Genomic DNA, 57395 nt, shown 5'->3' with positions numbered 1-57395 from the left:
TACTGCAATTTTTTTACTTGGTTTTTTCTTATTATCAAAAGGCTTGTTCTTCTTCATATTTCCTTTTCCTTGATTTCTTGAATTGCTCGCCATAATTGAATTTTTTTGCAAATGTAAGGATTAATATATGATTTATATGTAATGATGAATTAATTATTATATACTGAATAACAATAAGTTGAAGTTTTTATAATAGATTTCTTTTCAACTATTATAAAACTCTGTTTAAAACCACGTCGATATCTATTAGTAAAATACTGAAAACACCAATCACAATAATTAATTTGAGCAAATTGTGTAATAAAGTATATTGAAGCTTAGAAGAAGATTTCCAGAGAAAAAATAGAAAGATAATCATTAAAATAAAACTCAATACAAAGTAATAGTGCATTTGTCCAATTTCAAATTGATTAGACATAAGAATTAAAGTAGGTACCAGCGTTAAGGCTACTAAAATACTAATTAATGTTTTAGAAAATTTAATACCGTAAACTACAGGTATAGTACGATAATCTTGGGTAAGGTCTCCTTTTAAATTTTCGAGATCTTTGGTAAGTTCACGTATAGAAATGATTAAAAATAGAAAGGTAGCATGTACAAAAACTGCCATATCAAAATTTTGGTAGTATACAAAAACCACAAAAAAAGGGGTGATGGCTAAAATTGAAGCAGTAAGTGTACCTATAAATGGATATTTTTTTAATTTATGCGAATAAAACCATAATAAGAAAATAAAGATTGAAAAGAATATTACCGTTTTAAAAGAAACATAACTCGCTAAAATTACCGTTAAGAAATTCAGGGTGAAATAAATAGCTAACTTCGTTTTTTGACTAATATAATTATCGAGTAGCGTTTTTTGGGGACGATTAATTAAATCTTTTTCAGTATCATAAAAATTATTTATAAGATAACCAGAAGCAATTGCGAATGTAGAGGCAATTACTATGACAAAAAGATTAACATCAAAAAGAATTTCACTTACTGTTCTCTCTGGTGCTAAAATGTAAATAGAAGCTAGGTACTGCGCAATAAATATAATTAAGATATTATAACCGCGTACTACAGAAAACAAACTTGCTAATTTTAATAAAACTAGTTTGTTTTTACGTGAAAGTATCCCCATAAACTTAATCGGGATTTTAGAAAGTATAAACTACTTCTAGATTGTGGTTTTTTAAGGCTGTTCTTGCTTTATCTATATCTTCAGTAAAACCTAAAATGTAACCACCACCACCAGAACCACAAAGTTTTAAGTAGTAATTTCCGGTGTCAATTCCATCTTTCCAAAGTTTATGAAATTGCTTAGGTATCATGGGTTTAAAATTGTCTAAAACTACATGCGAAAGTTGCTTGATGTTTAAGAATAGAGATTTTACATCACCCTTCATAAAATCTTCTACACAGGCATCGGTATGTTTTACAAATTTATCTTTTAGCATTTTACGAAATCCTTCTTGTTTTAAGTTTTCCATAAAAAGATTTACAAGCGGTGCTGTTTCTCCTACCATTCCACTGTCTAATAAAAATACAGCTCCTTTACCTTCGTTTGATTGTGAAGGGATTCCTGCAGCTTCAATGTTATCTTTAGAGTTAATAAGAATAGGTAAGCTTAGGTAACTGTTTAGAGGATCTAGGCCAGAAGATTTTCCGTGGAAAAAAGATTCCATTTGTCCGAAAATTTCTTTAAGTTTCAATAACTTTTCTCTACTTAAGTTTTCTAAAACAGTTATTTTATTTAAGGCATATTTATCGTAAATAGCAGCAACTAAAGCGCCACTACTACCAACACCGTAACCTTGTGGAATGCTACTATCAAAATACATTCCTGCTTCAATATCTTTTGTTAATTCATTCAGGTTAAATTCAACTAAATCTGTATTTGAATTTTGTAAGCTGGCTAAATAATCAGCAAAACGTTGAAGATTATGATTAGATTTTTCTTGAGCTTCAGAAAGATTAGAGTCAATCTTTAAAGCTCCATTATAAAAGTTATAAGGAATAGATAAGCCTTTAGAATCTTTAATGATCCCATACTCACCAAACAATAAAATTTTTGAATAAAATAAAGGTCCTTTCATAATGGTGTATTACGTTGTAAACTTTAAGCTAATTGTAGAGCTCCCGTTCCAACATTATCACAAATATACTGCGCATTTTGACAATGTGCAACTAACTGGTTCTTAATGAAATCTAAAACTTTAGTTTCTTCGTTTTTAGGGTATAACAAATGTACATTGGCGCCAGCATCTAAGGTAAAACAAAGTTTAGCATTGGTTTCTTGTCTATATTTCCAAACTTTATTAATAATCTCTAGTGTATTAGGTTTCATTAAAATAAAATACGGATTACTGCTCATCATCATTGCATGCAAGGTAAGTGCCTCACTCTCTACAATATTAATAAATGCTTCTAAATCTCCATTTTTAAAAATGGGTTTAAGTTTTTCTAAGTTATCAATCGCTTGTTGAAATCTAACTTCCGCATAAGGATGATTATGCATTAAATTATGCCCCACGCTGCTGCTTACGGTTTTTTCACCTTTATCAACCAATAAAATGGTATCTTGATAGGTTTTAAAAACTTCATGGATCGCATAAGGATATGAAGTTCCATATAAATCACTACTGTTATCTATATTTTTATGTTTTCCCCAAACTACGAGCCCGCCTTCAATACTTCTAGCCGCACTTCCTGAACCTAATCTTGCTAAAAATGAAGCTTTTTGGTTGAAGTAAGTTGAAGAAATTTCAGAGTTTAATTTTTGCTCGATACTCATTAAGCAGCAAGCAAGTGCACTCATTCCGCTAGCAGAAGAAGCGATACCACTGCTGTGAGGGAAAGAATTAGAGGTTTTTATTGTAAAATGATATTCTTTTAGAAATGGTAAATAAGCTTCAATTCGTTCAAAAAAAGTTTTAATTTTTGGTTCAAATGAAGGTGCTTTTTCTTCGTCTAAAAAAACTTCAAAAGAAAAATCTTTAGTAGGTTCTATAGCTGTATATGCTAAGACTGTTGTGGTTTTACAGTTATTTAATGTGAAACTCACCGATGGGTTTTTTGGTAATTGTTCGCCATACTTTCCCCAATATTTTACCAAAGCAATATTACTGGGAGATTCCCAAGATACTTTTCCTTCGGATAGACGCTCTTTTGCTGAATTGAAAACAAATTCTTGAATAATCATGGCAATAAAAATTTTAGCAAATATAATTGATTAGGTATGCGTATTGGTTGTAGAAATTCAAAAATAATTCTAAATTAGAACTTCACAAACTATCTTGTTATGAACAACAAGCTTAATTATTTTAAAGTTGTAGTGAGCACTTTTATTTGTGTGCTTATTGGTTTTTTAAGCACCATTGCTATTCAAAGTGTTTTGCACGATTGGTTAGCTATTATTAATAAGCCATCTTTTGTGGTGCCTGATTGGATTTATAGTTCTTTATGGCTTATTAATTTTGCACTTATAGGTATTGCTGCTGGTATTGTTTGGAGCAGAGGATTACATCATAATTGGGTGAAAACAGCCTTGTATCATTTCGGTTTTCAAATTTTACTTACTGCCGCTTGGTTTCTTACTTTTTTTGAGATGAAAATGCTCATGGTAAGTTTTTTACTTACCGTGGCTATATTTACTTTATTACTATTCACTTTTAAATGGTTTAAAATAGTTAAGCCTTTTGCTGCTTATTTATTAATTCCGTATATGTTTTGGATTGCCTATACCGCCGTTGTTAACTTTGAGATTTGGCGACTTAATTAATTAAATATTCGTTAAGGTAATTCTTATTACTTTTAATTTCATTTATATTTCTTGCTAAATATTAGTTGGTTATGAATAAATGGTTGCAAACAAGTCCAGAATCTTTAATAAATATAGTTTTATGTGCTATTGGTATTTACTTGGCAGTAATTTTATGTACAAGAATTGCGGGGAAACGAAGTTTTTCTAAAATGTCAAGTTTTGATTTTGCAATAACAGTAGCTATAGGATCTATGGTGGCTTCTACAATTTTAAGTTCATCTGTAAGTTTAGTTGATGGTGCTGTGGGATTAATTGCGGTATATGTATTGCAAATGGGAGCCGCTTCTTTAAGAGGTTTTCAGCTTTTTCAAAAAACTATAGATAATACTCCTTTACTTTTAATGGATGGTCAAGAAATATTAGAAGAGAATTTAAAAAAGGCGAAAGTAACCAAAGCAGATTTGCATTCTAAGTTGAGAGAAGCAAATGTTATTAAGTTCTCCCAAATTAAAGCTGTTGTATTTGAAGCTACCGGTGATATTTCTGTACTCCACACCACAGATGAAGATATAGTTTTAGAGTCTGAATTACTAAAAGGAGTTCAGCGTAAGTAACTTATAGTTGTTAGTAAAAAATGTATAAATCATAAAAGTGAAGTTTAATCTGATATTTTCTCTGCATAGCGTTCAGCAAAAACAGAAATTAAAATTAGCTGACTTATATGAAAAAGCATAATAGGTAATAAAAATAAACCTGCTCCCGCAGAATTACCAAATATAATTTTAGCCATTACCGAGCCGTGAACTAACGATTTTTTAGATCCGCAAAAGCGAGCGGTAATTTTATCTTTAATAGCAAAATTACAAACATTAGAAATCCAACCCGTGATACCATAAATGGCAAAGAAAAGTGCTAACACAGAGAGTAAAATTAAGCCTAAATCTAAAATACTTAAATCGTCAAAAATATTAGCTGAGAAAGAATGACTAAAGCTATCGTAAACAATAAGGATGATTATGGACTTATCAAATAAACCTAATTTGCTTTTATAACGTTTTACAAAAGTTTTTAAAATCTTATGCAAAGCAAAACCTAGCACTAGCGGAATTATAATTTGGTATAATAGTTTTAAAAATACTTCAGAAAACGTAAAACCTTCAGACGCATCTAAGAAAAAGCCAAGCCAAAATGGTGTGATAATTACTCCGATAATCCCTGATAAACTCGCATTAAAAATCGCCGCAGGAATATTTCCTTTAGCCAATGAAACCATCACTACAGAAGAAGATACTGTAGATGGTAAAGCTGCTAGAAAGAAAAAAGCCAACCAATATTCTTCTGCATTTGTATTTTTTAGAAAAGGATAAGCTACAAAAACCAATGCCGGAAATAATAAAAAAGTAGTGAATTGAATTAAGATGTGTAACTTATAATTACTCATCCCTAATTTTAATTCAGAAACCGATAATTTTAATCCGTAGAAAAAGAAAATAAGTCCAATTCCTACATCTGTAATTATTTTTAAAGGAAAAAATTCTCCGATTTGCGGAAAAAGGTAAGCCACTAAGATTGCAGCTAAAAGTGAAACAACAAAAGGATTAATCTTCATTCTCTATGTTTTTTGCAATTCCTTGAGCTGCTAAATAACCACCCGTCCAAGCATTTTGAAAGTTGAAACCACCAGTAACGGCATCAATATTTAGTATTTCACCTGCTAAAAATAAATTGTTATAAACTTTACTTTCAAAGGTTTTAAAGTTTATTTCTTTTAAATCTACACCGCCGGCAGTAACAAATTCTTCTTTAAAAGTACTTTTTCCATTTACCGCTAACCTGCAAGCAGTAAGTTCTTTGGCAAGATCTGAAATTTGTTTTTTACTTAATTCTGCCCATTTTTGAGTTTCAGGTATCTTAGTAGCTTTTACTAAACTTACCCATAAACGCTTTGGTAGATTAAATTGTGCTTGTGTGGTGAGTTGCTGCTTGGCTAATTTTATTTTTAATTTTTTAATTTTTTCTACAATTTCTTCTGAAGTTTTATAGCCTAACCAATTCACTTCAATTTTAAAATGATAATTTTTCGCTTCTAAAATTCGGGCTCCCCAAGCAGAAAGTTTTAAAATTCCAGGTCCGCTCAAACCCCAATGAGTAATAAGTAATGGGCCGTCACTTTCTAATTTTTCTTTTACTATTTTAATATGAGCAAAGGTTGAAATTCCTGCTAAATCTTTAATGCGATGATCTTGAATATTAAAAGTGAATAAAGATGGAACAGGAGGAATAATTTGATGACCAAGATTTTTGAGCAATTCCCAAATTTTGGGATTACTGCCAGTAGCCACCACGAGTTGATCTGCAGTAAAATCTCCTTTTGTAGTTTTTATAAGCCATTTTTGTTTGGTGTGCCTAATATCTTGAACGGCGTGACCAGTTTTAACTTCAATATTTAAACGCTCTGTTTCAGCGAGAAAACAATCGATAATAGTTTCTGAAGAATCTGTAACGGGAAACATTCTTCCATCTTCTTCAGTTTTTAATTCAATTCCGCGTTCTTCAAACCAAGCAATCGTATCACCCGTCATAAATTGATGAAATGGTCCTAATAATTCTTTTTCGCCTCTTGGATAGTTTTTATTAAGTTCTTGCGGAATAAATTCTGCATGGGTAACATTACAGCGGCCACCACCAGAAATTCTAACTTTAGTTAATACTTCTTTGCCACGTTCTAAAATGCTAATGCTTAAGTTAGGATTGGCTTCAGCTAAATTAATTGCTGTAAAAAAACCTGCCGCACCACCGCCAATAATTACAACTTTTCGTTCTTCACTCATACCGCAAAAATAAGTATTTGATTGTTCTCCTAGTAAAATTGTTTATTTTTATGCACAAAACATTTCAAATGAAAAAAACACTTGTATTTATCTTTTCAGTTTTACTTTTAATAAGTTGCGGAAAGACCCAGGAAAGTTCAAAAGAGAAAAAAAATTATGATCAATCTATTGCTGAAATTTTAGAAGTTCATGATGAGGTAATGCCCAAAATGGGAACGCTTTCTAGTTTAATTGAAGAAACAGAAGCAAAAGTTGATACTACTGCTATGGGAATTCAATTTAAGGCAGCCAACAATGAGCTAAAAGAAGCGCATCACTTTATGATGAATTGGATGAAAGATTTTAGTGAAAAGTTTCCGAACGCTTTAAAAGATACTACCTATTCAAAAGAAGTTTATAAAGAGCGTGAACCTTTACTTATGGAAGAAAAAGAAGAGGTGAAAGAAATGCAGCATAAGGTGAACAACAGTATTGAAAAAGCAAAAGAGTTACTTAAAAAAACATCTTAATTAAGTAATAATCTTATTGTGACTAAGCAAATGAGCATTTTTAGCTAATCTTTTAGAAAATATAAAAAACAGGAATTTTAAATTAAAATGATTGTAATTCCTGTTTTTTTATTTGTATAGCTAAATGTTCTGCATCTTTTTTAATACCACCAAGCGTAGCAGAACCCCTAGTGTGTAACCAGGGTAAGCCTATAAAATATAAACCTTGTATGCTGCTTACTCCACGTTCGTTTTTTGGGTAGCCTTCGTGATCGAGTTCTAATCCTTCAATCCAAGAGAAATTAGGTCGGTAACCAGTGGCCCATACAATATTTTTTACATCGCTAAGGGTTTGTTTATCGGTTTCTATTTTTTCTTCATGTCCATCATTGGTTCTTCCAACGGGAATTACATGTTTTCGATTTAAAATTTCTTTTACATCTATTCCTATTACAGGTTGTTTGGTGTGAGTAATACGTTTACCTATCCAAGATTTTTTACTAAAACTTAAAAATCCTGTTTTGGTGAACCACCACCAAAGTGTTTTTCCTAACAATTCTTGCGGAAGTGTTTTTACATTAATATCACCTGAAAAATAGGTTTTTCTTCCATTTTTAGAAATTTCATCTAAAATTTGAAAGCCGCTATCGCCAGCGCCAACAACCATAGCTGCACCGTCTTGCAATTGTGTTGGTTTTTTGTAATAGTTACTATGAATCTGAAAAATAGAGTCGGCTAAATGTTTGGAGCATGGTGGAGTGTAGGGAATGTGAAAAGGTCCTGTAGCAACAATTACTTGTTTAGCTTCTAAAGTGGTTTTATTAGTTGTTAAAATAAACTTATCGTCTACTTTTTCTATTTTTTTTACAAAAGTTTTTAGTTGAACTGGAATTTTAAATTCTTTTACATATTTTTTAAAATAATTAGCCACTTCATATTTATTGGGGTAGTGGCCTTTAGGAGCCGGAAAATTCATCCCTACCATATGGTTAAATTCTGTAGGGGTAAAAAGTTTAAGTGAGTCCCATCTATTTAGCCAACTGGCGCCAATTTCATCTTCTTTGTCTAGGACTAAAAAATCTTTATTTAATTGTTTTAAATAATAAGCCATCGATAAGCCAGCTTGTGCAGCTCCAATAATTATAAAATCCCGCATAGTAGTTTTTATTCAGGGATTATAATAAGTCTTTTTTTTATTAAAAACAAGTTTTTATACTAGAACCCGTGAGATAGTTTAGTTTAGTGAATTTCGGGTTTAGGATTGATTTTATAATAAATAGTTAAGTATATTAGTTGGTTATTCATTTAAGTTTTAATGATCGTGTTTTTTATTTGCTGGTTTGGTATTGTTTATTTCTTTATTAGATCATCTTCACTTACATTTTTTCAATAAACCTACTTATATTCATTTTTATTTTAAGTTAAAAAAATTATCTTGGCAAGGCGAAAGGTTTATAAAAGATAAGTTTATTTTTTATAATAGATTAACCGCCAAGCAGAAAAACTTTTTTCAGCATCGGGTTGTTTTGTTTATGAAAGATAAATCTTTTGAAGGACGAGGTGGTTTTGAGATTAACAATCAGGTAAAGTTATATATTTCTTCCACAGCAGTGATGCTTACCTTTGGAATGCGAGAGTTTCTATTGCCAGCTTTACAGAAAATTTTTGTATACCCAGATATTTATTATTCAACCATTAATCAAACTCATCATAAAGGCGAATTTAATCCGCGGTTAAAAGCTTTAGTTTTTTCTTGGAAAGATTTTTTAGAAGGTTTTGCAGATGGTAAAGACAATTTAAATTTAGCGATACATGAATTTATACATGTGATTCAAATAAACAGTATGAAAGAAAATGATATTAGTGCGACCATATTTGCAGATAGCTCTAAAAATTTGACTAAGCTTTTGTTAAATGATAAAATAAGACAGCGATTAGAAGCTACTAAATACTTTAGAGCATATGCATTTACTAATCGTTTTGAATTTTTGGCAGTTTTAGTAGAATATTTTATAGAAAACCCTTTGGAGTTTAAACAAAAGTTCCCTGAATTTTATAGCAGAATAAGAGAAATGCTGAATTACAATTTTGGTGGTTATTAATTTTTATTGCGTACATAGATAAGTTTAAATTTATTGTTGTTGTGTTGGTTTTCACGCGATTCTATTTCAAACTTTTCTATAGAATTAATCATAGGAGTTAGTTTTTGAAAACCATAATTTCTAGAATCAAAATTAGGTTGCTTCTTTTGTAGTAAACTTCCTACGTCTCCTAAAAATGCCCAGCCATCTTCATCGGCAACATCAGAAATAGTAGAAGCAATTAATTTTATAACTTTAGGGGTAATTTTATCTACATCGTCTTTCTTGTCTTCCTTAGTTTTTGAAGAGCTTTTACTTTCAATTTCTTTGTTCTGATTCTTTAAAATTTCAATATAAATAAACTTATCACAAGCTACAATAAAGGGTTCTGGAGTTTTCTTTTCGCCAATACCAATTACATTTTTACCTGCTTCACGAAGTCTGGTGGCTAATTTAGTAAAATCGCTATCGCTAGAAACCAAGCAAAAACCATCTACTTTATTTGAATATAAAATATCCATAGCATCGATAATCATCGCAGAATCTGTAGCGTTTTTACCTTGTGTATAAGCGTATTGCTGCATTGGGTTTACTGCATTTTGCAACAAGACGTTTTTCCATTTATTAAGGTGAGGTTTAGTCCAATCACCATAAATACGTTTAATGGTCGGGTTGCCATATTTGGCAATTTCTTGTAGCATTTCTGTGATATAGGCTGCTGGTATGTTGTCTCCATCTATTAAAACTGCCAACTTGTTTTCCATAATTTAAAATTTAGTTGCAAGAAATATTCTCCATAATCATCTTGGCGTGAATACGAGAATTTTCAATAAACCACTTGTGGGTTTCTAAGCCACCGCAAATTACTCCGGCTAGATAAACTCCTTTTAAGTTAGTTTCCATGGTTTGTGGATTGTATTGCGGTATTTTCTTTTCTTTATCCTGTAATTGAATTCCTATTTCTTCTAAAAATTTAAAGTCAGGTTGATAACCAGTTAAAGCTAATACAAAATCGTTTTTTAGTGTTTTTAAATTACCGTCTTTGTCTTTTATGTCTACTTCATTTTCTCTAACCTCTGAAATGCATGAGTTGAAATATGCTTTTATACTTCCTTCTTCAATACGATTAATAATGTCTGGTCTTACCCAATACTTTACGCGTTCTCCTATGTTTTCGCCTCGTACAACCATAGTTACTCGACCACCTTTTCTAAAAACCTCTAAAGCTGCATCTACAGAAGAATTACTAGCGCCTACCACAATCACATCTTGATTAGAATAGTAATGTGGATCTTTGTAATAATGATTCAATTTGGGTAAATCTTCTCCCTCCACATTCATATAATTAGGAATGTCGTAAAAACCAGTAGCGACTACTATATTTTTAGCCGAATAATTATTTTTACTAGTATTTACCTGATAAGAATTATTACTATTTTCAATAGAATTTACTTTTTCAAATAAATGAATATCCAATTTTTTTGAAGTAGCAATCCTCCGGTAGTATTCTAACGCTTCAGCTTTGCTGGGTTTGGCGCTTTTGCTAATAAAAGGAATTTCGTCTATTTCTAATTTCTCTGAAGAAGAGAAAAAAGTCATATTAGTAGGGTAGTTATAAAGAGAATTTACTAACGGCCCTTTTTCAATCACGATATAAGTTAGGTTTTTTTTTTGTGCTTCGATTGCGCAGGCGATTCCTATAGGACCTGCACCAATAATAACAACGTCTAACAAATCTTTTTGGGAATTATGAGTTTGCAATTTCTTTTAGCTCTATAATGGTTTCTTTAGGGTTTTGCGATTTAAAAACAAAACTTCCTGCTACTAAAACGTCTGCTCCAGCATCTACTAATTGTTTAGCATTTTTACTTGTAACTCCGCCATCAATTTCAATTTGGGTAGCAGCATTATTATCAAGAATAATTTCTTTGAGTTGCTTTGTCTTTTTGTAGGTGTTTTCTATAAAGCTTTGCCCCCCAAAACCTGGATTAACGCTCATGATACAAACTAAATCTATATCATTAATCACATCTTCTAAAAGTGCAACATTGGTATGCGGATTAATAGCAACTCCAGCTCTCATCCCTTCTGCTTTAATAGCTTGTAGTGTTCTATGTAAATGTGTGCAAGCTTCAAAATGTACCGTAAGTATATCTGCGCCTAATTGCGCAAAAGTTTTAATGTAGCGATCAGGATCTACTATCATTAAATGTACATCTATTACTTTACCTGCATGGCGATTAATAGCTTCTAAGACTGGCATCCCAAAAGATATATTAGGTACAAAAACGCCATCCATAATATCTATGTGAAACCAATCTGCATCACTTTCATTTACCATTTCAATATCACGTTGTAGATTGGCAAAGTCTGCGGCTAAAATAGAAGGAGCAATTAATTTTTTCATATTTATTTTTTGTTGAATTACAAAAATACTAAGAATTTATGGATTAAAATCTGGTTAGCATTTAAGAAACAATTTCAGCATTTCTTCTGCTGCTTCACGAGGTTTTTCATCTAAAGATTTTAACTGATCGAAAACTTGCTTTAGGTTATGGTATTGGTATTTTTCTTCTGCAGAAATAAAATCACATAAATAGCCATCGAAGGGTTTTGTGGTAACTTCTGTTTCAAAAACTTTTATGATACTAAAATGACGTTTGTCTTTTCTTATGTTTTTCCAAATAGATTGAATGATATCACAGGAACCTTCTAAGATTTGAAAAAAATTACCGTCTGAATAAAGTAATAATCCGTGAATTTCTTGCTCTATATTTTTTTTCTGTGATACAGATAAAATTTTTAATATATCTGTATAAGAAAGTTCTGGATTACTGTTGCTAACATAACAAATGGCTAAGCGCATTTTAAATTTTAGAGTAAGTTAAAAATTTATTTTTTATTGTTAAAAAAAATAGTTAATAAGATAATTGAAAAACCCCGGTAATCAGCCGGGGTCTCATTCATCAATCAAAAAACGAACAGTTATGAATAAACTGTTTGTAATCATCAAAGTTACGAAATTTAACCTAAATAGGTTTTTAAAATTTTACTCCTTGAAGTATGTTTTAATCTGCGAATAGCTTTTTCTTTTATTTGTCTTACTCTTTCTCTTGTTAAATCGAAAGTTTCTCCTATTTCTTCTAAAGTCATAGGTTGTTGATCTCCTAAGCCAAAGTAAAGGCGAATCACATCTGCTTCTCTTGGAGTTAAAGTTTCTAAAGACCTTTCTATTTCAGTCTTAAGTGAATCATGTAGTAATTCTTTATCTGGATTAGGAGATTCTCCGGAGCGAAGTACATCATAGAGGTTAGAATCTTCACCTTCGATTAGCGGGGCGTCCATAGATATATGACGACCAGAATTTTTTAGAGATTCTTTGACCTCATTAATTGTCATGTCTAGTTCTTTAGCAATCTCTTCAGCACTAGGGGGTCTTTCGTTAGATTGCTCTAGAAAAGCATAGGTTTTATTTATTTTATTAATAGAACCAATTTTGTTTAATGGTAAACGTACAATTCTTGATTGTTCTGCTAAAGCTTGTAAGATGGATTGTCTAATCCACCAAACGGCGTAAGATATAAATTTAAAACCTCTGGTTTCATCAAAACGTTTTGCAGCTTTAATTAGCCCTAAATTACCTTCGTTAATTAGGTCTGGTAAAGTTAAACCTTGATTTTGGTATTGTTTAGATACAGATACCACAAATCGTAAATTGGCTTGAGTTAATTTTTCTAAAGCTCTATCATCTCCAGCTTTAATACGTTGTGCCAATTCTACTTCTTCATCAGCAGTAATTAAATCTACTTTACCAATTTCTTGTAAATACTTGTCTAGCGAAGCGGTTTCTCTATTGGTTACCTGCTTCGTGATTTTAAGTTGTCTCATTTACGACCTCTAGATTAAAATTTAGGTTATATCTGGTTATACGTATGCTTTAGTGAAAAGGTTACAAAACTTTTGAAATTTTAATGAAATAAAAAAGCTTCCAAATTAATGAAAGCTTTCTCTGTAAAAATAGTTTAGTGAATTTAAACCCTTACGTGTCCATCACCATATACGTAGTACTTATTGGTGACTAATTGTTTAAGCCCTAATGGACCTCTGTGGTGTAATTTATCTGTACTAATTGCTAGTTCTGCACCTACACCCATTTGTCCGCCGTCTGTAAATCGGGTAGAGGCGTTATGGTAAACTGCAGCACTATCAATTTGTTCCATGAATTTAGCAGCTTTATGTTTATCTTCAGTAATGATACAAGCTGAGTGACCGCCAGAATATTTATTTATTTTTTCAATAACATCATCGATTCCATCGGCTTCAGAAAGAACAATTTTCATCGCTAAAAATTCTTCATACCAAGTATCTTCGCTAGGTATTTTTTCTTCTTCAGTTAAAATTTTACCAACTTTTTCGTCTACAAGAATATTTACTTTAGCGTCTTTTAAAACTGTTTGAAGGTCTTTTAGTTTTGCTTCGTAATTTGGGATTTTTTTATCGATTAAAACTTTGTCTAAAGCATTACAACCTGAAATTTTATCTGTTTTAGCATTAATAATAACTTTTACAGCTTTTCCCCAATCTGCATCTTCAGCAACATATAAAAAATTGTTACCTCTACCGCTAATAAGCACGGCACATTTAGCATTTTCTTTTACAAATTGAATTAAACGCTCGCCACCTCTGGGAACTATAAGGTCTAATTGCTCAGGCGGATTTTGTAAAAATGCTTGCGTTTCGGTTCTGTTGGTATGCATTAGCTTAATCCAGTCTTTTTCAAGTCCGTTTTCAGCAAGTGCTTCGTGCCAGCATTTTTCTAAAATAATATTACTGTTTTTAGCTTCTTTACCACCTTTCAGTATAATTTTATTATTAGCCTTGAATGCCAAAACAGCAGCTTCTATTGTTACGTCTGGTCTAGATTCGTAAATAATCATAATGGTGCCAAACGGTGCTGTTTTGTTGATAATCTCTAAACCGCTATCTAAAGTTCTTGTAGATATTTGTTTAGCTACAGGATCTTCTTGTTCTTTAACTTCTTTGATAGCTTGGATCATACCATTAACTTTCGTCTCGTTAACTACTAGCCGATCGTATAAAGCTTGATCTTCTTTATTAAATGCTTCTAGGTCTTTTTTATTTTCAGCAATAATAGTTGATCGTTCTTTATCAATGATTTTCATCATTGAGTCTAGAACTTTATCTTTTATAGTTGAATCTAATAATTCCATGTTTAGTCTTTTTAGTGTTAAAATTTACTTAGTTGGTAAACTTTGTTCCTACATCTTTTCCGTCTATAATATCTACTATCACATTGTGTCGTTTACCATTTGCGATGTAGGTAGGAATGTCTTTATTTGCAGTGCCTTTAGCGATTTTTAATTTAGAACTCATACCGCCACGTCCTTCACCTTCGCCTTTGTCTGAAGATTGCACGTATTTCTCTACGTTCTGATCTACTTTAACTTCGGTTAATTTTCTAGAGTTTTCATCTTCTGGGTGTCCGGTATAAAAACCTTCAATATCGGTAAGTATGATTAACTTATCTGCGTTAATTAATTCGGCAACTAAACTTGCTAGTTCATCATTGTCTGAGAACATAGACATCGTTAGCGATACGGCATCATCTTCGTTAGCGATAGGTATAATCCCTTCAGCTAATAAACCTTCGTAGCAGTTAATCATATTTTCTCTGTGCTTACCAGGAGCAAAATCTCTTTTTGTTGCTAATACCTGAGCACAACGCATTCCGTAATCGTGAAAGATGCTGTAATAATGCCTCATCATTCTTGGTTGACCTACCGCCGAAAAAATTTGTCTTCTGATCGATTTGTCTTGAATATTGCAGCCTCCAAGAATTTCTTGTCCTGCAATAGATGAACCTGAAGAGACTAACACTGTCATGATGTCTCTTTCATAAAGTTCTGAAATTTGTCTTACTAATTCTTTTAATACAGGGCCTAAAATTCGGTTGTCTTTGTTGGTCATTACATTAGTCCCAACTTTAATTACAACTCTTTTTGTATCCTCGTCCATAATTGATTTATAGTGAATAAATTATTGTTCTCCTAATTCTACTGCTCTATCAAATGCAGCATAAGCAGCTTCTTTAATAAGGTCTTTTACATTATTATCATCCATAGAATCTAATGCAGCTCTAGTAGTACCACCTTTAGAGGCAACTCTATTCATCCAGGTTTGTGGAGATAAATCGTTTCTATTGAAAAGTTCTACAGCTCCTTCAAACGTATTGCTTACTAATACTTTTGAATCGTTATCTGAAAAGCCCATTTTTTTAGCTGCTTCTAGCATAGAATTCATGAAATAAAATACATATGCAGGACCACTTCCAGAAATTCCTGTAGAGGCATCAATAAATTTTTCTGTATCTACATGAATAGATTTACCAGTGGTGTCTAATAAATTTCTAATCGCTAATAACTCTATACGAGAAACCTTATCAGATTCTGTGTAAGAAGTAACACCTTTACCTACCTGTGCTGGTAAATTAGGCATTGTTCTTACAATTTTAGCAGCACCTAATCTTTCTTGTATAGACTCTATAGTGACACCAGCCATTAAAGAAATAAAAATTTGGTTGTTGTTAATCATAGGTTTCATTTGAGCAAAAAGCTCGTCGCTATGATATGGTTTAACTGCAATAAATACTAAATCTGCTTGTGGAAGGCAGTCTTCTAGTTTGTCAAAAACATCAAAGTGTGAAATTTCATTTAGAGTGATTATTTTTTCTGGATCAGTGTCGAATATGTTTAGATTTTTTTCACCTAATAAGGTAGATTTTACCATCCCTTCGGCGTATGTTAATCCCATGTTTCCTGCTCCAATTACTAATACTTTCATTTGTTTTAAATTTCTTGGTTAAGTATTTATTTGTTTTATAAGATGCAAGTACTATGCAGAAATTCCAATAATATTGGAAAATTTACAGGCATCTGCAAATTAGTAATTAATGAGTGTTTTAGTTAATACTTTGGCATTATTTTAGTAAAATAATTTATGTTATCTGATTTTGTATAAAAAATATATAAAATTAAAGACTGCCAAAGCGGCAAAAGTGCTAGTATGTCAGTTAAATAAATATTAAAATAAAAAAAAGCTCCGATGTTTTTATCGGAGCTTTTGTTTTTTGAGACTAAAGAAAATATTTCTATTCGTTATCTTCTTTTTTCTTTTCTTCTCTAGGAGGTCTTGGCATTAATGCTTTTCTAGAAACTTTTTCTTTTCTAGTTTTAGGATCTACGCCAAAGTATTTAACATCAATTACATCACCCATATTTACGACATCGGTAACATTATTGGTGCGTTCCCAAGCTAATTCAGAAATGTGTAGCAAAACTTCGTTTCCTGGTGCATCTACGTATTCTACAACAGCACCGAAATCTAAAATTTTAATTACTTTAACTTCATAAACACTTCCTTTGGTAGGTTTAAAAGTAACAGAATCAATTTTAGCAATTACTTTATCAATACCTTCTTGATCGGTTCCTAAAATTTCAATGATACCTTCTTCTGTTACAGGATCTTCGTTAATAACGATTGTGGTTCCTGTTTCTTTTTGAAGCTCTTGAATTACTTTTCCTCCTGGTCCAATCATAGCTCCAATAAATTCATTAGGAATTCTACGTGTAACCATTTTAGGTGCGTGACCTTTAACGTCTCTACGAGGAGCTTCGATAGTACTGGTAAGTTTTTCTAAGATATGAAGTCTACCTTCTCTAGCTTGTTTTAAAGCTTTGATTAAGATTTCGTAGCTTAAACCTTTTACTTTAATATCCATCTGGCAAGCTGTAATACCGTCTTCTGTACCTGTAACTTTAAAGTCCATATCTCCCAAGTGATCTTCATCACCTAGAATATCAGATAATACTGCATATTTTCCAGAATCAGCATCAGATATTAATCCCATTGCGATACCTGAAACTGGTTTTTTTAATTGAACACCAGCATCCATTAAAGACATAGTACCAGCACAAACTGTAGCCATAGAAGAAGAACCGTTAGATTCTAAAACTTCTGATACTACACGAACAGTGTAAGGACAGTCTGAAGGAATCATACCTTTTAAAGCACGTTGGGCTAAGTTACCGTGACCTACTTCTCTACGAGATGTACCACGAATAGGTCTTGCCTCACCTGTTGAAAAAGGAGGGAAGTTATAATGCAAGTAAAAAGACTCTTCACCTTCGTAACTTGGCATATCTATTTGGTTGGCTTCTCTAGAAGTACCAAGAGTAACTGTAGCTAATGCTTGAGTTTCTCCTCTGGTGAAAATAGCAGAACCGTGAACAGATGGTAAGTAATCTACTTCACACCAAATAGGTCTAATTTCATCTGTCTTTCTACCATCTAAACGTAAGCCTTCGTTAAGAGTTAAATCTCTTACGGCAGCTTTTTCTGCTTTAGAATAATACTTAGAAATTAAATCACTATTTTCTGCTCTTTCTTCTTCAGAAAAACTATTTAAAATTTCTTCTTTTATTTCACCAAATGCAGTAGAACGTTCTTTTTTAGAAGAACCTGCTTTGGCTACGGCATATACTTTATCGTATGCCATTTCGTGAATTTTTAGCTGAAGCGTTTCATTTTCTCTTTCACCATCATATTCACGAACTTCTTTTTTGCCAAAAGCTTCCGCAAGTTTTACCTGAGCTTCACATTGCTTTTTGATAGCTTCGTGAGCAAATTTAATGGCTTCTGTCATTTCTTCTTCAGAAATTTCATCCATTTCACCTTCTACCATCATCACAGAATCTGCTGAAGCACCAATCATCATATCAATATCAGACTCTAATAATTGAGCACGAGTTGGATTAATGATAAATTCTCCGTTTACACGACCTACTCTTGCTTCAGAAATAGGACACTCAAAAGGAGCGTCAGAAAGCTGAATTGCTGCAGAAGCGGCTAATCCTGCCATAGCATCTGGCATTACATCTTCGTCATGAGACATTAGTTGAATCATAACCTGAGTTTCTGCGTGATAATCTTTTGGGAAAAGTGGTCTAAGTACACGATCTACTAAACGCATCGTTAATACTTCTCCATCACTTGGTCTTGCTTCTCTTTTGAAGAAACCACCAGGGTAACGACCAGCGGCAGCAAATTTTTCTCTATAATCTACTGTTAATGGTAAAAAATCTACATCACTTTGCTTATAGTTAGATACTATAGTACAAAGTAACATACACTTTCCTGATTGTACAACCACAGAACCGTGTGCTTGTTTTGCTAATTTACCGGTTTCGATAGAGATTTCTCTTCCATCTCCTAAATCGATAACCTCTTTAAATGTTTTTGGAATCATAAATTTTTGTTTTATTAAACAATGGTCTTCCGTCTTACCAGACGGTCTGGGTTGTGTTGTTGTGTGTTGATAGACCAATGAAAAACTACCCAAATCTTTGTTTGGGTGACAATTTATTCTATAAAAAAAAGGGGCGTAAAGCCCCTTTTGATATTTATTTTCTTAACCCTAACTCTTTAATGATTTCACGATATCTTATAATATCTTTTTTCATTAAGTAATCAAGTAAACTTCTTCTTTTACCTACTAGCATTACTAGTGAGCGTTCAGAATTGTAATCTTTTCTGTTTGTTTTTAAATGATCAGAAATATAAGCAATTCTTTTAGTGAATAATGCAATCTGACCTTCTGTTGAACCGGTATCGTTTTTACCTTTACCGTGTTTTTCGAACAATTGTTCTTTCTCTTCTTTTGTTAAATACATTCCAATATTATTTCAATGATTATTATGTATCGATAGCATTTCTATCGAACGGCAAAGATATATTTTTATTTTTATTTTTAATCTATAATAATAAAAATAATTTTAAGATCTAAGTGGTTGATTTAAAATAAGATCTAAATATAAATTTACTTTATTTTTTAGTTCTTTTCTTGGGGTGATAAAATCTAGGAAACCGTGTTTTTTTTAGTAATCTCATCGGGTTTTAATTGCTTTTTATGTTAAATGTGCTTTTTTTTAGTATTTTAGTTGTAATTATTTTAAATCTAAGCAATTAAAATCGAGTATTATGAAACAACTTTACCAACCAACCAACACAGTAGGGTAACACGAGTTTTCTTTCTTGTGTTTACATTATTTTGTTGTTTAATTTTTGGGCAATCACTTGATTGTGATTGTGGAGTTAGTAATCAGTTAACTTTATCTAAAAATAACTCTTCATGTAATCCTGCCCCAGGTTTTACAGCCTCTATACTTCAAAGTGATTTAGACGCATTTCCTTCTGCTAGCTTTAATCTTCAAGTTTGGATAGTAAATAGAAGTGATGGAACTAACGATAAAGATTATAATGGCGAGCAAATTTTGCAAGCGATTAATCAACTAAATAATGATTTTTCTTTGGCAAATATATGTTTTAACTTAATAGGTGTTAACTTTATTAATGATGACTATTATTATAATATACCAGTGAATGATCGCTTTAGATTAGATACTCATGTTGAGAATAATAGTAACGATCCAGATTTAATGAACCTTAATGCTGTTAACATATACTTAGTACAAGGAAGTTTTAATGGACAGGCAAGTCCTTCGTATGCAATGACTACTATAAATATAAATTCTTTTTTTTAATGGCACAGGTATTATTGGTCATGAAATGGGTCATATATTTGGACTAACTCATACCTATTATTGTGAGCACGTTACACGTTACGATGCCAGTCTAGATTATAATGCACCTTGTGCGGGAGATAGAGTAGTAGATACCAACGCGGCATCAAATTTTAGAGATGATTTTACAAATTTCAGTGATGGAGTAGATTAGCAAAACCAAACTTATATAGGTGCCATTACTAACTACTATGGAGAAACTTATGAAATTACGCCAAGGTTTAACAGAGATATGTTTATGGCACAAGGAAGCCAGTTAAATAATGCTTCAAATCAAACTTATGTGTTACAGGCAACCTCAATTAATGAGCCTGCTACCTATAATTGGTATGATTAAGAGGGAAACCTAATGCATTCGGGAGAGCAACTTACGCTTAACAGTGCTATAGCAAAAACCTATAAGTAAGAAATTATAGCAGAGGCAGATGGGTATAAAGATTATACCGGCATAATTGCATTTAGCCCTTATAAATTGCAAAGCATAAGCCCCTACCCGGCAATAAATAATGTGATCATTAATTATCAAATAAATGGAGCAACATCAGGCTATATGAGTATTACCTCTACCCAAACCGCAATTAGTAATAATTATATTCTAGATATAAATGCAACTTCAGTAAACATAGATGTTTCTGTATACCCTACGGGTACTTATGTAGTTGCACTAAAATGTAATGGAGAAATTGTAGCCACCAAAAATTTAGTAATTCAATAAAACAATACGTTATGAAAACATATATAAACATTTTAAGCTTTTTCTTTTGTTTAGGGATTACAGCACAAACCATCAATATCCCCGATCAAAATTTTGAACAAGGCTTGATTGATTTAGGGATAGATTCAGATCAAATTATAAACGGGCAGGTGTTAATAAGTGATATAACAAGTGTACTGAGTTTAGATTTGAGTAATAGAAATATTACAGATTTATCAGGAATAGAAGCCTTTGGATCGTTAAAGATCTTAGATGTTTCAGATGCAGTATTAGATTTGAGTCAGGTTGATAGTTTGGAAGAACTCTATATGGATAGTGGTGGTGATGCTATAACTTTAAATGTAGAAGAGGTTATACTTACGAACAATCCTAGTCTTCAAGTTATTCAAGCAATAGATGTTTGGAAACTTAAAAAGATCAATTTAAAAGGAAGTGACACTCAGCTTAATGATTTATTAGTAAATGTTGAGAAATATGGTGAGGAATCAGATTCTAGTGTCTGTTTTGAAGTAACAAATCCTTTAGATGCACAGAACCAACAGGGAATTTATTCTAATTGGTCAATTTCTGGAAGCAGTAATTTTTCAGGTGACTGTAATTTAAGAGTTAATGATTTTAATAAACTAGATGTTTCTTTATATCCTAACCCTGTAAAAGATGCTTTTCGAATAAAAACTTCAGAAGAAATAGAAAGTATATATGTATTTTCAATTAAAGGAAAAGAAGTGGCACATTTTGCCTCACAACAAGCTTATGATATTTCTAACCTATCTACTGGAGTTTATTTTATAAATGTAAAAAGTAATAGAGGAGAAAGTGTTCAGCGAATTATTAAAAGATAACTATAAAAAAAAAGCGACCAATTGGTCGCTTTTTTTATGCTCTTATTTGTTGATTTAAAATAAGATCTAAATATAAATTTACTTTATTTTTTAGTTCTTTTCTCTGCGTAATGAAATCTAAAAAGCCGTGTTCTAGTAAAAACTCTGAACGTTGAAAACCTTCTGGTAGATCTTTACCAGTAGTGTCTTTAACTACACGTGGACCCGCAAAACCAATTAAAGCGCCGGGTTCTGAGATATTAATATCTCCTAACATGGCAAAAGAGGCTGTAGTACCACCAGTAGTTGGGTCTGTACATAAAGAGATGTAAGGTAATTTAGCTTCTGCTAATTGTGCCAATTTTACAGAGGTTTTAGCCATTTGCATTAACGAGTAAACCGCTTCTTGCATTCTTGCTCCTCCAGATTTAGATATAATCATTAAAGGAGTTTTATGCTCGATGCAATAATCTGCAGCACGAGCAATTTTTTCTCCTACGACAGAGCCCATTGAACCTCCTACAAACCTAAAGTCCATACAAACGACAACAAGGTCTTTGCCTTTAGATTGACCTACACCAGTTCTAATCGCATCTTTGAGCCCAGTTTTTTCTTGAGCTTCTTTTAAGCGATCTGGATATTTTTTAGTGTCTTCAAACTTAAGCGGATCTTTAGCCGTTAAATTTTTATCTAACTCTTTGTATTTTTTATCATCAAAAAGTATGTCAAAATACTCTTCGCTACCAATTCTTACGTGGTAACCATCTTCCGGACTTACATAAAAGTTTTTTTCTAGTTGCTCTGCGTCAACTATTTTTCCAGTAGGTGATTTATACCAAAGACCTTTAGGGACATCTTTTTTGTCTTCCGTAGCGGTTTGAATTCCTTTTTTAGTTCTTTTAAACCAAGCCATAAATAGTTATTTGGATCAATATGAGGTTTAGGGTTGCTTTCAACTAAAGACTATCAATATTATTTAAGTCTTCAAAAGCTTTTTTAAGTCTATTTTTGAAAGTGATTTCACCTTCTCTTAGCCATTTTCTTGGATCGTAATATTTTTTATTAGGCACATCTTCACCTTCAGGGTTACCAATTTGTGTAGCTAAGTAATCTTTGTTTTCTAGAACATAGTCACGAACTCCTTCTGCGAAAGCATATTGTAAATCTGTATCAATATTCATTTTAATTACTCCGTACCCGATAGCTTCTCTAATTTCTTCTACGGTAGAACCACTTCCTCCGTGAAAAACAAAGTCAATATGATTTTCTTCAACTCCGTAATTTTTAGTAATATATTCTTGAGAGTTTTTAAGGATTTTTGGCGTTAATTTTACGTTTCCTGGTTTGTAAACACCATGAACATTACCAAATGCCGCTGCAATTGTAAATTGATCACTTATCTTACTTAATTCTTCGTAAGCATAAGCAACTTCTTCTGGTTGAGTATATAGTTTAGAAGAATCTACATCGCTATTATCTACGCCATCTTCTTCACCTCCAGTAATACCTAATTCTATTTCTAAAGTCATACCCATTTTGCTCATTCGAGCTAAGTATTTTTTACAAATTTCCATATTTTCTTCAAGTGATTCTTCACTTAAATCTATCATGTGAGAGCTGTATAATGGTTTACCGTGCTCTTTGTAAAATTTTTCACCTGCATCTAATAACCCGTCTATCCAAGGTAATAATTTTTTTGCACAGTGGTCAGTATGTAGAATAACCGTAGCGCCGTAAGCTTTAGCTAGATCGTGTACGTGTTTAGCACCTGCTACGCCACCAAGAATAGCGGCTTGTTGATTTTCGTTAGAGAGTCCTTTACCAGCATTAAAAACAGAACCTCCGTTAGAGAATTGAAGAATAACTGGAGAGTTTAAATCTGCAGCTGTTTCTAATACGGCATTTATGGTGTTTGAACCAACTACATTCACTGCTGGTAATGCGTAACCATTTTCTTTAGCGTGATTAAAAATTTCTTGTACTTCTTTACCCGTTGCAACACCAGGCTTAATATTGTGACTCATGAATAAGTTTTTAAATTAAACGATTTACAAAATTAATAAAATAAAATGGGTTAGAAGGGATAATTAATTCCAACATTATAAACTGCATTTGAAAAGTTGTATTGTTGAAACCATTTTTGTTTGTCAAACGCAGGGTTGTATGTTTTAAAACCTAAATCTAATCTAATTACAAAAAAGCTTAAATCATACCTTAATCCTACACCAGAGCTTACGGCAATTTTTTTTAAATCTGAAAATTTAGTAAAGGTCATACGTTCGTCTTCAACATTGTCTAGTGTGTTCCAAATATTTCCTGCATCTATAAATAAAGCGCTATTTAATTGTCCGAAAAGATTAAATCTATATTCGGCATTTAGCGTTATTTTCATGTTTGCTTCATTAAATTCATTTATGCCTCCAGAGCTTCCTGGGCCTAAATCGTAAGCTTGCCAACCTCTATTGTCGTTTGCTCCGCCTGCAAAAAAACTTCTCGCAAAAGGGATATCCTTAGAGTTTAGATATGGAATGGCAACGCCTCCTAAAGCTCTAATAGCAAAGATATTTTGTTGGCCTAGGTCCCAATGTTTAATGAAGTCGGTTTCAACTTTGCCATATTGAGAAAATTCTACATTAGATACATTATAATTACCGTTAGAGTTTTTATTTAAATTTGATAAAGAAGCTAGAAGGTAAAGAGAGTTTCCCGCAGCTTCAACCCTAAATCTAAACTGTGTGAATTCTTGATCATAAATATTTTCTCTTGTATTTTTAATATAACTGAAATTTGAAGCCAAAATGAGGTTATTTTGTGTTAACCTGTCTCTTCGTTCAATTATATTACGAGTAATGCGATTTTCTTCTGAAGATAAATTATAGTTATTATTGTTTACTTCATTTATAAAAGCTTGTGTGCCTTCGGGTATTTTTAAGTTAGGTAAATTATCATCACTAATACTGGCATCTTCATAGAAATAAGTGGGATCAATTTGGTTAAAATTATCTTGAGCAATAGTGTTTAATCTATTATAAGAATTTCGATAAACGTTAAAATAATTTCCTCTGTTTAGGTTTCTAACATACTGTAAATCTATTAAATCTAGTTTGTGTGTTAGCTCTTCATTAGGGTACCACCGATAATTAAATTTACCAGTAAGATTTCTTTTGTCTAAACCTATATTTTGCTGTGTACTTATCCCTGCGCTAATGGTGGTAAAGGGAAACATGTATTTTGGGATTATTCCACTTGTGTTGATAGGAAATGCAATTTTAGGAAATGATAATTTTACATCTGCTCCAATTTCTGAAATATTAAAAAAATTATCTTCACTTTTAGCGGCATCTCTAGAAGAGCCTACACTCCCACGGCCACCAATTTCTAAAGTTTCTGCGCCTCTAAAAATATTTCTAATTAAAAGTGAACCTCCAAAACCAATCCCAAAGTCTTGAATGTTACTTCTTGAAACATCAAAATTAAAGTCAACTCCAAACTTTTCTTTTGGCGTTAAAAATATATTTGAAATTAATTGAGTTCCTGTAGAGTCTCTAGGATCTGGCATGTATTGAATATCTGGGTATTTAAATATGCCTAATTGTTGCATTCTCTTATAAGTAAGAGATCGGTCTCTGTCTTTATAAACTTCTCCTTTTTTAATAAAAATAGCATCTACTACTGCTTTCGGCTTATATTTTAGTTTGTCAAAACTATAGAGTGTATATTTTTTGTAATTAGCAGAATCTGTTACTGATTTGTTCTTGTTGGTGTAATTATAATCTGTAAAAACGTTCACATCACTAATGTAATGTTTGCGGTAAGGAACAGTGTAAGTGCTGTCTTCCTTTTTAATTTCACGATTGGCAATTACAAGTTCAATATTAGCTTTGTTATTAGTGCTTATTGTGTCTGCATCAAAACTGATATATTCTTGTTCAAAATGATAAAAACCATTATTTCTAAAAAGAGATGTGATTCGCTCTCGCTCTGCATTAAATTTATTAGTTTCAAATTTTTCTCCTGAAATAATTAGCGACTCTTCTTTGTGATTTTGATATACAGAATCTGCTTGGGGTGAAGCTATTCTTCTGGAGATAGAGTCTAAAATATAGGCTTGGTTTGGAGTGATAAAATAATTAACCTTTGCTCTTTTGTTTTTTTTCTTAATAATTTTATAATCAGCCTTGGCATTAAACCAACCATGATTCCAGTACCAAGCTTCTAATCTTGAGGCAGAACGTTCTGTTTTTTCTTTATTTAGAATAACAGGCGCTTCTCCGGTTTCTTGCAAAAATTCATGAAAGCCAACATAAGATTGTCCTACTTTTTCAACCTGTTTTTTTGAAAGCCAATTAATAAGTCTTTTTTCTCGTTTTGGTTTTCTATGAAGCCAGTCGTAAAATGTGGTATCTGGGTTTGAGTTGGCAGCATTGTAAATAAGAAGTTTTAAAGGCAATCCTAATAGAGGTAATTTTACATTAGGCTCTTGGTAAAGCTGGTCGTAAATTTGTCTTTTATTAATCTCAATGCTATCCACGAAAATTTTATTATCGGTAAGCAAATGTTCATCATCTGGCACCTTTTTTACTGCATTACATGAAATAATAAGCAGCGTGAAAAGAATAAATGATATTTTTGTGGTGAAAGGTTTCAAATAAAAAAATTAAATTTCAAAAATACGTCATTTTATGCTTAGCAAAGGCCAAATAAAGTTAATAAACAGCCTATCTCAAAAAAAATATAGACAAAAAAATGGATTGTTTGTAGCAGAAGGTATAAAAGTGGTAAAAGAACTTTTGAATTCTAATTTTGAGTTGGAATGTTTGTTCTCTGAAACCGATATTTTTTTTACGCAGAACAATAAAATGCAACTTCTTGAAGCGAATGAGTTAAAGAAAATTACCAAGCTATCTACTCCGCAAACTGCATTGGCTTTGTTTAAAATTCCGCAGAAAAAACCAAGAATAATAGAGAATTTTATAGTAGCGTTAGATGGGGTGAGAGATCCTGGTAATTTAGGAACAATTATTAGACTTTGTGATTGGTTTGGAGTAAAACAACTCGTATGTTCATTAGATACCGTAGACTGTTATAATGAAAAAGTAATACAAGCAACTATGGGTTCTATCGCTAGAGTAGAAGTGATTTATACAGATTTAGCCGAAGAACTCCCTAGATTAAATTTACCTATTTATGGAACTTTTATGGAAGGAGAAAATGTATATAATTCTAGTTTAGATAGAGAAGGAATTTTAGTATTAGGAAATGAAGCTAACGGGATTTCTAGTGAGATTGAAAAAATAACCAATCGCAAAATAGCCATTCCTCAGTTTGGAGCAGTTAAAAACACCGAGAGTTTAAATGTTGCTATGGCAACTTCAATTTTGCTAAGTGAATTTAAACGTAGGTAATTAAGTCATTTCTATTGAAAAGTTAAATTAATAAAAACACCTCTTGTAGACATCTTTTCGATATTACCAGTATAAGGACTATTAAGAGCGTTATCTGGTTTTAATTCATCATTCATAGCAAAAACTCCTCGAATAGAAGGTGAAAATTTAAAGAATAATAAATACAAATCTATACCGAAACCAACTTCATAATAGTAAGTGTTCTTCATCATTCTAAATTCACCAGCACTATTATCGTCGGGATTATCTTGATTGCTAGAAAGGTTAAATGAAGTAGAAACCCCACCTACAATAAAAGGTTTAAAATTATTGATTCGTTTGGTAGAAAATTTTAATAATAAAGGAATATGAACATAAGTAGATTTTACTTCTCTTAAATTATCTTCAGCAATACCTGGAAAAGTTAAATTTCTATTAGCAAAAACCACACCTGGTTCTAATCTAATGTCAAAATAATCATTGATTCTTAGGCTTCCAACAAGTCCAATATTTAAGCCTATATTTTTTTGAACTAAAACATCATTAGAAGGGTGCTCTTTATAGTCAAATTTAAAGTCATAAGAATTAAAGCCTAAGTAATAACCCCAAGACAACCTTTGTTTATCGAAATTTTCAAGATTTCTTATTTTTTCTTTTGAGAAAAGTTGTGCGTTAACGTGTTGAAAGCTTATAAATAAAATGAATATTATAATTATTCTCTTCATACAATTATTTTGAAGCCGTATAAATGGTGGCCACACCAAAAGTTTGAGGCTTATCTTTTGTATTAGTAAACCCAATTTTCTTTAAAATATTGTTGAACTTTTCGCCATAAGGAAAAACTGCAGCGCTATCGCTTAAATATTTATAGGCAACTTTGTCTTTAGAAAACACTTTTCCGATGGTTGGTAAAATATACTTGCAATGAAAATTATAGCCCTGTTTAAAAGGAAATTTTGTAGGGACAGACGTTTCTAAAACTACAAAAATACCTCCGGGTTTTAATACTCTAAAAATTTCTTTTAATCCGTTTTCTAAAGTTTCAAAATTTCTTACTCCAAAAGCTACGGTAATGGCATCAAAACTATTATCTTCAAAAGGTAAATTTTCAGAATCTCCCTGAATCATTTTAATTTTTTCAGAAAGAGAAGATTCTTCAATTTTTTTTCTTCCTACATTCAGCATACCTTCAGAAAGGTCTAAACCTACTACATTAGGGATGCCATTTTGTGCCATGCTAATGGCTAAATCACCAGTTCCTGTAGCAATGTCTAATGCATTTTTAGGTTGAGTGTCACTTATTAATTTAATTACTTTTTTTCTCCAAGAAGTATCAATACCAAAAGAAATTACTCGGTTTAGACCATCGTAATTTTCAGAAATATTATCAAACATCTGTTCTACCTGCTTTTTCTTAGTAAGCTTAGAATCTTTATACGGAGTAACGTTTTTAGACATAGCAAAAATTTCTACAAAGATAAGGTTTATGTAGTAGATTTAGCTTTATCATTTAAAAAATTGCAGTAGAAGCTTTTACTTCATATTTATAAAATAACCTATCTTTGTTCCTTTGTCAAATAGTTCATCTTTATATGAAAATAATTATTGCGGGAGCAGGAGAAGTGGGTTTTCATTTAGCAAAATTGCTTTCTTTTGAATCTCAAGATATTACCTTAATAGATAACGATAAAAACAGGTTAGAATATGCAGATACGCATCTGGATATTAGAACCGTTAAAGGTGACGCTACTTCCATTAAAATTTTGAATGATGCTCAAATAAATGGTGTAGATCTACTTATAAGTGTAACTTCTAGTGAAACTACTAACATTACGGTTTGTGTGTTAGCCAAACAATTAGGCGCCAAGCGTACGGTGGCTAGAATTTCTAATACCGAATTTTTAGAAAATAAAGATGAAATAGGATTTAAACGTTTTGGTATAGATGAGTTAATTTCTCCCGAAGCGCTGGCAGCAAAAGAAATAAAACTACTTTTAGATCAGTCTGCTTTTAACGATACTTTTGAATTTGAAGATGGAGCGTTAACGATGGTAGGTTTTAAACTATCTAATAATGCATCTTTTGTTAGGAAAAGTGTGAAGCAAGCCGCAGAGATTTTTCCTGAATTACATTTTGTGCCTATTGCTATTCAGCGTTTTAGTACTCAATACACGTTAATACCCCGTGGAGATACTCAATTTAGAGAAGGAGATCAGGTGTATTTTATTACTACTCCAGACGGTGTAGAAGAGCTTTTTAAACTTACTGGCAAAGTAAAACAAGATATTAAAAATATCATGATTTTAGGCGGAAGTAAAATAGGAAGAAGAACCGCTAAAGATTTAAGTGAAGCAAAATTTAATGTGAAACTTATTGAAAATGATAGAGAAAAAGCCTTTGAACTTGCCGATGAATTACCGAAAGTGTTAGTAATTAGCGGAGACGGTCGTAATGTAGAATTAATGGAAGAAGAAAATATTCATGATATGGATGCTTTTATTGCTTTAACCGGTAATTCTGAAACCAATATTATGTCTTCTTTGGTGGCAAAATCTAAAACCGTTAGAAAAACAATTGCTTTGGTAGAAAATATGGACTATTTTCAACTAAGTCATTCTATCGGTATAAATACTTTAATCAATAAAAAACTCTTAGCAGCAAACAATATTTTTAGGTATGTAAGAAAAGGAGAGGTCGTAGCCATGACCAAACTGAATAATATGAATGCCGAATTATTAGAGTTTATTGTTAATTCATCCTCTAAAGTTTGTAATAAAAAAATTATAGATATAGACTTGCCTCGTTCTGCAATTATAGGTGGAGTTGTTAGAGACGGAGAAGGTCTCATCGCTTTAGGGAATTTCAAAATTCTTGAAGGTGATCGAGTAGTGGTTTGTTGTTTGCCAAGATCTATTAAGAAAGTAGAAAACCTCTTCTTATAATGCCAAAACTTAACTACAAAATTATTTTGCATATTATGGGGCTACTGTTGGTTTGCAACGGTGGGTTTATGGTTATAGCGTGTTTGGTGAGTTGGTATTTTGCAGATGGTGTAACTGTTCAAATTTTGGGAGCTGCTGTTACCACGATGTTAGCAGGAATGGCATTAATGTTTTTTACACGTCATCATCGTAAAGAAATGAAAAAACGTGAAGGTTATATTATTGTAACTTTCGGTTGGGTTTTTATGACTTTAAGCGGTATGCTGCCTTATCTTTTTTCTGAAGCTATACCAACGGTAACTAATGCTTTTTTTGAAACCATGTCTGGTTACACCACCACTGGAGCAACTATATTAAATGATATTGAAGTAGTGCCAAAAGGAATTCTTTTTTGGCGTAGTCTTACCCATTGGATTGGCGGTATGGGAATTATTGTTCTTGCCGTTGCCATTTTACCACTTTTAGGAATTGGTGGTATGCAGCTATTTGCAGCTGAAGCTCCCGGACCTAGTGCAGATAAGTTGAAACCAAGAATTAGAGATACGGCTAAACGGCTTTGGTTTATTTATGTAGGCTATACTTTTGCAGAAACTATTTTGCTGAAAGTAGCTGGTATGAGTTTCTTTGACGCTATTAATCATTCCTTAAGTACTTTATCTACAGGTGGTTTTTCTACAAAAAATGCAAGTGCAGCTTATTGGAATGATCAGCCTATGATTCAATACATCTTAATATTGTTTATGTTTTTAGCAGGAACAAATTTTGTATTAAGTTATTTCAGTTTTAAAGGTAAAGTTCAGCGCGTATTAAGAGATGAAGAGTTTAAATGGTATTGTATTTTTGTATTTGGCTTTACCGCTATCGCTGCTTTACTTATTTATTATAACGCAGATGTAGGAGTTTCTTCAATTGCTCACCCTATGGTTTGGGGAGAGGCAGAAAGTGCTTTTCGTCATGCTTTATTTTCAGTATTAACGGTAATTACAACCACAGGTTTTGTTTCAGCAGATTTTAGTTTATGGACTCCTTTTCTGACAATTTTTTTCTTCGGGATGTTTTTCTTGGGGGGGTCAGCAGGATCTACTGCGGGTGGTGTGAAAGTCGTGCGGCATATTATTATGATTCGTAACGGGATTACAGAATTTAAAAGAACACTGCATCCCAATGCTATTTTACCAGTACGTTATAACGGTAAGAGTATTAAGGGTGAAATTGTATTTAATATTTTGGGCTTTTTTATTTTATATATGTTGGCTTTTATTATAGGTGCTATAGGTTTGGCTTCGTTAGGTTTAGATTTTCCTACATCCATTGGTGGTGCGGCTTCTTCTTTAGGAAATATTGGTCCAGCATTTGGTGCTTTAAGTCCGGTGAATAACTTTGATGCTTTACCATCTCCTGGTAAATGGTGGTGTTCATTTTTAATGCTTATTGGAAGGTTAGAACTGTTTACAGTACTTATTATTTTAACGCCTTTCTTTTGGAGAAATAGATAAATAAAACTTGAAAAATATCTTAACAAAAAAGCCTTATCAATTTAATAAGGCTTTTTTTAATAATATTATAATGTGTTATTTTTAACTTAAAGCTTCTTTAATTTGAGCAATAGCATTTTTAATATTTTCTTCGCTTGCAGCATAAGAAATTCTAATACAATCAGGGTTGCCAAAAGCTTCGCCAGTTACTGTAGCAACCTGAGCTTCTTCCAATAAATACATGGAAAGATCGGTGGCGTTTTCAATTTTTGTTCCTTTAAATGTTTTACCAAATAAAGCAGAAACATTTGGGAAAACGTAAAACGCACCTTCAGGTTGGTTGCATTTAAATCCTTCAACTTCACTTAACAAGTCTAAGATTAACGTGCGTCGTTCTTTAAACTTATCAATCATGTATTTAATTTTGCTTACTGGAGCTTTTAACGCAGTAATGGTAGCGCGTTGTGCTATACAATTTGCACCACTCGTAATTTGACCTTGTATTTTGTTACAAGCTCTAGCAATGTAAGAAGGAGCGCCAATATAACCAATTCTCCATCCTGTCATAGCAAATGCTTTAGAGACACCATTTACGGTAACGGTACGATCGTACATATCTTCAAACTCAGCCATAGAGGCGTGGCCTTCAACAAAATTTATATGTTCGTAAATTTCATCACTTACCACAATAATTTGAGGATGCTTTTGTAAAACATCGGCTAAAGCTCTTAATTCTTCTTTACTGTAAAGAGAACCGCTCGGGTTACAAGGAGAACTAAACCAAAGCATTTTTGTTTTTGGAGTGATTGCAGCTTCTAACTGATTAGGGGTCATTTTAAAATCATTCTCGATAGAAGTTTTTACTTCTACCGGAATTCCTTCAGCAATTTTTACAATGTCTTTATAACTTACCCAATATGGGCAAGGCAAAATAACTTCATCTCCTGCATTTAACATCACCATCGCTACATTAGCTAACGATTGTTTTGCTCCTGTAGAAACTACAATTTGAGAAGCATCGTAGGTTAGGTTATTATCTCTTTTAAATTTTTCAATAACGGCTTCTTTCAATTCCGCATATCCATCTACCGGAGTGTAAGAATTATAATTATCATTAATTGCTTGTATCGCAGCTTCTTTAATGAAATCTGGAGTGTTGAAGTCTGGTTCTCCCAAACTTAATCCAATAATATTTTTGCCTTCTGCTTTTAATTCTCTGGCTTTAGCAGCCATCGCCAATGTTGCAGAAGTTTCTAATTTATTAATTCTTTCAGAAAGTTGTTTTTGCATGGTTGTGTTAAAAGTTAAGTTTATAAAGCTACTGCAGGTTTTGCTCCCATTTCTCTTAGATGCTTAAAATGAGCTATTATAGCAGCTCTGGTAGTTTTGTATTCGTGATAAGGAAGGTTACATTCATTAGCTGTTTCTTTCACTATTTTTGAAATGTTTGAATAATGAATATGGCTAATGTTTGGAAAAATATGGTGTTCTACCTGATGATTTAACCCTCCAGTAAACCAGTTAACAATTTTATTTTTAGTTGAAAAATTTACCGTTGTAAATAATTGATGAATAGCCCAAGTATTTTTCATAGATCCTTTTTCATCTGGTAAAGGCATTTCTGTGTTTTCAACTACGTGCGCTAACTGAAAAACAACACTCAATATGAGTCCTGCTGTATAATGCATAATAAAGAAGCCTAATAAAATTTTCCACCAAGAAATATTTAAAATAAGCATAGGTAAAATAATCCAAATTGCGATATAAAGTGTTTTTGTGACGGCTAAAGTGCTCCACTGCTTAATCGGGCTAGGCATTTTTCCGTAGGCTAATTTTCTTTTTAAATACCTTTTCGTTTGTTTGAAATCTGTAGTAATTACCCAATTAAACGTAAGTAATCCATATAGAAAAACAGAATAATAATGCTGAAATTTATGAAATCGATACCATTTTGAATGTTGGCTGAAACGTATAATTCTACCCGCTTCCAAATCTTCATCGTGACCATGAATATTAGTATAGGTATGGTGTAAAACGTTATGTTGTACTTGCCAGTTATAAACATTACCAGCAAGAATATACATGCTACCTCCCATGATTTTGTTTACCCATTTCTTTGATGAGTAAGAACCGTGGTTGGCGTCGTGCATAACATTCATGCCAACTCCAGCCATACCAATACCCATTACTACGGTTAGAAGAAGCATCCACCACTGAGAAATATCTAGGGTGAGCATAAGAAAATAAGGAGATAAAAAAAGAGAAAACATGATAATGGTCTTCAGGTGAAGCTTCCAGTTGCCTGTTCTTTTAATATTATTTTCTTTAAAATAGTTATTTACCCTCTTATTGAGAGTTCTAAAGAACTTCGCAGAGTCTACTCTAGAAAATTTTATAGAATTTTGTATCATTTTGTTAACTTAAATATTTTCAAAGGTAAAAATTAATCGCTTTAAAAGCTTATTAGATATCATAAACCTTTTTGATAAATTAAAATAACTTATTTTTAAATTCTTATATAGTACCACTTAGAATATGTTAGCAGCAATATCATTATTTGTAATTATAACACTTTCAGCATTATTAACTAAAGTTGCTGCTATCGCTTTAATGCATACGGGACTTTCTACAGATGTGGCTAAATTTCAAGCAAGATCTGCCTACACGGGTTCTGGTTTTACGTCTGCTGAGAGTGAAAAATTATTAAACCATCCTGTTAGAAGAAAAATTATCTATGTCTTAATGTTAGTAGGTAATGCCGGTATTATTACGACGCTTTCTTCTTTAATATTAACTTTTGTGTTACCTAGTAATCGAAGTTCTTTATTGTACAGTATCTTAATTTTATTAGTGGGGCTAACTTTACTTTGGCTAGCTATAAAAAGTAAAATTGTAGATAAATGGCTTTCTAAAGTGATAGATAGAATGCTTAAGAAGTATACTAAAATAGATGTTAAAGATTACGCAGCAATACTTCATCTCTCTGGTGAATATCAAATTTCAGAATTAAGAGTACGAAAGGGGAGTTGGTTAGCAAATAAAAATTTATTAGAACTAGATTTAAAAAGTGAAGGGATTAATGTTTTGGGAATTAAAAAAGAAGATGGTAATTATATTGGATCTCCTAACGGCGATAATGTAATTCTTGTAAATGATATTATTACGATGTATGGAAAAGCAGAAGTATTTAGAAATTTAGATGCTAGAGATGATGATTTTTTAGGAGATTGGAATCATAATAAAATTGCAGCTAAAGAAAATTTAGATAAAGAAAGTAAACATTAAATGTATAAATATTAATAGATAACCTTTAATTTTGCCGTAAAATAAGCTTTAACCCATGAATGAAGTATTAAACTACTTTCCGAATTTAACTGATCAGCAAAAACAGCAATTCACTCAACTCAAAGATTTATACAAAGACTGGAATCTTAAAATTAATGTAGTTTCTAGAAAAGATATAGATGAAATTTATTTGCGTCACGTATTACATTCTTTAGGGATAGCTAAAATTCAAAATTTTAAACCAGGATCTTCTGTTATGGATGTAGGTACTGGTGGTGGTTTTCCGGGTATTCCTTTGGCAATACTTTTTCCTGAAACTCAATTTCATTTAGTAGATAGTATAGGGAAAAAAATTAAAGTGGTGAATGAAGTGAAAGAAGGTTTAGGGCTTGAAAATGTAAAAAGCTCTAATTGCCGAGTAGAAGAAATAGACGAACAATATGATTTTATTGTAAGTAGAGCTGTCGCGCAAATGGAAACTTTTGTGCATTGGGTAAAAGGAAAAATAAAAAAGAAAAGTGTACACGAACTCAAAAACGGAATTTTATATTTAAAAGGTGGTGATTTGTCTGAAGAGTTAGCAAAATATAAAACCGCCAAGATTTATAATCTCTCTGATTACTTTGAAGAAGATTTTTTTGATACTAAAAAAGTAGTTCATCTCCCTATGAAATATAAAGGATAATTGAAATCCAAAATAAAAAAGCCTCGCAATTTGCGAGGCTTTTTTATTTTGGATGATAAAATATTAATCCATAAACGGATATCTATAATCTGTTGCTGGTACAAAAGTTTCTTTAATTAATCGTTGAGATACCCAACGTTGTAAGTTTAATTTAGAACCTGCTTTGTCGTTAGTTCCGCTGGCTCTTGCGCCACCAAATGGTTGTCTTCCAACTACAGCTCCAGTACATTTATCGTTAATGTAAAAGTTACCTGCCGAGTTTTGTAGTATATCGGTTGCTTGTGCAGCAGCGTAACGGTCTTTAGAGAAAACCGCTCCGGTTAATGCATAAGCACTAGTGTTGTCTACCTCAACTAAAGTTTCTTCCCACTTTTCATCTTCGTAAACATAAATCGTTACAACAGGCCCGAATAACTCAGTTTCCATTGTTGTGTAATGTGGGTCTGTCGTTACGATTACTGTTGGTTCAACAAAATAACCTACAGACTTGTCGTAATTACCACCAATAATAATTTCTGCTTTCTTATCTTTTTTAGCTTGGTCAATATACTTTGCTAATTTATCGAAAGAACGCTCGTGGATCACCGCATTAATAAAATTGCCCATATCTTCAGGAGAACCCATTTTAAAAGATGAAATATCTTCAATTAATTCTTCTTTAATCTGTGGCCATAAACTTTTCGGTAAATAAATTCTTGAAGCGGCACTACATTTTTGGCCTTGATATTCAAAAGCACCTCTAGAAATAGCGGTAGAAACTTCTTTGGTGTTTGAAGATGGGTGTGCGATAATAAAATCTTTACCTCCAGATTCTCCTACTATTCTTGGATAAGTCTTATAAGTATGAATATTCTGACCAATTTTTGCCCAAATATCTTTAAAGACTTTAGTGCTTCCTGTATAATGAATACCAGCAAAATCTGGACTTTTTAATATAGTATCGGTAATCATTTCAGGATCTCCCATCACCATATTAATAACGCCATCAGGAACTCCAGCTTCTTTGAATACTTGCATTAAAATTTGAGCAGAAAACATTTGGCTGTCACTAGGTTTCCAAATTGCTACGTTCCCCATTAATGCCGGAGCAGATGGTAAATTACCAGCGATTGCGGTAAAGTTAAACGGAGTAATAGCGTAAACAAAACCTTCAAGAGGTCTGTGTTCTACACGGTTCCAGGCGGTTTCGTCAGATTCTGGTTGATCGTTGTAAATTTCAGACATGTATTCTACGTTAAAACGCAAGAAATCTGCGATCTCACAAGCAGAATCTATTTCAGCCTGAAAAATATTTTTAGACTGCCCAATCATCGTTGCTGCGTTTAGTTTATAGCGATAAGGGCCTGAGATTAGATCGGCAGCTTTTAAAAATACGGCTGCGCGTTGTTCCCATTCTAATTTAGCCCATTTTTTACGAGCTTCTAAAGCAGCATCTATTGCTTTTTCAATATGTTTTTTTTCAGCCAAATGATAAACACCTAAATTGTGCTTATGATCATGTGGCGGGTGCATCGTCGCTGTTTTTTTAGTTCTTATTTCTTCAGCACCAATATAAAGAGGAACATCAGCTTTTTTATTATATAAATCTTTATAAGTTAGTAATACTTCTTCTCTTTCCGGGGTCCCGGGAGCATAACTTTTTATAGGTTCGTTATGTGCTGGCGGAACTTGAAAAAATCCTTTCCCCATAATTCTATTTTGGTTTTTTATTTATTAATATTTGTTTTGATAAAGATAGCTAAAATCTAAGAACTTAAAACTCATAGAAATTTAAGGTTTTATTAATTTCTGTTAAGTTTTATTAAGACTGAAGTAGTTATGTTATTTTTGAATTTATGTGTACCGTATCTTTTATTTCTTTAGGTTGTCATTCTAAAAAATTTATTTTTACCTCTAATAGAGATGAAGCGAGTGACCGTCCAACCTTAGCTCCTCGTATTTATAACGAAAATGGTGTGAAATTACTTTACCCGAAAGATAAAATAGCTGGTGGTACTTGGGTTGCAGTTAGTGAGAAGTCTAAATTAATTTGTTTGATGAACGGAGCCGAATATGCTCATGAACGCAAAGCGAGTTATAAAAAGAGTCGAGGAGTGGTGTTAAAAGAGCATTTATTAGCCTTAGACTTTAATGAAATGGTAAGTAATTATGAATACAATGAAATTGAGCCATTTACCATAATTTATATTTCTTGGCATTCTGAAATTAAAATTCAGCAGTTGGTGTGGGATGGGGATGAGGTAAAAAATTTTCCGCTAGAGGTTAAAGCGCATATTTGGTCGGCATCGATGACGTACAATTCAGAAATGAAAAAAGAGCGTCACCAATGGTTTAATGATTTTATAGCTGAACACGATCTAAAGCATTTAACAGCAAACGAGGTTTGGGAATTTCATCATCAGGCAGGGAAAGATGATGCTGAAAATGGATTTATAATTGATCGTGGTTTGTTAAAAACCACAAGCGTAACGCAACTTTTAACCCAAGGCAATAAGATAAGTATGAAATTTGAAAATCTTCTAAAAAATGAAGTGACTGAAGAGAAACTTAATTTAACGCAATAGGAGCGCTAAGTTTAAAGGAAGGAATTTCAACTTTAAACTTTCGTGTAGAAGTAAAATTAATCATATCGTAATAACCGCTCATCGCTCCAAACGGAGAAGTAATTTGGCATCCGCTGGTATAGGTATGCGATTCCCCAGGTTTTAAAACTGGTTTTTCGCCAATAACACCTTCACCTTTAACGATTAGATTCTTATTTAAGGCGTCTTTAATCTTCCAAAATCTAGAATTCAGTTGAACCGAATCATTGCTTTGGTTTTTAATAGTGATTTGATAACTGAAGGCAAAATAAATCTTATAGTTTTTCAAGAAAGTGCCTTGAAAACTAGTATTTACTGAAATTTTTATACCTCTAGTTACTTGTTGAATCATAGTATTAAAACGCAAAGATGCTAAAAAAGTTGTTCCTTTGATTTTATATGCTAATATAATAAATATAGCATTTAAAAAAACACAAATTTTAAAAGTGTTTAAAAACCTTTTCTATAAAATATTAGAGCGTGTTTTTTTTTTTTTTTTTTTTTTGAATTTTTTTGATTTGTTGAGGTTGGTATATTTTAATGCTGTTTTTGTTTAAATAAAGTGATGTTCTTTTCAGAAAACTAATTGCTAATATTTCTGCTGTTGGCACTTCCTACACCTATAATTCTATCGTATCTTCCTCCTATTTCTCTATAGTAAGCTAAGATGGTATATTGATTTTCGGTTTCATCAAAATTACCGCTATTAAATCCTTCATTAATACTTTTGTCGGGATTGACTAAAACGTATTTATAATTATAAAACCCTTGCTTAAATAGGCGTTTGCCTTCATAAACTTCGGTTTTGGGGTTAAAGATCATTCGTGTAGATTTATCTATGTTGAAATTATTAAAATTTCCGTAGATATGAATTTGACCATCATTTAGTTTTTCATAATTAGCAAGATAGAAATGAACCCAGGTATATTCAGCTTCAATAGTAGGATCTTCTCCCTGTATGGTGTTTACTTTAAATTGACCGTTAATATCTGGATCGTAAGTATATGGATCATATGATCTATTTTTATCAGTAAATAAATATGTATTATAAATATCTTTAAGTTGAATGCTTCTTACATTCATCGTGGCGGCTCTAACATCTTTGTTATCAAATTCTAAGTATTCGTTACCTCCCCAAAATGCGGCTTTTTGATCATAACGATATACTAATTCATTGCCTAATGAATATTGAGGTTTTAGGTTATAAATAGAGTTTTGTAAATTATTATTTTGAATAATAAGCGTTTTTAGGTTCTGATCTGGGTTTCTAAAAATAATTCGGTCAGCGCCATCTACAGAAAAATAGACCACTTGTTTAGTATCTATATATTTTAAATTTCTTGATCGTTTGATCTCTGCTTTAACGATAGCGATATCTTCATAAACCATAAATTTTCTAGAAAAAACCAATTCTTTATCGTTATTAAAAACCTTTAGCATGTAATTACCGCTAACTTTTAATCTTCTGGTGTTTTTGTTAGGAATAGATAGTGTGTAATGAGAGTAAATTTGAAGCGTGTTAAAAGAATTTTTGTAATTAAGAATCCTCATATTGTCAAAACCTTCCATATATTCATTTTTAGCAAGGTTGGAGGGTTTCCAATCAAAATCATAATGTTCTATGGTGTAGTAGTAATCTGCTTCATCACCAATTAAATCATCAAAAGAAATAGTAAGTGTTTCTCCTAAAGCAATAATAGGGGTTCCGCTAAATTGTGCGTTTCCTTGAAATTGAATTGTTCTTATGTATTCGGGAGGAGTAGTTTCAAGCGCTTGAGAAAAGCTTGATAATGAAGCTGTTAATAAGAATGAAATAAAAATGATTTTTTTCATGAAAATAGATCTGCTGAATTTCGGTTTAAATATAAGTAAAAAGTTTTCTGTAGAAGAGGTTTCTTGAAAATGAAAATGTATTATTTAGAATAATTATAAATTATTATTATTTGGGAAGTTCCATTTAACAAGTTTATAACATCAGGTATTTAATTACTAAATTTGCAACCGCGAATATTAACTGATAACAAAATTATGTCAAAAGACATTAAAGTTAAGAAGGGTCTTAATTTGCGATTTAAAGGAGAGGCAGAGCAAACGCTTGTTGAGGCTCCAAAATCAAAGACCTTTGCTATTAAACCACCAGATTTTCACGGTGTTGTTCCGAAGCTTGTTCTCAGAGAAGGAGCTAAGGTGCAGGCTGGTGAAATTATTTTCTACTCAAAGTATAACGATACGGTTAAATTTTCTTCTCCTGTTAGTGGGACGATTAAAGAAGTTTTAAGAGGAGCGAAACGTCGTGTTTTAGAGATTATTATCGAAGCAGATGCTGTTAATTCTTATAAAGAATTTGGCGTGATGAATGTTGATAATTCTGATGCAGATACGGTTAAAGCTAGAGTTTTTGAAAGTGGATGTGGTGCTTTTATAAAGCAGCGTCCTTATGATATTCTTGCAGACCCAGATGATGCGCCAAAAGCAATTTACGTTTCTGCTTATAATTCAGCTCCGTTAGCTGCAAATGCTGAGTTTATCTTGCAAGATCAAAAAGAAGATTTTCAAGAAGGGCTTAAGGCGTTAAAGAAGTTAACAGCAGGTAAAGTTTATGTTGCAGTAAATGGTAAGTCTTCAAAATTAAAAGATCTTCAAGGTGTTGAAATCTTGAATGTTTCTGGTCCGCATCCAGCAGGAAATGTAGGGGTGCATGTTCAAGAAACTGAACCTATGAATATGGGAGATCGAGTTTGGGTAGTAGGTCCTGAAGATGTTGCAATTATAGGAAGGTTGTTTTTAACTGGAAGATATGATGCGAAAAGAACTATTGCGGTTGTTGGAGCTGATGCTAAAGATAGAAAGTATTTTAAAACCTATTTAGGTGCAAATGTAACAGATTTAGTTGGTGAAGTAAATGAGTCTGAAACTAGAATTATTTCTGGAGATGTATTAACAGGTTTAAAATTATCTAATCACCAATACGTTGGTTTTTACGATAATACTGTTTCTGTAATTCCTGAAGGAAATAATTATAGAATGTTTGGTTGGTTGCCGTTTACTTATAACAATATTCATTCTATGTCTAAAACTTCATTGTCTTGGATGTTCCCGAATAAAAAATATGATGTGAATACCAATTTAAATGGAGAAGAAAGAGCTTTGGTTGTTACTGGTGAAATGGAAGAGGTGATGCCTTTAGATGTTTACCCAATGCAATTGTTAAAAGCTTGTATGACAGGGAATATTGAGAAGATGGAAAATTTGGGTATTTACGAAGTAATACCAGAAGATTTTGCATTAATAGATTATGTAAATACATCAAAAGTTGAAGCGCAAGAAATTATACGTCTTGGGTTAGATTTAATGATTACTGAAGTAGGATAAAAGCACCGTAATATTTATGAAGTGGATACGTCAAAGGCTCGACAAGATGAAAGAGCCATTTTCCAAAGGAAAAAAATACGAAAAGTTCGCTCCCGCAATTAATGCGTTAGATACTTTTTTGTTTGTGCCTAATCACACAACCCAAAGAGGAGCTCACGTAAGAGATGCGGTAGATTTGAAACGAGTAATGATTACTGTAGTCATTGCATTAATACCTGCGCTTATTTTTGGAACCTGGAATGCAGGTTACCAGTATTTAAGTCAGATTCAAGATCAAGTTGGTTTTTGGGAAGCTATAGGAGAAGGCTCAATTAAAGTAGTCCCTATGATTTTGGTTTCTTACATCGTAGGTCTTGGAATAGAATTTGCTTTTGCTATTTTTAGAGGGCACGAAGTGAATGAGGGGTACTTAGTAACAGGTTTACTTATTCCTATGATTATGCCAGTTGATATTCCATTATGGATGGTGGCATTATCTGTAGCTTTTGCAGTTTTAATTGGTAAAGAAGCTTTTGGAGGTACAGGAATGAATATTTTAAATCCTGCACTTACCGCTAGAGCGTTTGCATTTTTCGCTTACCCAACTTATATGTCTGGTAATACCGTTTGGGTGCATAATGCTTATCAAGTAGATGGTGTGTCTGGAGAAACTATTTTAGGGAAATTAGCAGCTGGTACAGATGTGCCTTACAATACGATGGATATGTTTTCAGGGTTAATTCCTGGTTCTATAGCAGAGACTTCTACCGTTTGTATTTTAGCAGGAGCTTTGTTGCTTATTTTTAGCAAAGTTGGTAGTTGGCGAATAATCGTGAGTGGTTTCTTAGGAGCGGCTTTTATGGCTTTTATTTTTAATTTGTTAGGAGGGAGCTATCCTAATAACGATTTAATGAATTTTCCATGGTATAATCACTTAGTTATTGGTGGTCTTGCTTTTGGTATCGTATTTATGGCAACAGATCCTGTATCAGCGGCACAAACATTTAAAGGGAAATGGATATATGGTTTCTTAATTGGTCTTTTTGCAGTAATGATTAGAATTTTTAATCCTGCATACCCAGAAGGAATTATGTTAGCTATTTTATTAATGAACGTTTTTGCTCCAACTATAGATCATTATGTGATTGAAGGGAACATTAAAAAACGTAAGAAAAGAGTTAAAGCACAAGTAAAAACAGCAGTGTAATGGATAGAAGTAGTAACGCATATACATTTATTTTTGCTATCATCATGGTTGTTGTTGTGGGTGCTGTACTAGCATTTACTTCAGAATCATTAAAAGATAGACAGAACGCTAACGTAAAACAAGAGAAAATGCAAAATATCTTGTATACTGTAGGTGTAGATTCAATAGAGCACAACGGAGCGATGGTACCTTTATCTAGACCATTAGCAGAAGCTAATTTCGATAAATTTATTACGAAACAAATTGCGCTTAACAATAAAGGAGAAGTTATAGCCGAAGGAGATAAAGCTTTTAATGTAGATTTAGCTAAAGAATTAGGGAAAGCAGACGATTTGCAAATGTTTCCTTTATATGAAGCTAAAGTAGAAGGTGAAACTTGCTATATTATACCATTAAGAGGTACAGGTTTATGGGGTGCTATTTGGGGTTATATAGCATTAAAAGATGATGTAAATACCGTAAAAGGAGTTGTTTTTGATCATAAAGGAGAAACTACCGGCCTAGGTGGTGAAATTACCAAAGCTTGGTTTCAAGAGCGTTTTCAAGATGAAAAAATCTTTGATGGTTCAGGGAATTTAGTAGGAGTTTCAGTAGTTAAAGGTTACGGAGGTGGTAACAATAAGGACGATAATGCTGTAGATGCAATTTCTGGAGCAACAATTACCGGAGATGGAGTTACTAAAATGATCTCTAGGAGGTTAAAGTATTACTTGCCTTATTTTAAGAAACAAACTGATATGAAAGTAGCAGTAAAATAATATTTTTATGGCTCAAGAAAATAATAATAAGCAAATGTCAGAAAAAGAAGCTAAAAAGAAAGAAATGATTCTTTTCCTATCTAATTCAGAAGAAAAAGAAAGTTTCTTGTCAAAGCAAAATTTAAAGTTACTATCAGATCCTTTAAATGATGATAACCCAATTACAGTTCAAGTACTTGGTATTTGTTCAGCTTTAGCAATTACAGTTCAGTTACAAGCTGCTGTAGTAATGTCTTTAGCCGTAATGGTGGTGATGGCTTTTAGTAATATGATTATTTCGTTAATGCGAAATTTAATTCCTAGCCGAATAAGAATTATTGTTCAGTTAGTAATTGTAGCTGCATTAGTAATTTTAGTAGATCAGGTATTAAAAGCATTTCTATATGATTTAAGTAAACAACTTTCTGTATTCGTTGGTTTAATTATTACCAATTGTATTGTAATGGGGCGTTTAGAAGCTTTTGCTTTAGGAAATGGAGTTTATAAATCATTTTTAGATGGAATTGGAAACGCTGCTGGTTATGGGGTAATTCTAATTATAGTAGCCTTCTTTAGAGAATTGTTAGGTTCTGGTAAACTTTGGGGAATCGAAGTTTTGGGTCATAAAGGAGCAACTATGGCAGATTCTACTGGATTATATGCTTTAGGTTATGAGAACAATGGGCTAATGTTATTAGCGCCAATGGCTCTTATTATAGTAGGACTTGTAATTTGGGTACAGCGTTCTAGAAACAGAAAATTAATTGAAGAAGCATAGTATACTGCTTTAAAAAGATAAATTATGCAAGAGTATTTAAACTTATTTGTTAGGAGTATTTTCATAGAAAATATGATTTTTGCCTACTTCTTGGGGATGTGTTCTTATTTGGCAGTTTCCAAAACCGTTAAAACAGCAGTTGGTTTAGGGGCAGCAGTCATTTTTGTATTAGCGATAACAGTACCTATTAACTTTTTAATGGATCAATATCTTTTAAAACCAGGGGCATTATCTTGGTTGGGTGAAGAATTTGCCAATGTAGATTTAAGCTTTTTAAGTTTTATAATGTTTATCGCTGTAATTGCCTCTATGGTACAATTAGTAGAGATGATTGTAGAAAAATTTGCTCCAGCACTTTACGGTGCATTGGGTATTTTCTTACCTCTTATCGCGGTTAACTGTGCAATTTTAGGAGGCTCTTTATTTATGCAACAAAAAGATTTTTCAGGAATTGGTGCAGCAGCAACCTATGGTTTAGGAAGTGGTATTGGCTGGTTTTTAGCAATTTTAGCAATTGCAGCTATTCGTGAGAAGATTGCTTATTCTAATGTTCCAGCTCCATTAAAAGGCTTGGGAATTACTTTTATCATTACTGGGCTTATGGCTATTGGTTTTATGAGCTTTATGGGTATAAAACTTGATGGTCAAGAAGAATCAGAAGCTGTAGAGTTAGAAACTTCTTCAGTAGAAAAAATAGAGAGTAAAGAGAATAATAGTACTGAGCAGACATTGTCATTTACAGACAATACAAAATTAAATAAGTAAGATTATGACAGTTATAATTGCTAGTGTAGTAGTATTTTTATTATTAATATTATTATTAGTTAGTGTTCTGTTAGGAGCTAAAGCAAAGCTAGTTCCCTCAGGACCTGTAAAAATAAATGTTAACAATGAAAAAGATATTGAAGTAGGTTCTGGAGGTACTTTGTTATCTACTTTAGGTGATAATAAATTATTTTTACCATCAGCTTGTGGTGGTGGTGGTACATGTATTCAATGTAAATGTATCGTTAAAGACGGTGGTGGTACTATATTGCCAACAGAAGAGCCTCACTTTACAAGAAAAGAAATTGCTGAAGGTTGGCGTTTAGGTTGCCAAGTTAAAGTAAAACAGAATATGGATATTCAAATTCCTGAAGAGGTATTTGGTATAAAAAAATGGGAAGCTACAGTGGTTAGAAACTGGAACGTAGCTTCTTTTATTAAGGAATTTGTTGTAGAAATTCCTGAAGATATGGATTATAAGGCTGGAGGATATATTCAAATTGAAGTTCCAAAATGCGAAGTGAAATTTGAAGATATGGACATCAAAGCTCATCCAGAAGAACATCCAGGTGAACCTGATAAATTCCAGAAAGAATGGGATAACTTTAAGCTATGGCCATTAGTAATGAAAAACCCTGAAACAGTAGAAAGAGCTTATTCTATGGCTTCTTATCCTGCTGAAGGTCGTGAAGTTATGCTTAATGTTCGTATTGCAACCCCTCCTTTTGATCGTGCTAAAAACGGTTGGATGGATGTAAATCCAGGAATTGCTTCTTCATATATTTTCTCTAGAAAGAAAGGAGATAAAGTAACTATTTCGGGACCTTACGGAGAATTCTTTATTAACGAAAGTGAAGCAGAAATGTTATATGTCGGTGGTGGAGCAGGAATGGCACCAATGCGTTCTCACTTATATCACCTTTTCAAAACCTTAAAAACCGGAAGAAAAGTAACTTATTGGTATGGTGGTCGTTCAAAAAGAGAATTATTTTACTTAGAACACTTTAGAGAATTAGAAAGAGAGTTTGATAATTTTAAATTTTATATTGTATTATCAGAACCTTTAGAAGAAGATAATTGGAAGGTTAAAGAAGATTTAGATAGTGATGGTGATGGTTTCTTAGGATTCGTACACAACGCTGTAATTGATGAATATCTTTCTAAACATGACGAGCCAGAAGATATAGAATTATATTTCTGTGGACCTCCATTAATGAACAAAGCCGTTCAGAAAATGGGAGAAGATTTTGGTATTCCAGATGAAAATATCAGATTTGATGATTTTGGAGGATAAATCAAATTAGGTTATCATAAAAAAGTTCGGTGTGATCACACCGAACTTTTTTATTTAATAGCATTTTAAAGATTTATAAATTTCTTATAAGTACTAGCAATTAAACTTCTATTTTTGTAATATGAAATCACTATCAGAACAAGAATTACATCAACTAGCCATGAATATTGTAGGCAAAGATTTAGAAGCGAGAGGATTTGAATTTTTAGGTATTAATAGTGCATTAAAAAGGAATCCCCAATTTGTTGCATTAAAAGATAAAAAGCTTCATTTTGTGATTGTTAGAGCTGTTACTTATCCTAAAGATCCCAAGAAAATGGATTTACCTTTGATGGAAAAGATAAAAGAACATGCTTTAAAATTTAATGCTAGTACATTTTATGCTGGCGTAGGCATAGCTAACTCTTTAGATTTGTCAAAAGCCGTAACCTTAGAAGAGGATTATGTAGTTAATTATTCAGGAATTCAAGCTTATTAATAAATGAAAAATATTTTAATTGTTTTATCAATTCTTTTTTTAACTGCTTGCCAGCAGAAAAATAACAAGAAATTTTTTCAAGGAGATGCCTTAGGGACTACATATCATATTACCTTTTTTTCTGATAACGAACTTAATTGGGATAAAGGCTTAGATTCTATTTTTGAGCATGTGAATAAATCTTTGAGTACTTATTTACCAAACTCAGATATTTCTAAAATTAATAAAGGAGATACCACTGTTCAGGTAGATGAAATGTTTAAAGATGTGTTTTTACTTTCAAAAGATATTTTTAAATCTACAGATGGTTATTTTGATCCGACAGTAGGTAATTTAGTAAATGCTTATGGTTTTGGAGCAGAAAATTTAAACCATATCACAGCGAAAAAATTAGATTCTTTATTTAGTTTAGTAGGTTTTCAAAATTATAAACTAACTCCAGATAATCGAATTGAAAAACAATTAGCAAACAGCTATTTAGAGTTTAATTCTATAGCTAAAGGTTATACTGTAGATCGTTTAGCGGTGTATTTAGAAAACAACGGAGTTAATAATTATCTAGTTGAATTAGGTGGAGAACTGCGCGTAAATGGGAAAAATACAGATAGAAATCAAGCTTGGAGAGTAGGGCTAGACAATCCTTATCAAGATGAATTGAATAGAGAAATTATTGCGGTTTTAGAAATGAAAAATCAAGGATTAGCAACCTCTGGTAATTATAGAAAGTTTAGGGTAGATTCTTTAACGGGGGAAAAATTTGTTCATACCATAAATCCCAAAACAGGTAAAGCTGAAAAAAGTAATGTGTTAAGTGCTTCTGTGCTTGCAAAAACTTGTGGAGAAGCTGATGCTTATGCAACAGCATTTATGGCAATGGGTATAGATAAAGCTAAAGAAGTTTTAGAAAATGAAAAAGCTATAGACGCTTATTTAATTTTCACAGAAAACGATAGTACTAAAGTTTTTGTAACTAATAATTTTCAAAAACAATTAATGCCTAATTAAGACACTATCCTGTAAAGTGTGTAAGTTTAAAATACCTTGGGTTTGTCTTTAATTAATATTTAGAGTTAAACCCTTTTATCATATATAGTTAAGAACTGATTAAGAATGATTCCCCAGTTTCTGACTGGCATCGACCATTTTTTAGTTGCTTCTCTTATTGCCAAATATACAGATTTTATAACAGCCTCATCTGTTGGGAATGATAATTTTTTTTGGTGTATTTACGTATTTTTCCATTAAGGTTCTCTATTAGGTTGGTGGTATAGATGATTTTTCTAATCTCTATTGGGAACTCAAAGAATACGGTAAGCTCATCCCAGTTATCCTGCCAGCTTTTAATGGCATAAGATTACTTACTTTCCCACTTTTGAGCAAAATCCTTTAAAGCAGCTTCTGCAGCTTGTTTTGTAGGTGCGTCATAGATATACTTCATATCTTTTGTAAATTGTTTTTTATCTTTCCATACTAAGTATTTACAAGCGTTTCTGATGTGATGTACTACGCATATCTGAGTTTTGGATTCAGGGAAGACAGTTTTGATAGTAGCGGTAAACCCATTGAGATTATCAGTAGCAGTGATAAGTAAGTCTTCTACCCCCTCTAGCTTTCATATCGGTAAGCACACTCATCCAAAAGGCTGCGGACTCCAAAGTCCTAAAACTTCTTTTTTACCATCTCTACCAAGCCCTACAGCTATGTAAGCTGTTTTATTGATTACTTTGGAGTTCTCTCTTACCTTGAAAACAATACCGTCCATCCAGACAATAAGATAAACTGGCTCTAAAGGTCGGTTCTGCCAGGATACAATATCATTTGTAATACGGTCTGTAATCCTTGAAATGGTAGAGGTGGAGACTTCAAAATTATAAACCTCAAGTATTTGCTGCTCAATATCACTATTACTCATCCCTTTAGCATAAAGAGAGATAATCACATTTTCAATACCGTTCACCATATTTTTGCGCTTGGTAACAATCATAGGGTTAAAAGAGGAGTCACGATCTCTAGGAGTGCTTATTTCTGACTCACCAAAGCTGGTTCTCACTTTTTTACTCGTATAGCCATTACGAGTATTGCCAGAGCTACTCTTCTGGTTTTTAACATTATCAAGGTGACTGTCTAGTTCTCCTTCAAGCATCTTCTCGATGCCACGTTTTGTAGTTGCTTTAAAAAGCCTGTTAGTTCCTCTCCGCTTTTAAATTGCTTGAGAAAGTTATCGTTTAATAAATCTTCTTTTTTCATTACTGTGTTTGGATTTAAAATTAAAAAAAAATAGCTTGGGTCATGACCCAAGCTATTTTTTAAACTTACACAGTTAATGAGATAGTGCCCTAATTAACTATTTGGCTTAATGCAAACGGGAATAATTTCGCCTTTTGCTAATCTGTATTTATTTATTAGCTCTTCACTAAGTTCTCTAGTATAGTCTGCTTCTATAACTTCAAAACCGATAGATTTTAATTTATCAAAATAATCACGGCCGTAAATTCTTACATGGTCATATTGTCCAAATATTTTAGCACGTTCTTTAGGGTTGGTGATGCTGTTATCTTCAAAAGTAAATTCTCTTTCTAACTCTTGCGGAATTTGTAAAATAGCAATGCCATTAGGCTTAAGTATTCTATATAGTTCTTGCATTGCTTTTGTATCATCAGGAATATGTTCTAATACGTGATTGCAAAGTATAAAATCATATTCATTATCCTTAAATGGCAAGTTGCAAATATCTGCCTTAACATCGGCTAAAGGAGAGTTTAGGTCTGTAGTGGTATAATTAATATTAGAGAGTTTTCTAAAACGTTTGTAAAAAGCTTGCTCTGGAGCAAAATGTAAGACAGATTTTTCCGAAGTGAAAAAATCTGTCTTATTTTTTAAATAAAGCCATAGTAAGCGATGTCTTTCTAAAGATAAAGTAGAAGGCGATAAAACATTTTCTCGCTGATTTTCATACCCATATGGTAAAAACTTAGAAAAGCTTTTACCATCAATAGGGTCTGTGTAATTTTTACCTTTAAGAAGGCTTACTAAAAAAGGTTTAGCAATATAGCTAGCCTTAATTAATAGAGGTCTAGGTATGGTATTTAATATAGATTTAAATACTTTTTTGATCATATTATACTTTAAGATCTGCCCAGTTTTCTCCTGTTTTAATTCGGTGCAATTGCATTTCAGAAACACCAAATTGTTTGGCAAGAACTTTTAGTCTTGTTTTTCTGTTAGGATCTAGTAATTTCTTTTTAAGAATAGTAGCTTCAGCATAACTTAGTTTTGTATAAGTTCTACGTTTACTTTTTCTTTTAGCAATTACTTTAGGGTTTTTATCTTGGTGTTTTTCCCATTCTTTACGGTTTACCCAAGCTAAGTTTTTGATGTTGTTATCTTTTTTATCATAATTTTTATGAATTACAAAAAGGCCATCTTCTGGTTTTTCTAAAAAGGCTATTGCCATGACCTTGTGTAGGTAAAAGTTCTTGCGTTTACCATCATTCATTTTAGTATTGAATACTTGATAACCATTAATAGAACTTCCTTTTAGAATGACTCCGTTTTTGCTTTTTACAAAATTCATCACTCTACCGGTGCTAGAAATAGCTATTTCATAGCCTTCTGCCCAGTCATCTTCATAGTAATACCGCCATTCTTCAACGAAATTGTTGTCACGGTAAAAGGATTCATTTTTTTCTAAATTCATCTTCTTCTTCGCTTTTAATTCCCAATGATTCATAAATATAATCAAAGGTAGATAGCAATTGGGGGTGACCATCTACCAGGGCGACATCATGTTCAAAATGTGCACTGACTTTCCCGTCTGCAGTAAGGATAGTCCAGCCATCACGAAGTTGTTTGATGCGTTTTGTTCCTAAATTTATCATAGGTTCAATGGCTACTGCCATTCCTTCTACGAATTTTTTACCTCGACCTCTTTTTCCATAATTTGGCATTTCTGGGTCTTCATGCATTTCTTCTCCAAGGCCATGTCCTACAAGCTCTCTTACTACGCCGTACCCATGATCTTCTGCATGTTTTTGTATAGCATAGCCAACATCTCCTACACGATTCCCTAATTTAAATTCTCTAATGCCTTTATATAGAGATTCTTTGGTTACTTTTAAGAGTTTTTTTATTTCTGGTGAAACTTCACCAACTTCAAAAGTATAAGCGTGATCACCATAATATCCATTTTTGAAAGCTCCGCAATCTACAGAGATAATATCTCCTTCCTCTAGGGGCTTATCATTTGGAATTCCATGAACAACTTGAGCATTTGGGCTCATACATAACGAATTAGGAAAACCATACATCCCTAAAAAGCCAGGTTTTGCACCTTCAGACCGAATATACTCTTCTGCTATTTTATCTAGTTGAAGAGTGGTTACACCAGGTTTGATTTCTTTTGCAATTATACCTAAGGTTTTAGATACGATTTGTGCGCTTTCACGCATTAACTCTAGTTGTTCTTTATTCTTGATGATGATCATTAAAAATAGATTCTATTATTTTAAGAAAGAAAATAAACTTTTCTTCTTTTCACTTTTTTTATTAATTTGAGTATTGGTGAGTTCTTGATAAATTTCTCCCCAACCGTAAAACCCTCCTATATTTCTGTCGTCTATAAAGATGTCTGCATTAATTTTTCTACTTAAAGCAGGATCAAATTTTTCTTCTGGATAACTTTTATTTACCGCATAAAACTCAATTCCGTTCTCTTTACAAAAATCTACGGCTTCTTGTAATCGTTCACTATGTCTGTAGGTCCATAAAATTAGCCGATGCCCTTGACTTTCTAATTTCTTCAGCGTTTCAAAAGCAAATATTTTTGGTTTTCCTATTTTAGGATATTTATCTTCAACAATAGTTCCATCAAAATCTACTGCAATGGCTAAAGATTTTATAGTACTCATAAAGTAAACCTTTTATTTTTCATACGGGTTTTTGTAAGATTGATCTGTAACAATCTTTAAAATATCTTTTTCAATAGTTTTAATAGGAAATTCTACAAACCTATTAACTTCGTTACCTTTTTTATCAAAAAATATGAGAGTAGGTACATGATGTACGTCTAAATTGGCTTCGTAGTTTTCTTTTGTAGACTTTGAATGGTCCATCGCATAGATTTCAATATTTTTTTCTTTAAAACCTACTTCATCTAAAATTTTCAATAATTTAGGAACCTCTCTTCTGCTGTCAGGACACCAAGTACCCATAAATACTTTAATACTGTGTTTTTTTAGCGGTTTTTTTAGTTTTTTTAAAACTTTAGCATTGGGCTTGTAGTCTGTAAAACCTTTTATAAACCAATCCTGCGTATAACCCGTTCTAAAATCTTCTTCAGTGATGATGCCTGTATAATTTCTATCGTTAGGAGTTAATTTATCCTGTGCAAAGACCATTAAATTGGCTAAGAAAAATAATATAAAAAATACTTTTCTTGTATTTATGTTTTTGACTATCATTACTTTATTATTGATTTTTGAGTCATTAAATCAGGCTGTTCAATATCCATTAAATCAAGAATTGTAGGAGCAACGTCACCTAAAATACCGTCTCTAATTTCTTTCTTTTCAGGAGAGACTAAAATTACCGGTACTGGGTTTGTAGTATGAGCAGTATTTGCAGAACCATCTTTATTAACCATTTTTTCACTGTTTCCATGATCTGCTAAAATGATCATATTATAATTATCTTTAGCGGCTTCATAAATCTTGCCAAGACATTCGTCTACAGTTTCACAAGCTTTCACAGCGGCATCGAAAACACCAGTATGCCCAACCATATCAGGATTAGCAAAATTGATACAGAAAAAATCTATTTCTGCCTTATTAATTTCTTTTTCTAATTTTTCTGCAAGTTCAAAAGCACTCATTTCTGGTTGTAAGTCGTAAGTGGCTACTTTTGGAGAGTTTACCATAATACGCTGTTCACCTTTATATGGTTTTTCTCTTCCTCCAGAAAAGAAAAATGTAACGTGTGGGTATTTTTCTGTTTCAGCTGCCCTTAGTTGAGTCTTTCCTGAATATTCTAGTGTTTCTCCTAAGGTTGCTTTTATATTGTCTTTTTTGAAAACCACATTAATTCCGTTAAACGACTCATCATAGGTAGTCATTGTTACAAAATAAAGTGGTATTTTTTTCATATCATACTCCGCATTGTCATTTTGCGAAAGCACTTCTGTTAGTTGTCTACCTCTATCGGTTCTAAAATTGAAAAAGATAACGACATCTCCTTTTTTAATAGTTGCAACAGGTTTATCATTTTCAGTAACTACTATTGGTTCTATAAACTCATCTGTAGTATTGTTTTCATAACTTTCTTGTATGGCTTTAGCAGGATCTTCTGTTTCTTTTCCAGTTCCTTTAACGATAAGATCGTAGGCTTTTTTGGTGCGTTCCCAACGTTTATCTCTATCCATTGCAAAATAACGACCTATGATAGAGGCTAATTTAGCATCATTTTCTTCTAATGTTGGTAATAAATCTTCAACAAAACCTTTACCAGATTTTGGATCTACATCACGACCATCTGTAAAAGCATGAACGTATTTATTTTTAACGCCCGCTTTTTGAGCTGCTGAAACCAAGCCTTTTACATGTTTAATATGAGAGTGAACACCACCATCACTTAAAAGACCTAAAAAGTGAATTGATTTATCATTGGTCTTAGCATAATGAAAAGCTTCTTTTAATACAGGCTCGTCTTTTAGAGAATCCTGTTCTACAGCCATATTAATTTTAGCTAAATCTTGATATACAATTCGGCCAGCACCAAGATTCATATGTCCTACTTCACTATTTCCCATTTGTCCTTCAGGCAGACCAACGTTCATTCCGTCAGTACGTAATTGCGCGTGAGGATATTCTTTAAATAATTTATCGAAATTTGGTGTTTTTGCTTTATAGATGGCAGAGTCTTCTGGATTTTGTGTAGAACCCCACCCATCTAAAATAAGTAAAATGGCTTTATTATGCATTCTGTGAATTTTGTGGTAAAGATAATATCTATAGAAAAGTTAAACGATAATATTTTGCTAAAATTCAATGTTTTTTATTGATTATTTAGGTTAATAATCGGCTATTTATAGCTAAAACGTTTTCATAAATGTATTTCTGAATAAAACTATCAGAAAATTTTTCGTGCCCTAGAATTTCGCTTGAATTTTCTAACAATTTTTTGAGTTCTAATTTTCTATATTCACACAAATAAATTTTGGAAAGCGGAGCATAAGAAAAATGCCAGGGTTCGTGTTTAAATCCTTTTCTGTTTTTATCATTCGTATATACTATTTCAAATCCGTAATCCTTAGCATTTTTTTTCATCCATTCGCTAAGAGGAAGGTAAACACCATTGCCGTAATAATTTTCTGGTTGAAGTAGAGAAGTAGGTGCCTTGGGTTTAGAATCTATAATGTCTATATCTGTACCCCAGTGATGTCTAGATGTTCCAGGTATTGTTGAGTATTCTATTATTTTATTAATAGCAGCGGTAGATGATAAGCCTTGTTGCGTAAAGCGCTTAAATTTTCTATTCCAAATTCTTTTTTGATGATCAAAGCTTCGATAGCTTGATACAATTTGAATAAAAATGTCGTCTTTCGCAGCTGCTTTTTGCATCTTTAGAAAAGCTTCGTAGGCTTCTTTTCTAAGTTGATAGCCATTACCGTATAACTGAGGAGAACCTTTGCCTAAAAGTTCTTCTGTAGGGATTTCTTGTTGTAATAAGTTGAAAGTGCTTAAAGGAAGAAAACTTGCTGCTGAAGATAGTAAAGACAAGTTTATAAAATTTCGTCTATTCATATTTTTTAAACATCAAAAAGTGATTGCCCACTTTTGGAATTGTGAACTCTTCTCCTAAAATTTTAAAATTATTTTTTTTGTAAAAGTTAACGGCAGTAGTTCTGGCGTTAAACCACAACGTTATATTTTTCTGCTCTTTAATTAACTCTTCGGCAAATCTTAATAACTGTTTGCCTAATCCTTTTCCTTGAGCTTCTGGCATAACTGCCATGCCTCTTAAGCGGTATTGGTTAATTGCTGTTAGGTTTTTATTGTTGTCTTTTAGTAAACTGGCAATGGCATATATTTTTTCATTTTCATATAATGCTAAATGTATAGTTTCTTTAGCTAAATCGCCTTCAAAAAAACATTCTTCCCGAGGTTTGCCATTTCTAAGAACAGTTTGCCTAACGGGAAGAATTTCTTCAACCTTTACTTTTTTTATATGTATTCTACTCAAAGAAATTAAGCTTTTACGTCTTGATACTGCTCTTTTTCATCAAATTTTACTTCAGCAAAAGGGCAAAGTGGATCAATTTTTAACTTATTTTCTCTGGCATAGTTTACCGTATAATCTAATAATTTGCTTGCCAAACCATTACCTTCCAGAGATTTTCTAGTTTGTGTATGGTCGATTACCAAAATATGATCTTTTTTTACATAACTAAGTTCACAAGTAATGCCTTCTTCGTCTTGCATGTAAAACATCCCATTGGTGAGATTTTCTTTATGTAAGATTTCGTTTTTCATTTTTTATTTTGAATATTTTTGATCTACAATTCCATATTTAAGAGATTCTTCTGCATTCATCCAGTAATCTCTATTAAAATCTTTCATTACTTTTTCAAAATCTTGTCCACAATTATCTGCTAAAATTTGCGCACTTAATTCTTTAGTTTTTAAAATTTCTTGGGCTTGAATTTCAATATTAGAAGCTTGACCTCTAGCACCACCACTAGGTTGGTGAATCATTACTTTAGCATGCGGCATAATTAATCTTTTACCTTTAGTACCTGCAGAAAGTAAAATAGAACCCATAGATGCCGCTAAACCAGTACAAATGGTTGATATATCACATGAAAGAGATTGCATCGTATCATATATAGAAAAGCCTGAAGTGACATAGCCTCCTGGACTATTGATGTAAAATTGAATATCATCTTTACCTTGTGAATCTAAGTACATTAATCGTTCAACAATATGTTTAGCAGATGTATCGTCTACTTGGCCCCAAAGAAAAATTTTACGTTCTTCTAATAGTGCGTGATCTATAAGGTCTTTTGATTTTCCTGTTTTATTACTCATTGCATTTTTATTTATTTAAAAATACCAAATTTAGCTAAAATAACCCACCAAAATTTTTAAATTTTTATTTGGTAATAATATCAAGATTTTATTATATTTGCCACCGCTTTGCGGGAGTAGCTCAGTTGGTAGAGCGTCAGCCTTCCAAGCTGAATGTCGCCAGTTCGAACCTGGTCTCCCGCTCTTAAAAACCTCATCTTTTTAGATGAGGTTTTATTTTTTTAATAGGTACGCAGTGAGCTTATTAGCGTTGTAGTTGGGTACAATTAAAAGCTCTTTTTCTTGAATATAATAAATGTCTGCAGCATTTAATTTTTCTTCTCTCGTATCTAAAATTGTTTCTTGTTGAAAGCTTTTATTTATATGAAATAATCTTCCATTCCAATCAGATACTATAAATTCTTGAGGAGAAATAGAAGTTATTCCGTCTCCGGCTCCAAGTTTTTTTGTTAGTGTAGTGAGTTTTCTGTCTTTTGAAATCACTTTTAGATCTTCAGATTTACTGTTCATTATAAAAAGAGAATCGTTTCTAAAGAGTAACCCGTTTGGTCTAGAAAGATCTCCTTGGTATGCTAGGGTTAATTTATTATTTTCAATTTTATAAATACTGTTTGCATTTGAAGCAGAAATATATACTATCCCATCTTTGGCGACTACATCATTAAATTGTGGCTCTTTAATATCTTTAAGAGAATATCTTTTTACAATTTTATTCGTGTTTAGGTTTATTTTTGCCACTTCTTTAGCATCTGCTACATAAAGAGTGTCGCCAATTAAAGCCATTCCCTTAGGGCTGCTTAAGCCTTTAATTAATTTTAAAGACTTTATATTCCCTTCGCTATCAATTTCAGAAATAAAACCATCACCATCCATTTCCCATCCGTTTTCATTTACATTAGAAACTAAGAACGTGTTATTTTTCTTATAAAATAAAACAGATTCAGGAGTTTTAAATAATGTGTCTGATTCCCAAATTTTTTCTAATTGAATGCCTTTTTTTAATGAAGTGCTTATTGGAGGATTTTTCGGGACAGCCGTATTTTTTTTTGATTCTTCTTGTTTGCAGCAGATAAGAGTTAATGAAATTAAAATTAGCAGCTTTTTCATACTTTAAATTTTTAAAAAATTGACAATCCAGTTAGTGAGGTTAGTTCTTCTAAAGCTTTCATTCCTTTTTCTGAATTTCCTTTTTCATTTAAAAGCGGACTCCAAACGGCAACAGAATATTGCCCAGGGTGTATTGCTACAATGCCTCCGCCAACACCACTTTTACCGGGTAAACCTACGCGAAAACTAAATTCTCCGGCTTCATCATAGAAGCCACACGTTTGCATAATTGCATTAATACGTTTAGCGCTATTGGCACCAATCATTTTTTTACTGGTTCTTAACGTTTTGCCTTCATTAGCAAAAATCATAAAAGATTTTGCTAATTGGCAACAAGACATCGCTAGAGAGCATTGATGAAAGTAAAAGTCTAAAATATCATCAGCGTCATTTTTGATATTCCCTAAAGACTTCATATAATTTACCAAAGCAATATTACGGTAACCATTGGTTTGTTCTGAAGCGGCAACTTTATCGTCATATTCTATAGTAGGGTCATCACTAATTTCTCTAACAAATTCTAAAAGACACTCTTTTGGGTTTTCTAATTCTGAAATTAAAATATCTGCAATTACTAAAGAGCCTGCGTTAATAAACGGATTTCTAGGAATTCCGTTTTCTTTTTCTAATTGTAAAAGTGAATTAAATGGATCTCCTGAAGGTTCTACATCTACACGTTTCCATATTTTTTTTCCGCCGTATTTTTTAGCTAAAGCCAAGGTGAATACTTTAGAGATACTTTGAATTGAAAAGCGTTCGTCGTGATCTCCAAAATAAAAATTGTCTCCATTAATACAATATAAATGCATTCCAAATTTATCTGCGGAAACCTTCGCTAACTCAGGAATGTAATCTGGTACTTTTCCGCCAGGATCAAAATGTTCAAGTTCTTTTTCAATAGCA

General features: G+C 32.4%; 61 protein-coding genes, 1 tRNA gene and 2 pseudogenes (2 of these 64 cut by a window edge). 23 read left to right on the top strand and 41 right to left on the bottom strand.

The features are described from left to right. The 4 genes from KW502_RS04125 to KW502_RS04110 all read right to left on the bottom strand — a co-directional run. Positions 1 to 93 carry the beginning of a pseudouridine synthase gene (locus KW502_RS04125; protein WP_219039270.1) on the bottom strand. It extends 735 nt beyond the left edge of the window, so the window shows 93 of its 828 coding nt (coding positions 1-93); it begins with the start codon at positions 91 to 93; its stop codon lies off the left edge, out of view. 118 nt (positions 94 to 211) lie between these two features. Continuing rightward, positions 212 to 1126, bottom strand: coding sequence for a geranylgeranylglycerol-phosphate geranylgeranyltransferase (locus KW502_RS04120; RefSeq protein WP_255554051.1), 915 nt, complete (start codon positions 1124 to 1126; stop codon positions 212 to 214). A 16-nt stretch (positions 1127 to 1142) separates the two neighbouring features. Next, positions 1143 to 2081, bottom strand: coding sequence for a mevalonate kinase family protein (locus KW502_RS04115; protein WP_219039269.1), 939 nt, complete (start codon positions 2079 to 2081; stop codon positions 1143 to 1145). A gap of 23 nt (positions 2082 to 2104) precedes the next feature. Next, positions 2105 to 3187, bottom strand: a complete 1083-nt coding sequence (locus tag KW502_RS04110) for a diphosphomevalonate decarboxylase (RefSeq protein ID WP_219039268.1) — start codon at positions 3185 to 3187, stop codon at positions 2105 to 2107. Positions 3188 to 3286: 99 nt separating this feature from the next. Here KW502_RS04110 and KW502_RS04105 point away from each other — a divergent pair, with 99 nt between their 5' ends. Then, the gene (locus KW502_RS04105) at positions 3287 to 3766 is read left to right on the top strand and encodes a TspO/MBR family protein (RefSeq protein ID WP_219039267.1); all 480 of its coding nucleotides are present in this window, start codon (positions 3287 to 3289) and stop codon (positions 3764 to 3766) included. A 71-nt stretch (positions 3767 to 3837) separates the two neighbouring features. Continuing rightward, the gene (locus KW502_RS04100) at positions 3838 to 4362 is read left to right on the top strand and encodes a DUF421 domain-containing protein (protein ID WP_219039266.1); all 525 of its coding nucleotides are present in this window, start codon (positions 3838 to 3840) and stop codon (positions 4360 to 4362) included. A gap of 44 nt (positions 4363 to 4406) precedes the next feature. Here KW502_RS04100 and KW502_RS04095 read toward each other — a convergent pair whose 3' ends face one another. Both KW502_RS04095 and KW502_RS04090 read right to left on the bottom strand, forming a co-directional pair. After that, complete coding sequence (locus KW502_RS04095) at positions 4407 to 5357, bottom strand: bile acid:sodium symporter family protein (protein ID WP_219039265.1); 951 nt, start codon at positions 5355 to 5357, stop codon at positions 4407 to 4409. Next, the gene (locus KW502_RS04090; RefSeq protein ID WP_219039264.1) at positions 5347 to 6579 is read right to left on the bottom strand and encodes a BaiN/RdsA family NAD(P)/FAD-dependent oxidoreductase; all 1233 of its coding nucleotides are present in this window, start codon (positions 6577 to 6579) and stop codon (positions 5347 to 5349) included. The genes KW502_RS04095 and KW502_RS04090 overlap by 11 nt, the downstream gene beginning before the upstream one ends. Positions 6580 to 6647: 68 nt before the next feature. On the opposite strand from KW502_RS04090, the gene KW502_RS04085 reads away from it, so the two are divergent. Further along, a complete protein-coding gene (locus KW502_RS04085) occupies positions 6648 to 7088 on the top strand; it encodes a hypothetical protein (RefSeq protein WP_219039263.1) in 441 nt (146 codons plus the stop codon). Between the two features lie 82 nt (positions 7089 to 7170). Here KW502_RS04085 and KW502_RS04080 read toward each other — a convergent pair whose 3' ends face one another. Further along, positions 7171 to 8223, bottom strand: a complete 1053-nt coding sequence (locus tag KW502_RS04080; RefSeq protein WP_219039262.1) for a flavin-containing monooxygenase — start codon at positions 8221 to 8223, stop codon at positions 7171 to 7173. A gap of 184 nt (positions 8224 to 8407) precedes the next feature. On the opposite strand from KW502_RS04080, the gene KW502_RS04075 reads away from it, so the two are divergent. Beyond that, positions 8408 to 9169, top strand: a complete 762-nt coding sequence (locus KW502_RS04075) for a zinc-dependent peptidase (RefSeq protein ID WP_219039261.1) — start codon at positions 8408 to 8410, stop codon at positions 9167 to 9169. On the opposite strand, the gene KW502_RS04070 is transcribed toward KW502_RS04075, so the two are convergent. From KW502_RS04070 to KW502_RS15360, 11 genes and pseudogenes are all read right to left on the bottom strand, one after another. Next, positions 9166 to 9912, bottom strand: coding sequence for an NYN domain-containing protein (locus tag KW502_RS04070; protein ID WP_219039260.1), 747 nt, complete (start codon positions 9910 to 9912; stop codon positions 9166 to 9168). The genes KW502_RS04075 and KW502_RS04070 overlap by 4 nt on opposite strands. A gap of 10 nt (positions 9913 to 9922) precedes the next feature. Next, positions 9923 to 10882 (bottom strand): YpdA family putative bacillithiol disulfide reductase, encoded by a 960-nt coding sequence (locus KW502_RS04065; protein WP_219039259.1) that lies wholly within the window; start codon positions 10880 to 10882, stop codon positions 9923 to 9925. 13 nt (positions 10883 to 10895) lie between these two features. After that, the gene (rpe, locus tag KW502_RS04060; RefSeq protein WP_219039258.1) at positions 10896 to 11555 is read right to left on the bottom strand and encodes a ribulose-phosphate 3-epimerase; all 660 of its coding nucleotides are present in this window, start codon (positions 11553 to 11555) and stop codon (positions 10896 to 10898) included. A 54-nt stretch (positions 11556 to 11609) separates the two neighbouring features. Further along, on the bottom strand, positions 11610 to 12014 hold the full coding sequence (locus tag KW502_RS04055) for a BLUF domain-containing protein (RefSeq protein ID WP_219039257.1): 405 nt from the start codon (positions 12012 to 12014) through the stop codon (positions 11610 to 11612). Between the two features lie 158 nt (positions 12015 to 12172). Next, entirely contained in the window at positions 12173 to 13036 is an 864-nt protein-coding gene (locus KW502_RS04050) for a sigma-70 family RNA polymerase sigma factor (RefSeq protein WP_219039256.1), read from the bottom strand. Positions 13037 to 13179: 143 nt separating this feature from the next. Next, on the bottom strand, positions 13180 to 14379 hold the full coding sequence (locus tag KW502_RS04045; RefSeq protein ID WP_219039255.1) for a glutamate-5-semialdehyde dehydrogenase: 1200 nt from the start codon (positions 14377 to 14379) through the stop codon (positions 13180 to 13182). Between the two features lie 28 nt (positions 14380 to 14407). Beyond that, positions 14408 to 15184 (bottom strand): glutamate 5-kinase, encoded by a 777-nt coding sequence (gene proB / locus KW502_RS04040; protein ID WP_219039254.1) that lies wholly within the window; start codon positions 15182 to 15184, stop codon positions 14408 to 14410. 21 nt (positions 15185 to 15205) lie between these two features. Next, positions 15206 to 16009 carry a pyrroline-5-carboxylate reductase gene (gene proC / locus KW502_RS04035; RefSeq protein ID WP_219039253.1) on the bottom strand — a complete coding sequence of 268 codons (804 nt, stop codon included), beginning with the start codon at positions 16007 to 16009 and terminating at the stop codon, positions 15206 to 15208. Between the two features lie 307 nt (positions 16010 to 16316). After that, positions 16317 to 18473: a polyribonucleotide nucleotidyltransferase gene (locus KW502_RS04030; RefSeq protein ID WP_219039252.1), complete on the bottom strand. Its 2157-nt coding sequence runs from the start codon at positions 18471 to 18473 to the stop codon at positions 16317 to 16319. Positions 18474 to 18627: 154 nt separating this feature from the next. Beyond that, complete coding sequence (rpsO, locus tag KW502_RS04025; protein ID WP_219039251.1) at positions 18628 to 18897, bottom strand: 30S ribosomal protein S15; 270 nt, start codon at positions 18895 to 18897, stop codon at positions 18628 to 18630. 102 nt (positions 18898 to 18999) lie between these two features. After that, a pseudogene (locus KW502_RS15360) lies at positions 19000 to 19101 on the bottom strand (acetyl-CoA carboxylase, carboxyltransferase subunit beta); the annotation flags it as partial. Positions 19102 to 19260: 159 nt separating this feature from the next. On the opposite strand from KW502_RS15360, the gene KW502_RS04020 reads away from it, so the two are divergent. From KW502_RS04020 to KW502_RS04005, 4 genes are all read left to right on the top strand, one after another. Next, on the top strand, positions 19261 to 19767 hold the full coding sequence (locus tag KW502_RS04020; RefSeq protein ID WP_219039250.1) for a hypothetical protein: 507 nt from the start codon (positions 19261 to 19263) through the stop codon (positions 19765 to 19767). Positions 19768 to 19792: 25 nt separating this feature from the next. Further along, on the top strand, positions 19793 to 19960 hold the full coding sequence (locus KW502_RS04015) for a hypothetical protein (protein WP_219039249.1): 168 nt from the start codon (positions 19793 to 19795) through the stop codon (positions 19958 to 19960). 318 nt (positions 19961 to 20278) lie between these two features. Beyond that, the gene (locus KW502_RS04010) at positions 20279 to 20521 is read left to right on the top strand and encodes a T9SS type A sorting domain-containing protein (RefSeq protein WP_219039248.1); all 243 of its coding nucleotides are present in this window, start codon (positions 20279 to 20281) and stop codon (positions 20519 to 20521) included. 11 nt (positions 20522 to 20532) lie between these two features. Continuing rightward, on the top strand, positions 20533 to 21363 hold the full coding sequence (locus KW502_RS04005) for a T9SS type A sorting domain-containing protein (protein WP_219039247.1): 831 nt from the start codon (positions 20533 to 20535) through the stop codon (positions 21361 to 21363). 34 nt (positions 21364 to 21397) lie between these two features. Here KW502_RS04005 and accD read toward each other — a convergent pair whose 3' ends face one another. The 3 genes from accD to tamL are packed head-to-tail and all read right to left on the bottom strand — an operon-like array spanning position 21398 to position 25990. Continuing rightward, positions 21398 to 22255, bottom strand: coding sequence for an acetyl-CoA carboxylase, carboxyltransferase subunit beta (gene accD / locus KW502_RS04000; protein ID WP_219039246.1), 858 nt, complete (start codon positions 22253 to 22255; stop codon positions 21398 to 21400). Between the two features lie 43 nt (positions 22256 to 22298). Further along, positions 22299 to 23366, bottom strand: coding sequence for a class II fructose-bisphosphate aldolase (gene fbaA / locus KW502_RS03995; protein ID WP_219039245.1), 1068 nt, complete (start codon positions 23364 to 23366; stop codon positions 22299 to 22301). A gap of 50 nt (positions 23367 to 23416) precedes the next feature. Next, positions 23417 to 25990: a translocation and assembly module lipoprotein TamL gene (gene tamL / locus KW502_RS03990; RefSeq protein WP_219039244.1), complete on the bottom strand. Its 2574-nt coding sequence runs from the start codon at positions 25988 to 25990 to the stop codon at positions 23417 to 23419. A gap of 34 nt (positions 25991 to 26024) precedes the next feature. Between tamL and KW502_RS03985 the strand changes: the two genes are divergently transcribed. Beyond that, complete coding sequence (locus KW502_RS03985) at positions 26025 to 26747, top strand: TrmH family RNA methyltransferase (protein WP_219039243.1); 723 nt, start codon at positions 26025 to 26027, stop codon at positions 26745 to 26747. 11 nt (positions 26748 to 26758) lie between these two features. Here the strand turns inward: KW502_RS03985 and porT are convergent, their stop codons facing one another. Together porT and ubiE are read right to left on the bottom strand one after the other, a co-directional pair. Then, on the bottom strand, positions 26759 to 27451 hold the full coding sequence (gene porT / locus KW502_RS03980) for a type IX secretion/gliding motility protein PorT/SprT (RefSeq protein WP_219039242.1): 693 nt from the start codon (positions 27449 to 27451) through the stop codon (positions 26759 to 26761). A 4-nt stretch (positions 27452 to 27455) separates the two neighbouring features. Then, positions 27456 to 28184 (bottom strand): bifunctional demethylmenaquinone methyltransferase/2-methoxy-6-polyprenyl-1,4-benzoquinol methylase UbiE, encoded by a 729-nt coding sequence (gene ubiE / locus KW502_RS03975; RefSeq protein WP_219039241.1) that lies wholly within the window; start codon positions 28182 to 28184, stop codon positions 27456 to 27458. Positions 28185 to 28318: 134 nt separating this feature from the next. Here ubiE and trkA point away from each other — a divergent pair, with 134 nt between their 5' ends. After that, the gene (gene trkA / locus KW502_RS03970) at positions 28319 to 29668 is read left to right on the top strand and encodes a Trk system potassium transporter TrkA (RefSeq protein ID WP_219039240.1); all 1350 of its coding nucleotides are present in this window, start codon (positions 28319 to 28321) and stop codon (positions 29666 to 29668) included. Then, positions 29668 to 31164, top strand: coding sequence for a TrkH family potassium uptake protein (locus tag KW502_RS03965; RefSeq protein WP_219039239.1), 1497 nt, complete (start codon positions 29668 to 29670; stop codon positions 31162 to 31164). Before trkA ends, KW502_RS03965 begins: the two co-directional genes overlap by 1 nt. A gap of 81 nt (positions 31165 to 31245) precedes the next feature. On the opposite strand, the gene KW502_RS03960 is transcribed toward KW502_RS03965, so the two are convergent. Further along, positions 31246 to 32433, bottom strand: coding sequence for a pyridoxal phosphate-dependent aminotransferase (locus tag KW502_RS03960; protein WP_219039238.1), 1188 nt, complete (start codon positions 32431 to 32433; stop codon positions 31246 to 31248). Between the two features lie 20 nt (positions 32434 to 32453). Then, positions 32454 to 33554 (bottom strand): fatty acid desaturase family protein, encoded by a 1101-nt coding sequence (locus KW502_RS03955; RefSeq protein ID WP_219039237.1) that lies wholly within the window; start codon positions 33552 to 33554, stop codon positions 32454 to 32456. A gap of 124 nt (positions 33555 to 33678) precedes the next feature. On the opposite strand from KW502_RS03955, the gene KW502_RS03950 reads away from it, so the two are divergent. Beyond that, complete coding sequence (locus KW502_RS03950; RefSeq protein WP_219039236.1) at positions 33679 to 34428, top strand: TrkA C-terminal domain-containing protein; 750 nt, start codon at positions 33679 to 33681, stop codon at positions 34426 to 34428. 55 nt (positions 34429 to 34483) lie between these two features. Further along, positions 34484 to 35113 (top strand): 16S rRNA (guanine(527)-N(7))-methyltransferase RsmG, encoded by a 630-nt coding sequence (gene rsmG / locus KW502_RS03945; RefSeq protein WP_219039235.1) that lies wholly within the window; start codon positions 34484 to 34486, stop codon positions 35111 to 35113. A gap of 63 nt (positions 35114 to 35176) precedes the next feature. Here the strand turns inward: rsmG and pruA are convergent, their stop codons facing one another. Next, positions 35177 to 36802 (bottom strand): L-glutamate gamma-semialdehyde dehydrogenase, encoded by a 1626-nt coding sequence (pruA, locus tag KW502_RS03940; RefSeq protein WP_219039234.1) that lies wholly within the window; start codon positions 36800 to 36802, stop codon positions 35177 to 35179. 146 nt (positions 36803 to 36948) lie between these two features. Here pruA and KW502_RS03935 point away from each other — a divergent pair, with 146 nt between their 5' ends. Next, complete coding sequence (locus tag KW502_RS03935; protein WP_219039233.1) at positions 36949 to 37677, top strand: NRDE family protein; 729 nt, start codon at positions 36949 to 36951, stop codon at positions 37675 to 37677. Here KW502_RS03935 and apaG read toward each other — a convergent pair. Together apaG and KW502_RS03925 are read right to left on the bottom strand one after the other, a co-directional pair. After that, the gene (gene apaG, locus KW502_RS03930; RefSeq protein WP_219039232.1) at positions 37661 to 38047 is read right to left on the bottom strand and encodes a Co2+/Mg2+ efflux facilitator ApaG/CorD; all 387 of its coding nucleotides are present in this window, start codon (positions 38045 to 38047) and stop codon (positions 37661 to 37663) included. The two genes, KW502_RS03935 and apaG, sit on opposite strands and share 17 nt — an antisense overlap. Positions 38048 to 38277: 230 nt before the next feature. Next, on the bottom strand, positions 38278 to 39528 hold the full coding sequence (locus tag KW502_RS03925) for a type IX secretion system plug protein (protein WP_219039231.1): 1251 nt from the start codon (positions 39526 to 39528) through the stop codon (positions 38278 to 38280). Positions 39529 to 39723: 195 nt separating this feature from the next. On the opposite strand from KW502_RS03925, the gene KW502_RS03920 reads away from it, so the two are divergent. The 8 genes from KW502_RS03920 (at position 39724) to KW502_RS03885 (ending at position 47310) form a co-directional block, all read left to right on the top strand. Further along, positions 39724 to 41067 carry a Na(+)-translocating NADH-quinone reductase subunit A gene (locus tag KW502_RS03920; RefSeq protein ID WP_219039230.1) on the top strand — a complete coding sequence of 448 codons (1344 nt, stop codon included), beginning with the start codon at positions 39724 to 39726 and terminating at the stop codon, positions 41065 to 41067. Between the two features lie 16 nt (positions 41068 to 41083). Continuing rightward, positions 41084 to 42253: an NADH:ubiquinone reductase (Na(+)-transporting) subunit B gene (locus tag KW502_RS03915; protein WP_219039229.1), complete on the top strand. Its 1170-nt coding sequence runs from the start codon at positions 41084 to 41086 to the stop codon at positions 42251 to 42253. Further along, complete coding sequence (nqrC, locus tag KW502_RS03910) at positions 42253 to 43011, top strand: NADH:ubiquinone reductase (Na(+)-transporting) subunit C (RefSeq protein WP_219039228.1); 759 nt, start codon at positions 42253 to 42255, stop codon at positions 43009 to 43011. The genes KW502_RS03915 and nqrC overlap by 1 nt, the downstream gene beginning before the upstream one ends. Before the next feature lie 7 nt (positions 43012 to 43018). After that, the gene (locus KW502_RS03905) at positions 43019 to 43768 is read left to right on the top strand and encodes an NADH:ubiquinone reductase (Na(+)-transporting) subunit D (protein ID WP_219039227.1); all 750 of its coding nucleotides are present in this window, start codon (positions 43019 to 43021) and stop codon (positions 43766 to 43768) included. A gap of 24 nt (positions 43769 to 43792) precedes the next feature. Continuing rightward, the gene (gene nqrE / locus KW502_RS03900) at positions 43793 to 44533 is read left to right on the top strand and encodes an NADH:ubiquinone reductase (Na(+)-transporting) subunit E (RefSeq protein ID WP_219039226.1); all 741 of its coding nucleotides are present in this window, start codon (positions 43793 to 43795) and stop codon (positions 44531 to 44533) included. 4 nt (positions 44534 to 44537) lie between these two features. After that, the gene (nqrF, locus tag KW502_RS03895) at positions 44538 to 45827 is read left to right on the top strand and encodes an NADH:ubiquinone reductase (Na(+)-transporting) subunit F (RefSeq protein ID WP_219039225.1); all 1290 of its coding nucleotides are present in this window, start codon (positions 44538 to 44540) and stop codon (positions 45825 to 45827) included. A 121-nt stretch (positions 45828 to 45948) separates the two neighbouring features. Then, positions 45949 to 46305 (top strand): DUF8840 domain-containing protein, encoded by a 357-nt coding sequence (locus KW502_RS03890; RefSeq protein WP_219039224.1) that lies wholly within the window; start codon positions 45949 to 45951, stop codon positions 46303 to 46305. Between the two features lie 3 nt (positions 46306 to 46308). After that, positions 46309 to 47310: an FAD:protein FMN transferase gene (locus KW502_RS03885; RefSeq protein ID WP_219039223.1), complete on the top strand. Its 1002-nt coding sequence runs from the start codon at positions 46309 to 46311 to the stop codon at positions 47308 to 47310. Between the two features lie 175 nt (positions 47311 to 47485). Here KW502_RS03885 and KW502_RS03880 read toward each other — a convergent pair. From KW502_RS03880 to KW502_RS03830, 11 genes and pseudogenes are all read right to left on the bottom strand, one after another. Then, positions 47486 to 48448: pseudogene (locus tag KW502_RS03880) on the bottom strand (IS256 family transposase). A 197-nt stretch (positions 48449 to 48645) separates the two neighbouring features. Next, on the bottom strand, positions 48646 to 49422 hold the full coding sequence (locus tag KW502_RS03875; RefSeq protein ID WP_255554047.1) for a class I SAM-dependent methyltransferase: 777 nt from the start codon (positions 49420 to 49422) through the stop codon (positions 48646 to 48648). Position 49423: 1 nt separating this feature from the next. Next, positions 49424 to 50002 carry an HNH endonuclease gene (locus KW502_RS03870; RefSeq protein WP_219039222.1) on the bottom strand — a complete coding sequence of 193 codons (579 nt, stop codon included), beginning with the start codon at positions 50000 to 50002 and terminating at the stop codon, positions 49424 to 49426. Continuing rightward, positions 49983 to 50789, bottom strand: coding sequence for a type I methionyl aminopeptidase (gene map, locus KW502_RS03865; RefSeq protein WP_219039221.1), 807 nt, complete (start codon positions 50787 to 50789; stop codon positions 49983 to 49985). The genes KW502_RS03870 and map overlap by 20 nt, the downstream gene beginning before the upstream one ends. 15 nt (positions 50790 to 50804) lie before the next feature. Beyond that, on the bottom strand, positions 50805 to 51212 hold the full coding sequence (locus tag KW502_RS03860; RefSeq protein ID WP_219039220.1) for a BT0820 family HAD-type phosphatase: 408 nt from the start codon (positions 51210 to 51212) through the stop codon (positions 50805 to 50807). Positions 51213 to 51224: 12 nt separating this feature from the next. Continuing rightward, the gene (locus KW502_RS03855; protein WP_219039219.1) at positions 51225 to 51764 is read right to left on the bottom strand and encodes a TlpA family protein disulfide reductase; all 540 of its coding nucleotides are present in this window, start codon (positions 51762 to 51764) and stop codon (positions 51225 to 51227) included. Further along, on the bottom strand, positions 51764 to 53278 hold the full coding sequence (gene gpmI, locus KW502_RS03850; protein ID WP_219039218.1) for a 2,3-bisphosphoglycerate-independent phosphoglycerate mutase: 1515 nt from the start codon (positions 53276 to 53278) through the stop codon (positions 51764 to 51766). The genes KW502_RS03855 and gpmI overlap by 1 nt, the downstream gene beginning before the upstream one ends. An 85-nt stretch (positions 53279 to 53363) precedes the next feature. Then, the gene (locus KW502_RS03845) at positions 53364 to 54101 is read right to left on the bottom strand and encodes a M15 family metallopeptidase (protein WP_219039217.1); all 738 of its coding nucleotides are present in this window, start codon (positions 54099 to 54101) and stop codon (positions 53364 to 53366) included. Next, positions 54094 to 54540 (bottom strand): GNAT family N-acetyltransferase, encoded by a 447-nt coding sequence (locus KW502_RS03840; RefSeq protein ID WP_219039216.1) that lies wholly within the window; start codon positions 54538 to 54540, stop codon positions 54094 to 54096. The genes KW502_RS03845 and KW502_RS03840 overlap by 8 nt, the downstream gene beginning before the upstream one ends. 5 nt (positions 54541 to 54545) lie before the next feature. Then, positions 54546 to 54830, bottom strand: a complete 285-nt coding sequence (locus KW502_RS03835; RefSeq protein ID WP_219039215.1) for a GNAT family N-acetyltransferase — start codon at positions 54828 to 54830, stop codon at positions 54546 to 54548. Positions 54831 to 54833: 3 nt separating this feature from the next. Then, positions 54834 to 55385 carry a ClpP family protease gene (locus tag KW502_RS03830; RefSeq protein WP_219039214.1) on the bottom strand — a complete coding sequence of 184 codons (552 nt, stop codon included), beginning with the start codon at positions 55383 to 55385 and terminating at the stop codon, positions 54834 to 54836. Positions 55386 to 55495: 110 nt separating this feature from the next. On the opposite strand from KW502_RS03830, the gene KW502_RS03825 reads away from it, so the two are divergent. Continuing rightward, positions 55496 to 55568: transfer RNA gene (locus KW502_RS03825), tRNA-Gly, on the top strand. Positions 55569 to 55598: 30 nt separating this feature from the next. On the opposite strand, the gene KW502_RS03820 is transcribed toward KW502_RS03825, so the two are convergent. Both KW502_RS03820 and KW502_RS03815 read right to left on the bottom strand, forming a co-directional pair. Next, positions 55599 to 56492, bottom strand: a complete 894-nt coding sequence (locus KW502_RS03820) for an NHL repeat-containing protein (RefSeq protein WP_219039213.1) — start codon at positions 56490 to 56492, stop codon at positions 55599 to 55601. Positions 56493 to 56503: 11 nt separating this feature from the next. Continuing rightward, positions 56504 to 57395 carry the 3' portion of a glutaminase gene (locus tag KW502_RS03815; RefSeq protein WP_219039212.1) on the bottom strand. Its footprint extends 23 nt past the window's final position, so only the last 892 of its 915 coding nucleotides appear in the window; its start codon lies off the right edge, out of view; its stop codon occupies positions 56504 to 56506.

It is taken from the genome of Mesonia aestuariivivens, assembly GCF_019311235.1.
Taxonomy (GTDB): Bacteria; Bacteroidota; Bacteroidia; order Flavobacteriales; family Flavobacteriaceae; genus Mesonia; species Mesonia aestuariivivens.
Note: the sequence above shows the minus strand (reverse complement) of the source record. Positions and strands in the feature narration are given on the sequence as shown.

Coding starts and splice junctions, on each gene's coding strand:
- KW502_RS03885 (WP_219039223.1), top strand. CDS start 46,309: ATGAAAAATATTTTAATTGTTTTATCAATTCTTTTTTTAACTGCTTGC.
- pruA (WP_219039234.1), bottom strand. CDS start 36,802: ATGGGGAAAGGATTTTTTCAAGTTCCGCCAGCACATAACGAACCTATA.
- KW502_RS03955 (WP_219039237.1), bottom strand. CDS start 33,554: ATGATACAAAATTCTATAAAATTTTCTAGAGTAGACTCTGCGAAGTTC.
- trkA (WP_219039240.1), top strand. CDS start 28,319: ATGAAAATAATTATTGCGGGAGCAGGAGAAGTGGGTTTTCATTTAGCA.
- KW502_RS03830 (WP_219039214.1), bottom strand. CDS start 55,385: ATGAGTAATAAAACAGGAAAATCAAAAGACCTTATAGATCACGCACTA.
- KW502_RS03875 (WP_255554047.1), bottom strand. CDS start 49,422: ATGATCAAAAAAGTATTTAAATCTATATTAAATACCATACCTAGACCT.
- KW502_RS03935 (WP_219039233.1), top strand. CDS start 36,949: ATGTGTACCGTATCTTTTATTTCTTTAGGTTGTCATTCTAAAAAATTT.
- KW502_RS04120 (WP_255554051.1), bottom strand. CDS start 1,126: ATGGGGATACTTTCACGTAAAAACAAACTAGTTTTATTAAAATTAGCA.
- KW502_RS04050 (WP_219039256.1), bottom strand. CDS start 13,036: ATGAGACAACTTAAAATCACGAAGCAGGTAACCAATAGAGAAACCGCT.
- nqrC (WP_219039228.1), top strand. CDS start 42,253: ATGGATAGAAGTAGTAACGCATATACATTTATTTTTGCTATCATCATG.
- KW502_RS03965 (WP_219039239.1), top strand. CDS start 29,668: ATGCCAAAACTTAACTACAAAATTATTTTGCATATTATGGGGCTACTG.
- KW502_RS03960 (WP_219039238.1), bottom strand. CDS start 32,433: ATGCAAAAACAACTTTCTGAAAGAATTAATAAATTAGAAACTTCTGCA.
- KW502_RS03835 (WP_219039215.1), bottom strand. CDS start 54,830: ATGAAAAACGAAATCTTACATAAAGAAAATCTCACCAATGGGATGTTT.
- KW502_RS03920 (WP_219039230.1), top strand. CDS start 39,724: ATGTCAAAAGACATTAAAGTTAAGAAGGGTCTTAATTTGCGATTTAAA.
- apaG (WP_219039232.1), bottom strand. CDS start 38,047: ATGATTCAACAAGTAACTAGAGGTATAAAAATTTCAGTAAATACTAGT.
- KW502_RS04005 (WP_219039247.1), top strand. CDS start 20,533: ATGAAAACATATATAAACATTTTAAGCTTTTTCTTTTGTTTAGGGATT.
- KW502_RS04090 (WP_219039264.1), bottom strand. CDS start 6,579: ATGAGTGAAGAACGAAAAGTTGTAATTATTGGCGGTGGTGCGGCAGGT.
- fbaA (WP_219039245.1), bottom strand. CDS start 23,366: ATGAGTCACAATATTAAGCCTGGTGTTGCAACGGGTAAAGAAGTACAA.
- KW502_RS04100 (WP_219039266.1), top strand. CDS start 3,838: ATGAATAAATGGTTGCAAACAAGTCCAGAATCTTTAATAAATATAGTT.
- KW502_RS03950 (WP_219039236.1), top strand. CDS start 33,679: ATGTTAGCAGCAATATCATTATTTGTAATTATAACACTTTCAGCATTA.
- KW502_RS04045 (WP_219039255.1), bottom strand. CDS start 14,379: ATGGAATTATTAGATTCAACTATAAAAGATAAAGTTCTAGACTCAATG.
- gpmI (WP_219039218.1), bottom strand. CDS start 53,278: ATGCATAATAAAGCCATTTTACTTATTTTAGATGGGTGGGGTTCTACA.
- rsmG (WP_219039235.1), top strand. CDS start 34,484: ATGAATGAAGTATTAAACTACTTTCCGAATTTAACTGATCAGCAAAAA.
- rpe (WP_219039258.1), bottom strand. CDS start 11,555: ATGAAAAAATTAATTGCTCCTTCTATTTTAGCCGCAGACTTTGCCAAT.
- porT (WP_219039242.1), bottom strand. CDS start 27,451: ATGAAGAGAATAATTATAATATTCATTTTATTTATAAGCTTTCAACAC.
- nqrE (WP_219039226.1), top strand. CDS start 43,793: ATGCAAGAGTATTTAAACTTATTTGTTAGGAGTATTTTCATAGAAAAT.
- KW502_RS04085 (WP_219039263.1), top strand. CDS start 6,648: ATGAAAAAAACACTTGTATTTATCTTTTCAGTTTTACTTTTAATAAGT.
- KW502_RS03890 (WP_219039224.1), top strand. CDS start 45,949: ATGAAATCACTATCAGAACAAGAATTACATCAACTAGCCATGAATATT.
- KW502_RS03820 (WP_219039213.1), bottom strand. CDS start 56,492: ATGAAAAAGCTGCTAATTTTAATTTCATTAACTCTTATCTGCTGCAAA.
- proB (WP_219039254.1), bottom strand. CDS start 15,184: ATGGACGAGGATACAAAAAGAGTTGTAATTAAAGTTGGGACTAATGTA.
- accD (WP_219039246.1), bottom strand. CDS start 22,255: ATGGCTTGGTTTAAAAGAACTAAAAAAGGAATTCAAACCGCTACGGAA.
- rpsO (WP_219039251.1), bottom strand. CDS start 18,897: ATGTATTTAACAAAAGAAGAGAAAGAACAATTGTTCGAAAAACACGGT.
- KW502_RS03860 (WP_219039220.1), bottom strand. CDS start 51,212: ATGAGTACTATAAAATCTTTAGCCATTGCAGTAGATTTTGATGGAACT.
- KW502_RS03985 (WP_219039243.1), top strand. CDS start 26,025: ATGCTTAGCAAAGGCCAAATAAAGTTAATAAACAGCCTATCTCAAAAA.
- KW502_RS03870 (WP_219039222.1), bottom strand. CDS start 50,002: ATGAATTTAGAAAAAAATGAATCCTTTTACCGTGACAACAATTTCGTT.
- KW502_RS04030 (WP_219039252.1), bottom strand. CDS start 18,473: ATGATTCCAAAAACATTTAAAGAGGTTATCGATTTAGGAGATGGAAGA.
- KW502_RS03905 (WP_219039227.1), top strand. CDS start 43,019: ATGGCTCAAGAAAATAATAATAAGCAAATGTCAGAAAAAGAAGCTAAA.
- KW502_RS03855 (WP_219039219.1), bottom strand. CDS start 51,764: ATGATAGTCAAAAACATAAATACAAGAAAAGTATTTTTTATATTATTT.
- KW502_RS04055 (WP_219039257.1), bottom strand. CDS start 12,014: ATGCGCTTAGCCATTTGTTATGTTAGCAACAGTAATCCAGAACTTTCT.
- ubiE (WP_219039241.1), bottom strand. CDS start 28,184: ATGTCTAAAAACGTTACTCCGTATAAAGATTCTAAGCTTACTAAGAAA.
- KW502_RS04015 (WP_219039249.1), top strand. CDS start 19,793: ATGGGTCATATATTTGGACTAACTCATACCTATTATTGTGAGCACGTT.
- KW502_RS03845 (WP_219039217.1), bottom strand. CDS start 54,101: ATGAATAGACGAAATTTTATAAACTTGTCTTTACTATCTTCAGCAGCA.
- KW502_RS04105 (WP_219039267.1), top strand. CDS start 3,287: ATGAACAACAAGCTTAATTATTTTAAAGTTGTAGTGAGCACTTTTATT.
- KW502_RS03925 (WP_219039231.1), bottom strand. CDS start 39,528: ATGAAAAAAATCATTTTTATTTCATTCTTATTAACAGCTTCATTATCA.
- map (WP_219039221.1), bottom strand. CDS start 50,789: ATGATCATCATCAAGAATAAAGAACAACTAGAGTTAATGCGTGAAAGC.
- KW502_RS04115 (WP_219039269.1), bottom strand. CDS start 2,081: ATGAAAGGACCTTTATTTTATTCAAAAATTTTATTGTTTGGTGAGTAT.
- KW502_RS04095 (WP_219039265.1), bottom strand. CDS start 5,357: ATGAAGATTAATCCTTTTGTTGTTTCACTTTTAGCTGCAATCTTAGTG.
- nqrF (WP_219039225.1), top strand. CDS start 44,538: ATGACAGTTATAATTGCTAGTGTAGTAGTATTTTTATTATTAATATTA.
- KW502_RS03915 (WP_219039229.1), top strand. CDS start 41,084: ATGAAGTGGATACGTCAAAGGCTCGACAAGATGAAAGAGCCATTTTCC.
- KW502_RS04070 (WP_219039260.1), bottom strand. CDS start 9,912: ATGGAAAACAAGTTGGCAGTTTTAATAGATGGAGACAACATACCAGCA.
- KW502_RS04080 (WP_219039262.1), bottom strand. CDS start 8,223: ATGCGGGATTTTATAATTATTGGAGCTGCACAAGCTGGCTTATCGATG.
- KW502_RS04110 (WP_219039268.1), bottom strand. CDS start 3,187: ATGATTATTCAAGAATTTGTTTTCAATTCAGCAAAAGAGCGTCTATCC.
- proC (WP_219039253.1), bottom strand. CDS start 16,009: ATGAAAGTATTAGTAATTGGAGCAGGAAACATGGGATTAACATACGCC.